Origin of the sequence: Mesorhizobium sp. M0040 (assembly GCF_040323505.1) — a bacterium.
Classification (GTDB): Bacteria; Pseudomonadota; Alphaproteobacteria; order Rhizobiales; family Rhizobiaceae; genus Mesorhizobium.
Genome location: NZ_JAMYVA010000027.1, coordinates 1 through 57,671, shown reverse-complemented (window position 1 = coordinate 57,671; position 57,671 = coordinate 1). Strand labels below are relative to the sequence as shown.

Here is a 57,671-nt window from a genome sequence, read left to right as displayed (position 1 = left end):
ACGCCCAGGCCGAGGCCGAAATCCTCGACACGGTGATTTCGGCGCAGCGGGAGGCCGAGCGCCACGGCACGCTGCATGCCGGCGGCAAGCCCTCGGCGCGCGACATGTTCGAGGGCGTCTATGCCGAGATGCCGCCGCATCTCAGGCGCCAGCGCCAACAGGCAGGGGTCTGACCATGCCGCGGCGGACCATGATCGAGGCGATCCGCGACGCCATGGACGTGTCGATGGCGCGCGACAGCCAAGTCATCGTGTTCGGTGAGGATGTCGGCTTCTTCGGCGGCGTCTTCCGCTGCACCCAGGGCCTGCAGGCGAAATACGGCAAGAGCCGCTGCTTCGATGCGCCGATCAGCGAATCCGGGATTGTCGGCGCGGCCATCGGCATGGCCGCCTACGGGCTGAAGCCTTGCGTCGAGGTGCAGTTTGCCGACTATGTTTATCCGGCCTATGACCAGATCGTCTCGGAAGCCGCGCGGCTGCGCTACCGGTCGAACGGCGATTTCACCTGCCCGATCGTCGTGAGAATGCCGACCGGCGGCGGCATTTTCGGCGGCCAGACCCACAGCCAGAGCCCGGAGGCGCTGTTCACCCACGTCTCCGGCCTGAAGGTCGTCGTGCCGTCGAACCCGCATGACGCCAAGGGCCTTTTGATCTCGGCGATAGAGGATCCGGACCCGGTGATCTTTCTGGAGCCGAAGCGGCTCTACAACGGCCCCTTCGACGGTCATCACGAGCGCCCGGTAACGCCATGGTCGAAACATGAGCTCGGCGAAGTCGCCGACGGCCATTACACGGTGCCGCTCGGCAAGGCGGTGATCCGCAGGCAGGGCGCGGCAGTCACCGTGCTTGCCTACGGCACGATGGTCTATGTCGCCCAGGCGGCAGCCGAGGAGACCGGCATCGATGCCGAGATCATCGATCTGAGGACGCTGCTGCCGCTCGATCTCGAGACGATCGTCGCCTCGGTCAACAAGACGGGGCGCTGCGTCATCGTGCATGAGGCGACGCTGACATCGGGGTTCGGCGCCGAACTTTCGGCGCTGGTTCAGGAGAGCTGCTTCTACCATCTGGAAGCGCCTGTGGCGCGGGTCACCGGCTGGGACACGCCCTATCCGCATGCGCAGGAGTGGGACTATTTTCCCGGTCCTGCCCGGCTAGGCCGCGCGCTCGTCGAAACGGTGGAAGCCTGAAGGGGGAACGATGGGCGAATATGTCATCAAGCTGCCCGATGTCGGCGAAGGCGTAGCCGAGGCCGAGCTCGTCGAATGGCAGGTCAAGGTCGGCGACCTCGTGCGCGAGGATGCCGTGCTGGCCGCTGTCATGACCGACAAGGCGACGGTCGAAATTCCTTCGCCCGTCGATGGCGAAATCGTCTGGTTGGGCGCCGAGATCGGCGACACGGTGGCGATCGGCTCGCCGATTGTCAGGTTGAAGGTGGCGGGCGAGGGTAACGTCGGTGCAGGCACGGCGCCTGTGGGCGAAGCGGTTGTTGGTGAAACCCGCCGCAGTACCCCCACCCCTAACCCCTCCCCACAAGGGGGAGGGGGACGCGCCTCGGCTCCCAAGGTCGAAGCCAAACCCACTTCGGCATCATCCAGAAAAGTTTCAACGCATGAGGGTGGAAGTGGGCCGGCGGAATCCCCCTCTCCCTTGTGGGGAGGGGTTAGGGGTGGGGGTACTGCCGCCGGTGGGGGTACTGCGCGGACCTCCGGCGCGCCGCGCCCCGAGGGCGAAAAGCCACTGGCCTCGCCGGCCGTCCGCTTGAGGGCGAAAGAGGCCGGCATCGACCTTCGGCAGGTCCCGGGAACCGGCGCGGCCGGGCGCATCCGGCACGAGGATATCGAGGCTTTCCTGGCGCGCGGACCCCGGCTCGCCAAGGTTTCCGGCCTTGCCCGCAACGAGGCGGTCGAGGACATCAAGATAGTCGGGCTCAGGCGAAAGATCGCCGAGAAGATGACGCTGGCCAAGTCGCGCATCCCGCATATCACCTATGTCGAGGAGATCGACGTCACCGCGCTCGAGGATTTGCGCGCCGCGCTCAACAAGGAGAAGCGGCCGGGCGGGGACAGGCCGAAGCTGACGCTGCTGCCGTTCTTGATGCGGGCGATGGTCAAGGCAATCGCCGACCAGCCCAATGTCAACGCACTGTTCGACGACGAAGCCGGCATCGTCCACCAGCATGGCGGCGTCCATATCGGCATCGCCGCGCAGACGGCTTCCGGGCTGATGGTGCCGGTGGTCAAGCACGCCGAGGCGCGCGACATCTGGGACTGTGCAGCCGAGGTTGTCAGGCTGGCCGAGGCGGCAAAATCCGGCACGGCGACGCGCGACGAGCTCTCGGGCTCGACCATCACCATCACTTCGCTGGGCGCCATGGGCGGCGTGGCGACGACGCCGGTGATCAATCATCCGGAAGTGGCGATCGTCGGCGTCAACAAGATGATGGTGCGGCCGGTATGGGACGGCACCCAGTTCATCCCGCGCAAGATGATGAACCTGTCCTCCAGCTTCGACCACCGCGTCGTCGACGGCTGGGACGCGGCGGTGTTTGTCCAGCGGATAAAGACGCTGCTGGAAACGCCGGCGCTGATTTTTGTGGATTGAGGAGATGAACAGAGAATCGCAGGGGCGCGGGATGAGAGCAGTAGCGATCGTTCGCGCCCCCCTCTGCCCTACCGGGCATCTCCCCCTCAAGGGGGGAGATCGGCCATCATCCCGCCTTTCGCCAATCTCCAGCCTTGCAGGACTAAGCCGAACGCGAAAGCTGGCAATCTCCCCCCTTGAGAGGGAGATGTCCGGCAGGACAGAGGGGGGTGCTGCCCCGCCGGCTCGTCGAACTAAGGTGCAATGATGAAGGAAATCTCCTGCAAGCTGCTGGTCATCGGCGCCGGTCCGGGCGGCTATGTCTGTGCCATCCGCGCCGGGCAGCTTGGCATCGACACGGTGATCGTCGAGGCAGGCAAACCGGGCGGCACTTGCCTCAATGTCGGCTGCATCCCGTCAAAGGCGCTGATCCATGCAGCCGAAGAGTTCGAAAAGCTCTCGCACATGGCCAGCGGCAAGAGCCTGCTCGGAATTTCCATCGCAGGACCGTCGCTTGATCTCGCGGCGACCATTGCCTGGAAAGACGGCATCGTTAGCCGGCTTAACAACGGCGTCGCCGGCCTGCTGAAGAAAGCTGGCGTGAAGACGGTGCATGGCTGGGCGACATTTCGCGACGGCAAGACCGTTGCCGTCGAGACCGAGATCGGCATGCAGGTGATCCGAGCCGAAACGGTGGTGATAGCGACCGGCTCGGCGCCGGTCGAGCTGCCATCGCTGTCGTTCGGCGGGCCGGTCATTTCGTCGACCGAGGCGCTGGCGCTGAGCGAAGTTCCGGAGAGGCTGGCGGTGGTCGGCGGCGGCTATATCGGTCTGGAACTCGGCATCGCCTTTGCCAAGCTGGGCGCCAAGGTGACCGTGGTCGAGGCGTTGCCGCGCGTGCTGGCGCAATATGATACGGAACTGACCCGGCCGGTGGTGAAGCGGCTGGCCGAACTCGGCATCGAGGTGCTCGTGAACGCCAAGGCCAAGGGGCTGTCCACTAAGCGCGACGCGCTGCTGGTCGAGACGAATGGCGGCAAGAACGGCAAGATCGCCGCCGACAAGGTGCTGGTCACGGTCGGTCGCAAGCCGGTGACCGAAGGCTGGGGGTTGGAGCAGATCGACCTCGACATGGCCGGACCCTTCATCCGCATCGACGACCAGTGCCGCAGCTCGATGCGTGGTATCTTTGCCATTGGCGACGTCACCGGCGAGCCGATGCTGGCGCACCGGGCCATGGCGCAAGGCGAAATGGTCGCCGAGATCGTCGCCGGCCACAAGCGCAGCTGGGACAGACGAGCGATCCCGGCTGTCTGTTTCACCGATCCGGAGCTGGTCACCGCAGGCCTGTCGCCGGAGGAGGCCAAGACCCGTGGCGAGATCAAGGTCGGACTGTTTCCCTTCACCGCCAATGGCCGGGCGATGACGAAGTTGGGCGAGGACGGATTCGTCCGGGTACTGGCGCGGGCGGACAACCACCTGGTGCTTGGCATCCAGGCCGTCGGCCAGGGCGTGTCGGAACTGTCCACTGCGTTTGGGCTGGCGCTGGAGATGGGCGCGACGCTGGAGGATATCGCCGGGACGATCCATGCCCATCCGACACAGGGCGAGGGTTTTCAGGAAGCGGCGCTGAAGGCGCTGGGGCGGGCGGTGCATGTCTGAGGGCTCGCGCTCTCCCCCCTTGAGGGGGAGATGGCCGGCAGGCCAGAGGGGGTCGGTTCGACTGGATGCGACCTCCCTTGCGACAGATGGAGGTTGGCGCTCTACGCGAGGCGACCCCCCTCTGTCGCCTTCGGCGACATCTCCCCCTCGAGGGGGGAGATTACGCAGCTCATCCCGCAAGCCGGCTAACCATCTCGTGCTGCGCATAGGCGCGGCCGAAGCGGTTGGCCAGGAAGACGTCGAGGGCGATGTCCTCCTGCTTGATGAAACCTCTGGCCGGCAAGGTGCCGTCGGCGAGCATGTCGAGCACGGCGCAGATCGCCGATGCGGTGGTGATCTGGATGGCGCTGCGCACCATTTCGCCGTCGCGCCTGGCGTAGATCTTGTTGGCGTAGGTTTCCTGAAGCAGTCGGCCGTTCTTGCGGCCGCTGACGGTGACGAAGACGATGACGACGTCCTGCAGCGTCGCCGGCAGGGCGCTTTCGAAAATGTCCTTCAGCACGTCGCGGCGGTGGCGCAGGCCGAGGTCGTTGAGCACCGCCTTCATGATCGCGGCATGGCCGGGATAGCGGATGGTGCGGTAGTTCAGCGTGCGCACTCTGCCCTTCAGCGTTTCGGCCAGCGTGCCCAGCCCGCCCGAGGTGTTGAACGCCTCATAGGTGACGCCGTCGAGCGAGAATTCTTCACGCTCCTCGAGCGGCGGCACTTCGATCAGCTCGCCTTCGACGATCGCCTCGCAAGGCTCGCAATATTCGTTGATGACGCCGTCGGTGCTCCAGGTCAGATTGTAGTTCAGCGCATTCGACGGGTACTGGGGCAGCGCGCCGACCCGCATGCGCACGCTTTCCAGCGTGTCGAAGCGGCTGGCGAGATCGTTGGCAACGATCGAGATGAAGCCCGGCGCCAAGCCGCATTGCGGGATGAAGGCGCTGCTGCCGGAACGAGCCAGTTCCTTGACCCGCCTGGTGCTGACGACGTCCTCGGTCAGATCGAGATAGTGCACGCCGGCGCTGGCCGCCGCCTCCGCGATGCGCGTGGTCAGATGGAAAGGCGCGGCGCTGAGCACCGCGAATTTGCCGGCCAAGGCCGCTTCGAGGGTGCCGGCGGCCTCGATGTCGAGTTCCAGCGTCTCGACCGTTTCAGACAGTTCGGCCGCGCCGAGCTGCGCCGCCGAGCGGTCGATGAGCGTGACATGGTAGTCGCCCGTGAAAGCCAGCATCTCGGCAATGGTCGAGCCGATCTTGCCGGCGCCGACGACGATGATTTCCTTCATGACCGGTCCCTCGCACCAACGTTGGATTGATGGCTAGAATCTCAGCTTGCCTGTCGAAAGGAAGCGTGAGATTGTACGAAACGCAGTCTCTCTTTGCGCAATGTGCCGGCAGGGTTCGTCGAAATGCTCAGCGATGCCGACCTGGCTCTGCTTTCCCTGCTGCGTATCAATGCGCGCGCCTCGACCGCCGAACTGGCGCGGCGGCTCGGCGTCTCACGAACCACGGTGCAAAGCCGGATCGAGCGGCTGGAACAGCGTGGCATCATCGCCGGCTACGGGGTCAGGCTGTCGCCGGATTACGAGCAGGGGCTGGTCAGGGCGCATGTCCTGCTCACCGTCACCCCCAAGCTTGCCGACAAGGTGGTGCGCAGCCTGCAGGCGTTGGCACCGGTTCGCACGCTGCACTCGGTCAGCGGCAATTTCGACATGATCGTCATCGTCGAGGCGCCTTCGATCAGGGATCTCGACACGCTTCTCGACCAGATCGGCGCCATGGACGGAGTCGAGCGCACGTCGTCGTCGATCATCCTGTCGACGCGGATCGACCGCTGAGCCGGCTGGTGTCGCGGGTCCAGACGCTGGCGGGACAGCGTCCCCCTCTGCCCTGCCGGGCATCTCCCCCTCCAGAGGGGAGATTGGATGTCACCGCGGCTTTCGCCAATCTCCAAGGTGGCTGAATGGATGCTATCGGCGAAGCTGCCGATCTCCCCACTAGAGGGGGAGATGCCAAGTGATCGCAAAGAGGGCAGGACAGAGGGGGCGCGAAGGATCACCAAGGGCGGTGATCGTTCTGGCGTTACCGCAGCAAAGCGATATAGGCTTTCAAAATGTGGATCGATGGCGTGCAGCCGCCCCCTATCTCTCGCAGCATCGCGCGTTCACCCAAAGAACCTAGACAGGAGGCCTCCTTGCCCAAGCAGTGTTTTGGAAAATCCCATGTGCCGTTGTCGCCGGCGGTCAGGGCCGGCGATTTCGTCTATGTCTCAGGCCAGGTGCCGGTCGGCACAGACGGGCTGGTGGTCAAGGGCGGCATCGCCGAACAGACCGAGCAGGTGCTGTCGAACGTCAAGGCGGCACTGGCGCTGGCCGGCTGTACCCTCGACGACGTAGTCAAGACGACGGTCTGGCTCGAAGACGCCCGCGATTTCGGCATTTTCAACACCGTCTATGCCAGGCATTTCCCGAAAGACCCGCCGGCGCGCACGACAGTGGAGTCGCGGCTGATGATCGACATCAAGATCGAGGCCGAGGCCGTTGCCTACAGGCCGGCCTGACGGGAAAGTGGAGACAGGCGCGATGCAATTCGATCTCCTGATAAAAGGCGGCCGCCTCATCGATCCGGCATCCGGCCTCGACGCGCAGCGCGATCTGGCGATTGCCGACGGCCGTATCGCCGCGATCGACACCGAAATCCCCTTCGAACGTGCCGCCCGCGTCATCGATGCCACGGGCTCCATCGTCGCGCCCGGCCTGATCGACCTGCACAGCCATGTCTATTGGGGCGGCACGTCGCTCGGCGTCGATGCCGACCGGCTTGCGGCGAAAAGCGGCACCACCACCTTCATCGATGCCGGAAGTGCCGGCGCCGGCAATTTCCTCGGCTTCCGCCGCCACGTCATCGAGCGCTCGAAAGTCCGCATCCTGGCCTATATCAACATTTCGTTTGCCGGCATTTTCGGCTTCTCGCAGACCGTGGCGGTCGGCGAATGCAGCGACCTCAGGCTCTGCGAACCGCGCGAAACGGTGGCGGCGGCTCGCGAGCACGCCGACGTGGTTGTCGGCGTCAAGGTCCGCTCGGGTCGCCATGCCGGCGGCACCAGCGGCATCGCGCCGGTCGATCTCGCGCTCGAAGCCGCCGACAAAGCCGGCCTGCCGCTGATGGCGCACATAGACGAGCCGCCGCCCGGCCGCTCGGAGGTGCTGCCGCGTCTGCGCAAGGGCGACATACTCACACACTGCTTCCGGCCGTTTCCCAACGCGCCGGTCTTCGCCTCGGGGGCGGTGCGGCCGGACATGCGGCTGGCGCGCGAGCGCGGCGTCATCTTCGATATCGGCCACGGCATGGGCTCGTTCGATTTCGAGGTGGCCAAGGCGATGCTCAGCGAGGGGCTGGCGCCGGACGTGATCAGCAGCGACGTGCATCTCTACTGCGTCGACGGGCCGGCCTTCGACATCCTGGTCTGCATGTCGAAGCTGCTGGCGCTCGGCATGCCGCTGGTCGAGGTGCTGCGCGCCGCCACGCAGCGCCCTGCCGAAGCGATCGCCAGGCCCGATCTCGGCAGGCTTGCGGTGGGTGCGGTCGGCGACATCGCGGTGCTGCGGCTGCGTCCGGGCCGCTTCACCTTTGTCGATTCGGTCGGCGCCTCGCTGGTCGCCGAGCAAAGGCTGGTCTCGGACGGAATCGTGGTCGGCGGCAGTTGGTGGCCGAACGAGGCGGTGGACGATCTCGGCGAGACCGAACGCTTCGAAGCGCATGCGCACGACACTCATGTCGATGTTGCGGCCAGGCATTTCGGGCGTGGGTGATCTCCCCCTCGAGGGGGAGATGTCGCCGAAGGCGACAGAGGGGGTCGGTTCGACCGGGCTCGTCTTCCTGCAACGGATGGAGGTTGGCGCTCGACGCGCGGCGACCCCCTCTGGCCTGCCGGCCATCTCCCCCTCAAGGGGGGAGATCACAGCTTCACCCCCGGCGCTCCATAGACCGGCGTCGCAATGCCTTCCATGCGCGCCTTGATCTGCAGCGCGACGTACTTCGAATAGAAGCGCGACAGCGCCAGATTGCCGCCGTGGAACCACAGCGCTTCCTGTGCCGTCGGCTTCCACATGTTGCGCAATTCGCCTTGCCACGGACCCGGGTCGCCTTTCACGCCCGAGCCAATCCCCCAGCACGGGCCGATCTTGTCGGCGACTTCGCGCGAGACGATCGCCGCCACCGTTTCGTTCATCGAGAGATAGCCGGTGCAGGCGATGATTGCGTCGGCCGCCAGTTCGGTGCCGTCGTCGAAGAGGATGCCTGTCGGCGTCAGCGACTTGATCCCGACGCAACTGCGGATGCCGATCTCGCCGTCGATGATCAGGTCGCAAGCGCCGACATCGATGTAGAAGCCCGAGCCGGTGCGGTAGGCCTTCATCAGGAGCCCGGTCTCGTCGTCGCCGAAATCGATGGCGAAGCCGGCGCCGCGCAAGCGATCGTAGAAGGCCGCGTCGCGCGCCTTGATGACGTCGTAAAGCGCCCGCTGGCCTTGCGGCAGCAGCGCGAACGGCGTCGAGGCGACGATCATGTCCGCCTTTTCAGTGGTGATGCCGCGCGCCAGTGCCTTTTCCGAGAAGATCTCGAAGCCGATTTCCATCAGCGTGTCCGACTTGACCACCGTCGTCGGCGACCGCTGGACCATGGTCACCTCAGCGCCGCTCTCCCAGAGATCGACGCTGACGTCATGGCCGGAACTTGCCGCGCCGATGACGGCGACCTTTTTGCCGCGGAATTTCTCGCCGCTGGAATACTGGCTGGAATGCAGGATCTCGCCCTGAAAGACCTCGGCACCCGGCAAGTCGATGCGCCTGGGCGGGCCATAAGCACCGGTTGCAAAGACGATGTGCTTCGGCTTTAGCGTGATGCGCTGGCCGGCGCGGTCGAGCTCGACCGTCCAGACCTTTTCGGTGTCGTCATAGGACGCGCTGATGCATCTTGTGGAGGTCCAGTAGTTGAGCTCCATGACGCGCGTATACATCTCCAGCCAGTCGCCCATCTTGTCCTTGGGCGTGAACACCGGCCAGTTCTCGGGAAACGGGATGTAGGGCAGATGGTCGTACCAGACCGGGTCGTGCAGCACGAGCGAGCGATAGCGATTGCGCCAGGAATCGCCGGCCTGCGCATTCTTCTCGATGACAATGGCCGGCACGCCCAACTGCCTGAGCCGCGCCCCCAGCATGATGCCGCCCTGGCCGCCGCCGATGACCAGGCAGTAGGGCTGTTGGCTAACGCCGAGGTCACGCGCCTCGCGGCGCCTCGCCTCCAGCCAGGTCTCGCGTTCCGGATCCGCCTTGTGGCGGACGCCCAGCGGCCGCGCCGGGCCTTTGCGCTCCTCCAACCCCTTGAGATCGCTCATCGCCGTAAACAGCGTCCGGCATTTGCCGTCCCTGAGGCGCATGATGCCATGGCCCCACGCCGATGACGTCTCGAAAGAAAACCAGGCCTCGATGGTGCCCTCGTCCGAAGTCGCCTCGCCGCTGAGCTGCCAGTGGGCAGGCCTGGTCGTTGCCAGCGTCGCCGCCAGCATGTCGCGGATCGCGGCGCGGCCTTCCATGGTCTTGATGTTCCAGGTGAAGGTCAGCAGATCGCGCCAGTAGCAGTCCTCGACGAACAAATTGGTTGCGGCCTCGACGTCGCCGGCTTCGAGCGCCCGGGCAAAGGAATCGAGCCAGGTGGCCGCCTGTTTCGTCGGTGCGATGTCGAGCATCTGTCTTACCTAACTTCCAGTGACCTTTGCGCTGCCCTCATTCTTACCCTTTCCCGGTTCTTTGCGGGAGAGGGTGAGGGCAGCGCAAACAGTCCGGAAGCTAAGCTAAGGGCGCAGCGTAGGCCGAAGCGACTGCCCCTGCCGTCAGGCGCGCGCGCGGGCCTGATCCGAACCGCTATCCAGCCATGCAAGATCGTCCGGCGAAAGTGAAATGTCGAGCGCCTGGAGGCTGTCTTCCAATTCGTCGAGCGTGCGCGGCCCGATCAGCGGGACGGACGGGAAGGGCTGTGCCAGGACATAGGCGAGCGCGACGTGGATCGGGCTCTTGCCCAGCCGTTTGGCGAGCTCGATGGCGCGGTCGCGACGGCCGAAATTCCTCTCCGAATACCAGACCCGGACCAGCTCCTCATTGTCGCGCCGCTCGCGGCCGGCGCGGTCGGTGAAGAAGCCGCGGCCCTGGCTCGACCAGGCGAAGTTCGGCATCTGCCGGGCGGTGAGCCAGGCCTTCCATTCATCGCTGGAGGAGGTGACGCAGCCTGCCCAGATCGGCTCCAGCATTTCGGCCAATGAGAAATTGTTGGAAAGCGCGCCGGGCTTCCGCTTCCCGGTGCGCTCGGCATAGGCAATCGCCTTGTCCATGCGTTCCATCGTCCAGTTCGAGCCGCCGAACGGACCGCGAATGCGGCCGGCCTTGACCTCGCGGTCCATCGCATCGACGAATTCGTCGACCGGCACATCCGGATTGTCGCGGTGCATGAAATAGACGTCGATATGGTCGGTCTGCAGCCGTTCGAGCGACTGGGTGAGCTGCTTGCCGATGACGTCGGGATAGCAGAGCGGCGAGTGCGCGCCCTTGCCGATGACCACCGACTGCTCGCGCACGCCGCGGTTCTTCAGCCACTGGCCGAGCAGCGTCTCGGTATAGCCGGAACCGTAGACGAAGGCGGTGTCGAACAGATTGCCGCCGGCCTCGAAATAGGCATCGAGCAGGATGGCGCCTGACGAAAAGGTGCGGAAATCCTCGAAGCCGAGCGCCAGGCACGAGGCCGGCCGCGGCAGGCCAGGAATGCTGCGCTTGGGGATGGCGGTTCCGCCGGAGCGCAGCTTCCGTCCGGAGATCGTGTTGACGCGCTTTGCCGGTTTCTCGATGTCGTATTCGAGCCCGATTGCGGCCCGCCATTTGTCGAGCACGCGCAGATTGCCGAGACTGTCGGCCCAACCCATGCCGGGCCAGGCGAACTCCTGCTTTCCGCCGAGAATGGCCTCGCCGGCGGCGTCGACCTCAAATGCGTACAGCCAGCCGTCCTCCGTGACCTCGACCACCTCGGTGTCACCCGGACGGATGATGCGGATTTCGCCGGTGCCGCCTTGCTGGCCGCCAGCATACCAGAAATCCGCCACCTCGATGCGGCCTTTGCTGCCGAGAATACGCAAGACATTGTCCTGAGCGAGCGAGATGCTGCAGGACACTTCCGCGACGATGCCGCCCGGAAAATGCAACAGCGCCGACGCCCATTCGTCGACGCCGGATTGGCCGAGATGCGCAGCGCCGACGACTTTGTCCGGCTCGGCGAAGGGCTTTCCCACTGCTGCGCCGGCAATCAGCCGCGCCATCGAGACGGGATAGCCGCCGACATCGAGAATGCCGCCGCCGGCAAGATCCTTGGCGTAAAGCCGGTGCTCCGGCATGAAGCCCGGCATGGCGAAGCCGAAGCTGGATTTGATCATCTTGATGTCGCCGATCGCGCCGCCCCTGATCACCTCGACCAGCTTGGCCGTCTGCGGATGCAGCCGGTACATGAAGGCTTCGCCGAGAAAGGTGCCGGCCTTGCGCGCGGCATGGATCATGGCGTCGGCTTCGAATGCGGTCAGGCCAAGCGGCTTTTCGCAAAGCACGTGCTTTCCGGCCTCGGCCGCCTTGATCGCCCATTCGGCATGGCTCGGATGCGGCGTCGAAATATAGATCGCGTCGACATCCGGATCGCCAACCAAAGCCTCGTAGCCGTCCAGGATGCGGGCGCCGGGGAAAGCCTCGGTGAGCCCCGCCTTGCCGGGATTGCGCGCCCCTAAGGCGACCAATGTGCCGGTGCGCGAATGGGCGACGCCCCCGGCAAAAGCCTTGGCGATGTTGCCGGGCCCGAGAATGCCCCAGCGAACTTTTTCTGGTTTGGACGTCATGTCAAATCTCCGTGGGGTGGCCGCGAGCAATCGCGATCGGACAAAAGAAAGATGGGTTAGCGAATGCGTGCGCCGGTGGCGTCGAAGAGAAGCGAGCGGTCGGCTTTGATCGACACCACCAGGTCGTCGCCGTTCGCGCGATGCCGCGAGGCCTCGCGCTCGATGATCAGTTCCTCGCGTCCGCCCCCGGTACCGGAATTGGCATAGACATAGCTCACCGATCCCAAGTGCTCGGCGACGTCGGCCTTGAGGGTAAGGTCGCAATCGCCCTGGCCGGCGTCGAAGAAATGCTCCGGCCGCACGCCAAGCACGACATCGCCGCCTGTTGCAGGCAAGGCATCCGAAAGCGGCTTGCGCAGTCGCGCGCCGCGATGATTGACCAGTTCGACGACCGCCGCACCGTTGTCGGCCCCGACCATTTTTGCCGCCAGGAAGTTCATTTTGGGCGAGCCGACGAAGCCGGCAACGAAGCGGTTGGCGGGGTCGTCGTAGAGATCGAGCGGCGCGCCGATCTGCTCGATATTGCCGGCGTTGAGCACGACGATCCTGTCGGCCAGCGTCATCGCCTCGGTCTGGTCGTGCGTCACATAGACCATGGTAACGCCGAGTTCCTTATGAAGGCGCGATATCTCGACGCGCATCTGCACCCGGAGCTCGGCATCGAGATTGCTGAGCGGTTCGTCGAACAGGAACACTTGCGGCTCACGCACGATGGCGCGGCCGATGGCGACGCGCTGGCGCTGGCCGCCCGACAATTGCCGCGGCCGCCGCTTCATCAGCTCGGCGATGCGCAGGATTTCGGAAGCCCGCTTCACCCGCCGCTCGGTATCTGCCTTGGGGTTGCCGGTCATTCTCAGGCCGAAGCTCAGATTCTGCTCGACCGTCATGTGCGGATAGAGCGCGTAGGACTGGAACACCATGGCGATGCCGCGATCGGCCGCCTCGACGTCGTTCACCACCTTGCCGCCAATGGCGATCTCGCCGTCGCTGATGTCCTCGAGCCCGGCGATCATCCGAAGCAGCGTGGACTTGCCGCAGCCGGAAGGGCCGACGAAGACGACGAATTCGCCGTCATCGATGTCGATATTGGCGCCGTGGACGATCTCGAAGACGCCGAAGCGCTTGATGACGTTTTTGAGTGTGACTGCCGCCATGCTGATCCTTACTTGATGGCGCCGGCGGAGATGCCGGCAACGAAATGGCGCTGCAGAAGCACGAACACGACGAGCATTGGCGCCGTCAGCATCACCGCGCCCGCCATGATGCCGCCCCAGGACACCTTGGTGAGACCGATCAGCGTGCCGAGCGCCACGGGCGCGGTCATCGCGCCCGGCTTGGAATTGATCAGCAGCGGCCAGAGATAGTTGTTCCAGGAGGCAAGGAAGAGGATGATGGCGAGCGCCGCCAGCATCGGCCGCGCCAGAGGCAGTGCGACGAACAGGAATATCCGCCATTCCTTGACGCCCTCGACCTTGGCGGCGTCGAACAGCTCGTGCGGCATCATCGAAAAACTCTGCCGCATGAAGAGCACGCCCAGCGAATTGAACAGCGGCGGCACGATCAGCGCCACCCAGGTGTTGGCGAGCTTGAAGTCGCGCGCCACCATGATGAATTGCGGGATCAGCACGACCGCATAGGGCAGCGTGATGGTGCCGAAGATGATGGCGACGACCATGCCCTTGCCGAAGAAGTTGTAACGCGCCAGCGCCCAGCCGGCCATCGAGGTCAGCATCACCGATAGGAAGGTATAGGTCACCGCCACCGAGACGGAGATGCCGATGGCGCCGATGAAATTGGTGCCGCGCTGCAGATTGCTGACATTGTCGAGGAAATTGCCATGCGGCAAAAGCTCGATGTCGGGGCTGAAGATGCCGTTGTCGGGCATCGTCGAAAAAACCACCATCATCCACAGCGGAAACAGCCAGACCAGCGCCAGCGGCGTCAGGAACAGATGCAGCGCGATGCTGCGTCCCAATCTGGCCTGGGAACGGCTGACTCTTGAGTGCGAGGTCATTTCGGTTCCCTCGTCAGCCATATCTGCACCAGCGAAATGGCAATCGCCAGCCCGGCCATGGTGTAGGCGACGGCCGAAGCGTAGCCGAAATTGAGCGACCGGAAGCCCTGGCGGTAAAGCAGCAGCCCGAGCGTTTCGGTGCCGCCGCCCGGCCCGCCGCGCTCGGTGATCAGGAAGGGCTCGGTGAACAGCTGCATGGTGCCGATGATCGACAGCACGGCGCAGAACACGATGATCGGCTTGAGCAGCGGCAGCGTGATGTAGAAGAACTGTTTGACCTTGCTGACCCGGTCCAGGGTCGCCGCCTCGTAGACATCCTCGGGAATCGACTGCAGGCCGGCGAGCAGGATGATGGCGTTGTAGCCGGCCCAGCGCCACGTCACCGCCATCATGATCACCGCCATCGCCGGGGTGACGTTGGTAAACCAGTCGACACTGGGCAGGCCGATGCTGTTCAGCAATTTGTTGATGATGCCGTAGTCGAGATTGAACATCAGCCGGAAAACCGCCGAATAGGCGACCTCGCCGACCACGACCGGCGCGAAGAAGGCAAAGCGGAACAGGCCACGGGCCTTGAGCAGTGGCGAATTCAAAAGCACCGCCATCACAATCGCCAGCGAAATCATCACCGGCACCTGGATGACAAGGATCAGCAATGTGTTCTTCAAGGCATTGAAGAAGGCCGGATCGCCGATCAGCCGGCCCCAGTTGAAGGTCGGCGCGAAGCGCCACGGCACGGTGCGCGTCGCCTGGAACGAGATCAGGAAGGAATCGATGATCGGCCACAGCCAGAAGATCGAAAAAATCAGCAGATACGGCGCGAGGAAGCGATACGCCGTGGCGTTCTGGTAGCGCATCGTTTTTCCTCCTTTCTGCTTTCAAGTTCTTGCCTTCTCCCCTTGTGGGAGAAGGTGGATCGGCGCGTAGCGCCGAGACGGTTGAGGGGTGATGGCCGGAGTGCCGCCGGCGCCAAGCTGGAGCACCCCTCATCCGTCGCCTTCGGCGATACCTTCTCCCACAAGGGGAGAAGGGGAGCCGCGCGCTCGGAGCCGCCTCGTCTAGATCACGACTTGACCGGCAGGCCGGTCGCCGCGGCGATCTGGCTTGCGGCATCGTCGAGAGCTGCCTTGGCGTCGGGATAGCCGCCGGCCAGATATTTGGTCTGCACCGCGCGGATGATGATTTCGGCGTCGCTCTGGAACGGCGTGCCGCGGCTGGGGACGACCTTGGGCAAGGTGCCGAGGATGTCCTTCCACACGGCCTGGCCACCCCAATAGGGCAGGCCTTCGGAGACATAAGGGTCGTTGAGCGCCGAGATCAGCGACGGCACCAGGCCGAAGCCTTTCAGCATGGTGATCTGGCCCTCATTCGTCGCAAGCGTGTATTTCAGATAGGCGTAGGCGGCTTCCTTGTTCTTAGACACCGAGGTGATGGCGAGCGAGGAGCCGCCGAGATTGGCGGCGCGCGGACCGTCGGCGGTCAGGCTCGGCATCAGATAGACGCCCCATTTGCCTGCCCGATCGGGCGATTCGGTGCGCACGGTGCCTTCATACCAGCCGCCATACATCTGCGTGGCGACCTTGCCGGCGGTATTGTTGGTGATCTTGGTGCTCCAGTCGGCAGAGGAAATGATGCCGGCGTCCTTCATCTCCTTGATCTTGGTCATGGCATCGACGCATTTGGGCTGGTTGACCGTGATCGATTGCCCGTCGGCGGAGAAGTAGGCGCAACCCTGCTCGTTGGAGATCATGCGGAAGAATTCGGAATCGCCGTTGAAATCGGCGTTGGTCATCGTGACGCCGGGATTGGCGGCCTGGATTTTCTTGGCGGCGGCGATGAAATCGTCCCAGGTCTTGATCGAGGACGGATCGACGCCAGCCTTCTCGTAGAAGTCGCGGCGGTAGAACATCGCCACTGGACCGGAATCCCAGGGCATCGCATAGGCCTTGTCGTCAACCTCGAGCTCGGTACGCTTGAAGTCGGGGAATTTTGCCTGGTCTTCCGCGGTGTAGCCGAGCGTATGCAGGTCGACGAAGCAATCCGGGAACTGGCTCCAGTAGTTTTCGGCTTCGCCGTTCTCAATCGTAACGATGTCAGGCAGCCCCTCGCCGCCGGCGGCACAGCCGGCGATCGATTTGTCGTAGGTCGGCTGGTTGCCAAGGTCCTCGACCGTCACCTTGATGTCGGGATACTGCTTGTTGAAGCCCGCTATGGTCGCCTTCAGCGACGAAGCGGCGATATTCCAGCTCCAGATCGTGATTTCACCGGACTGCGCAAAGGCCGGGCTGGAGCCCAAGGCAAGCGCGAGCGCGGCGCAGGTCAATTTTATGCGCATTGAAATCCTCCCATTTCAGTTGCTCTCTGTTTGCGAGCGTGGCTAGACTAGGCCTCGGGAAAGCCTTGTCCGCGACAAAGGGAATAAGAAATGAGCGGAAAGTAAGATGCCGGAAAGGCCGTTTTACCAGCCTGGCGCCAGCAGCGTGGAGGGCCTGCCGCTGCTGCTGCAGATGTTCCACACCCAGCCCCTGGTGATGCTCAAGCCGCATTGGCACGCCCAGGTCGAGGTGAATTTCATCGTGCGTGGCGCCGTGCATTACCGCATGGACGGGCACGGGCTTTCGCTTTCTGCGGGCGACATGTGCCTGTTCTGGGGCGGCCTGCCGCACCAGATGGACGAAGCCTCCGACGATGCCATCTATGCCGGCGCGCATTTGCCGCTGGTGCATTTCTTCCGGCTGCATTTGCCCGTCGAGGTCCGCAACAGACTGATGACCGGGGCGACGCTGGTGACCGACGCCACCGACCGTTCGGACGACCACAATTTCGAGCGCTGGAACCGCTATGCCCGCTCCGGCGACCCGGTCAAGGCCGAGCATGCCGTCAACGAGCTTTTGCTGCGGCTGGAGCGGGTGCGCTTCGAGCCTTACCGGCTGGTGCCCGAAACCCCGGTCGAACAGGAGATAGGCAGTCCCTTCGATCAGCAATCGCTGCGCAATGTCGGGCGCATGTGCGACTTCATCGCCGAGAATTTCCTCTACGAGATCGATTGCGTCGACATCGCCGCGGCGGCCGATATCCATCCCAAATACGCCATGAGCATCTTCAAGAAATCGACCGGCATGACGCTCAATGAATATGTGAATTTGCTGCGCCTCAGCTACGCGCAGGCGCTGCTGATGCATCAGGATGCCAATGTGCTGCGCGTCGCCATGGAATCGGGCTTCGGCTCGCTCAGTGCCTTCAACAAGTCGTTCCGCAAGCTTTCCGGCATGTCGCCGTCGGATTTCCGCAGGGGCGTGGCCGGCGCCAGATAACGGCTGGATTCAGCCGATAATATCCAGGCGCCTCGGCAGGCGGTTCATCGGCGACGGCCCGTTGGCGGTGATCAGGAACTGGTCCTCGAGATTGAAGCTGGCGAGACCGTCGATGTAGAGCGGGATCTCGAATGCCAGCACCATGCCGGCCTCGATCACGACATTGCTGTCGGCCGAGATGAACGGCCATTGCTCGGAAAACACGGAATGGCCGACGCCGTGGCCGAAATGGCCGCGGCGATAGGAACGCAGGCCCTGGCGCGCCAGGCTTTCGCTGGCGGCGCGATGCACGGCGGCTAACGGCTTTCCGGGCATAAGCGCGGCAAGCCCGTCGGCGAAGGCGCGTTCGGCTATCGCATGCAATTCGGCCTGTTCGGGCGACGGCGGCCCGAAGGTGAAATTCCGCGACATATCCGAGGCATAGCCGTTCACGCTGCACACCATGTCGGCCTTCAGCGGATCGCCGGCGGCGGCGACGGCGTCGGCGCCTTTCGGGCGAGCGCCCAGCGTGACGTATTCCGCCGTCGAGATTTGCTGCGACGACCCGGCGGCTGCATCCGCGACGCCTTGCCGGTAAAGCGCGACCAGCTCAGACTGACGCATGCCGTTTGTCGCATGCTGCTGCAGCCGCGACAGGCCGGCTTCCGACAGGGCGATGCCCTGCTGCAGAAGGTCGATCTCGCTCTGCGATTTGATTGCCCGCAGCCTGTCGAGAACCGGTGAGCCGTTGACCAGGGCAGTGCCCGGCAACATCGCCTGCATCGCGGAAAAATCGCTGGCCGAGACGAAATCCAGCTCGATGCCGAGCGTCGCACGCTCCAGCCCGAATTCTGCGAGGATCGTTTTCAGCTCGCGGACGGAGCGGGCAAGCTCAAAGGTCGCCGGACGTGAAAAACCGGGAGCGCGGCCAACCAGGCCGGCCTCGATGCGCTGCGCAACAGGCCGGTCGGCCGTCGCCGGCTCGAGCGACGCCGATTCGATCCAGATCGCATGCGTGCGCAGCACGGCGCCGGCCATCGCCGCCCGGAGCCGGGCAGCCTGGAAATCCGCCACCACGACGCCGATCGGCAGGTCGCCTCGCTTGGGAATAACGACGAAACCGGCGCCGGCCCGCCGGAACAGGCCGGCCGGGCCGATCCAGGCACCGGTGGCATATTGGAACGCCTCGGGCTCGCAAAGCACCAGCGCCTCGATGCCGGCGCGCTGCATCAGGTCAGTTGCGCGCTCGCGGTCGACAAAGCCGGTCATGGGATCTCCTCGAATGCACTCGAATCCGACGCCGATGCGGCGGCGTTTGGCCTTAGCGTAGCTTCAGTGCCGCCGTGGAGCAGCTTTTTTCTGGAAGCGCTGTTCACCTTGAGAGTTCGTCGTCGGGAAACGAAAAAAGCCGCGGCGAACCACGGCTTTCAACGCGACAAGTGGTCTGTTTCGAATGCTTACTCGGTTTGGTCAGAGGTGTCGTCGGCAGTGTCTGCCGCGTCTTTCGCGGCCTTCCTATCCAGCGCTGCCTGCAAGGCCAGCGTTGCCTGCGGTGAGGCCGGTGTCGTGGCAACGACCGCCATTGCATGAGCAACGCCGGTCGTCGACTTGTCCTTGGCCGCGGCGGAAGTGGCGGCTCCGTGTCCCTGCGAGCCGGCCCCGGCCGAGTTTCCGCCGTTACCGTTGCTGCCGCCATTGCCGTTGCCATTGCCATTGCCGCCGGGAGCAGCGAGTACCGGAGATGCGACAAGGGTGAGAGCGGCTACAGTCGCGAATAGACAGGTGCGCGTTTTCATAGTTCCTCCTTCGAGTCGCCCTCCCGCCAGGATGGGTTTCAGATGAAAAACGTCAGGACTTTCGAATCCGAAAGTCGGCTGTTACCTAGCTTTGTTCAAATACAGTATTCTACAAGACGGACCTTGGTCCGAAATCGATGCGCAAAAGTCCTGGATTTTATCGACAGCGTACTTCGGACGACCGCAGCGGCGGGATTTTTGCTGCCGGCAGATCCGGCGCCGCTACAGCGCAGTGTGCGTCGGCTGACATCAGGCTAGGGTCGAGGAAACCTAGCTGCTCGGCCATCGGTGAGATCATTCAAGGCGATTGAGGAACATTCCACATTTCGTGAAGTTGGGAGCGCAGGCGCGCTTTTGAGGTGCCAAAATGTTTGATGCCGGCGGGCTTTTGGGAGGAAGCCATGATCCGCGTCACGCCTGCATTTCGTGTTTCGCGCCGCCGCGCGTTGCAGTTTGGCCTGGGAGCAACGCTCGCTTCGGCCACCGGCCTTGCCCCGGTTTCCCGGGCCTATGCGCAGGATGAGGTCAAAGACGAAGACATTTTTTCCGGTTCGCCCTCAATCTCGAATATATGGAAGCCGAATATTACCTGCGCGGCACAACCGGAAAGGGATCGAAGACTCGGATGCCGGTCCGAAGGCCGGCGCTGTCGTTGGCGGCAAACAGGTCAGCTTTGACACGCCTGCAATCGGCGAGTTCATGCGCCCATGGCATCCAAAAAGCTAGTGAGTTCAATTGGCTCGCCCGAAAAGAGTCGAACTCCTGATCCCCAGATTCTGGTCTGAGAGTCGAGATCTAGGCGGTTCGAACGTGTCCCCTACTCCGTCAACGCTCCGGCTTCCCACCGCCAAGGCACATCATGGTTTAGGAGCTTGGCTTAGACGCTCGAAGTGAAGTACCCAGCCCATACCTTATTCCATTCTGGAGTTTCCACGTTGATCGTAGCGGTCAAGGCCGCCGAGAATCCGAGATGGTCAATACCAGCGAAATGATGCAGGTTCTTCTGGACCACGTGGCAAGCAGGCCGCTGAGCAGACGTAGCTTCCTGGTTTCAGCATATGGACCCTCTTTGTAATACGAATTGAAAATTGCGCCCTCATGTTTCAGAACAGGTCGGTAGACCCGCGAGGATGGTTTCGAATCCTGCGGGTCGCTCACGGTCCTCAAGGCGAGAATTCTAAGAGACGTTCAACAATGACCCAGCACGCAGAAAACGCTCGAATTCTCATGTACAGCCACGACACGTTCGGGCTCGGCCATTTGCAGCGCTGCCGGACTATCGCGCATTCGCTGGTCGAGGATTTCCGCGGACTTCAGGTGCTTATCATTTCGGGTGCGACTATCGCTGGCGCCTTCGACTACCGCGCCCGTGTCGACTTCGTGAAGATCCCCAGCGTCATCAAGCTGCGCAACGGCGAATACACCTCGCTGGAAAAGGACATCGATCTGCATGAGACGCTAAGGATGCGCCAGTCGATCATCCGCCATACAGCTGAGACCTTCCGGCCGGATATCTTCATCGTCGACAAGGAACCGCTCGGCCTGCGCGGTGAGATTGAGGACACGCTGTCCTACCTCAAGACGCGGGGCACCACGCTGGTGCTTGGCCTGCGCGAGGTGATGGATGCGCCGCATCTGCTCGAAGCAGAGTGGGCACGCAGAGACGTGATGCGCAAGATAGGCGTCTTCTACGACAAGGTCTGGGCCTATGGTCCGCCGGATTTCTACGATCCGTTGACCGGCTTGGATGTGCCCCCGGCTGTCAGGGCAAAGATGAGGTTCGTCGGTTTCCTGCAACGGAGCCTGCAGCGGAACGAGTTGCCCGGCCACCGGCCCGAGGGCGATTATATCCTCATTACTACCGGTGGCGGCGGTGACGGCGCCGATCTGATCCACGACGTCATTGATGCCTATCAGCAGGATCCGCAATTGCAGCATAGAGCCCTGATCGTGCTTGGGCCTTACATGCCGGCGCGCAAGCGCAACAAGCTGCTCAAGAAGGGGTCCAAGATCCCCTACATCAAGATCATCGAGTTCGACAACCGCATGGAAGACCTGATTGCCGGCGCCAAGGCGGTAGTGGCGATGGGCGGCTACAACACCTATTGCGAGATACTGTCTTTCGACAAGCCGGCGCTGATCGTGCCGCGCGTCGAGCCCCGCCAGGAACAACTGATCCGCGCACGGCGCGCAGCCGAACTCGGCCTCATCGAGATGCTTTTGCCGGAAGAAGCCGAGGATTCCCGGCGGTTTGCTGATGCATTGAAGGTGCTGCCGGACCGGCCCCGCCCATCGCAGAGCAATCCGCATCTGACGCTGGAGGGGCTGCCTCATATTTCCGAAATCGTCGCGGAACTGCTCGACCGGCGGGCCGGCCATCACCTTTCGGTCATTGAAGGAATGACCTGAGTTGCAACATCGCAAGATCGTCGTGGTTCTGAAGGGTTATCCGCGGCTGTCCGAAACCTTCATCGCGCAGGAACTGCTCGGTCTTGAGCGTGCGGGGTTCGACCTGATACTCGTCGCGCTCAGGCGGCCGACCGACGAAAAACGCCACCCCGTGCATGACGAGATCAAAGCGCCCGTCCATTATCTGCCGGAATATCTGCATGAAGAGCCGCTGCGCGTGCTTCGCTCGCTGTTTGCCTGTCTGCTGCGTCCGGGCTTCTGGCGCGCGCTCGGATCGCTGGCTGCCGATATGCCCCGCGACTTTACGCGCAATCGCGCGCGCCGCTTCGGGCAAGCGCTCGTGCTGGCGGCCGAATGGCCGGAAAACGCGGGCTGGCTGCATGCACATTTCGCGCACACGCCTGCATCGGTGACGCGCTATGCCAGCCAGCTTCGTGGCCTGCCCTGGACCTGCTCGGCCCATGCCAAGGACATCTGGACTTCGGCGGACTGGGATCTGGCCGGCAAGCTTTCCTCGGCGCGCTGGACGGTCACTTGCACGAAAACCGGCTTCGATCGTCTGAAAAAACTCGCTAACGGCAACTCGTCTGTGCATCTGAGCTATCATGGGCTCGACCTTGATCGCTTCGGCAGTTTCGGCGAGGCGCGAAAGCAGCATGACGGCTCGGCTCCGGACGAACCGGTTGTCGTTCTGAGTGTCGGGCGCGCCGTTGAAAAGAAAGGTTACGATACGTTGCTGGAGGCCCTTGCCCTGTTGCCCGGCGATTTGGCGTGGCGTTTCGAGCATATCGGCGGCGGCGAAGAACTGGAACGGTTCAAGGCGCTGGCGCAAAAGCTCGGCCTGGATGGTCGCGTCTCTTGGAAAGGCGCGCTTGCGCAGGAGGAGGTGCTTGAGCGCTACCGCCGCGCCGACATCTTCGCCCTGGCCTGCAGGATCACCGCAAATGGCGACCGCGACGGTCTGCCGAACGTTCTGGTGGAGGCGGCTAGCCAGCGGCTTGCCTGCGTGTCGACCGATATTTCCGGCGTGCCGGAGCTTTTATCGCCGGATGAAACCGGGTTGCTGGTTCCGACGGAAAACCCGATTGCCCTGGCACAGGCGCTGGAGCGCCTGATCCGTGATCCCGTGCTCCGCGACCGCCTCGGCGACGCCGCAGAGCGGCGCGTGCGCGGCAATTTCGATCATATGGCAAGCATTGGACAGCTCAAGGAACTGTTCGAGCGGGAGTGGCGGGCCGCCGAATGAAGCGGCTGCGCGCTTTCTTCTATGTCCAGCACCTGCTCGGCATCGGCCATCTCGCGCGCGCCAGCCGCATTGCGGCGGCTCTGGTCGATGACGGGTTTGACGTTACCGTCGTGACCGGCGGAGCGCCGATCGCCGGGTTTCCGGGACTGGGTGTACAATCTGTAACCCTGCCACCTGTCACCTCCGGTGATGAAGGATTTTCGGGACTTGTCGACCTGCAAGGCAACCCGATCGACGATGATTTCAAGAAATGGCGTTCAGAGATGCTGCTGCAGGCATTCCGGGATTGCAGGCCTGATATCGTCATTGTCGAGGCGTTTCCATTTGGACGCCGGCAGATGCGTTTCGAACTCTTGCCGCTGATCGAGGCCATCGACGCGACGTCGCCCAGACCGCTGCTGGCGACGTCCGTCCGTGATATCCTCCAGGAGCGCGTCAAGCTGGGCCGAAACGAGGAAACGGTCGATCTCATCAACAGGCATTTCGATCTTGTTATGGTCCATGGCGATCCGGCTTTCGCAACCATCGACAAGACATTTCCACTGGCTGGGGCGATCAGGGCCGAGGTCACCTACACGGGGCTCGTTGCCGCGCCGCCATCGCCCGCGGCCTCCGAGCGCTTCGACGTTCTGGTGTCGGTTGGCGGCGGGGCTGCCGGAAAGAGCCTTGTCAGATCCACCATCGCAGCGGCGCGGAATGCCAACAACGCTTGGAAATGGTGTTTGATCACCGGCCCAAACCTGCCGAAAGACGAGTTTGACGCGATCGCACGCGATGCCACGCCGGGCCTGTCCATCTTCCGGTTCCGCGAGGATTTCGCCAGCCTGCTGACCGGCGCCCGCCTGTCAGTCTCGCAGGCGGGTTACAACACGGTCTGCGATGTCCTGCGCGCGGGTTGTCGCTCCCTGCTCGTCCCATTTGCAGCCGGCGGGGAAACCGAACAGACGGTTCGCGCCCTGATGCTCGAAGAACTCGGTCTTGCAACGGTGCTGATGGAAAAGGATCTGACGCCTGAAGGTTTGGCGCAAGCGATCGAACAAGCGCTTGTGGAACCGACGCCATCCGCGCATCGTCTCGATCTGGAAGGCGCGCGTCGCTCCGCGCAAATCCTGCGCGAGCGGCATCGAACATGGTCCCTAAATGTGGGGCCCGGTTTCGGAAAAGTTCATGATTGAACAGACGATAGATCCTAGAGCGGTTCATCGTTTCACGCAGAACCGCTCTGTCTCTTTGTTTTGACGCAATTCCGGACGGAAAGCCGTTTCCACACTTTCCTGCAAATGCTCTAACGCGCGTCGCGTCTGGTGAGATTCGTGCGACGCGCTTCAAGTCCTGTTTTATGCGTGTCGTTGTCCCAAAACCGCTACGCGCTTTTGGGCGAAATGCATTAAACAGTTCCAATCAGCATGAAGCGCGTATAATTTTTTGTCGGCAGTTCGCCGGAGAACCGCACCTCCCGTAGCGCCGCCATTTCCTCGAAGGCTGCAAGCGAAGCCACGCAGTTGATGTGCGTCGGCTCGCTGAAATAATCGTTCGATTGCAGCAGTACATTCGTGCCCGGCGGAAGCAGAGCAAGCCAGGCGCGCAGATCGGCTATGTGTTCGCAGCTCGTATTGACTATCAGATCGGGCCGCCCGGCCGCATAGTCGAGTGCGTACATATCTGCCGTCAGCGCCCGGAACCGGTCGCCGGCTTCCCGGTTGAGGGTCCGGGCGACCGGCGCGACTTCGGGGTCGATGTCGATGCTATCGACCGCCGCGATGTCGAAGCGGGCGTCGTTGAAAAGCATTGCCGGCAATACGCCGTACCATCCACCCAGAACCCATATGCGCCCGAAGCGGCCGCCGCCGCTTTCGAACAGCCTGTCGAGCGCCCACATCTTGCAGGCGACCTGCTTGTGGTTGAAGGCGTTGGCGATATCGGCCTTCGGATGCTTAGCGACGACGCGCGCCAGCCCTGCCACGAGAGGGCAGTTGACATAAGCAGCAATTCCCCGCGTGAGGTCCAAGGCTTGCTCGTGCCAGTCCATGGCATTGCGTGGTTGCGTGACATCCATCATAATTCGTCTTGTATGTTGGGATTTTGGGCGACACAACGCAATCTTGCCTCCCGCAAGACTGTTTGATTCCGCGGACGTGATCATGCTGCAAGCCGCTTGGCTATTGCCCGGTGCCGGAGAGAGCCTGTTGCATCTGTCCGGATCATCGGCGTCCATCCGCCAGCACCAGCCGCGCAGCTGCGGCCTCGTGCTGCTCGGCTGTTCGCCAAAGCCCTACGAAAGCCGCGGACCGTTTGGCCAGCTGCTTTCTTCGCCAATCAACAATGCCCATGTCGTTGCCATCGACCATGCGCCGGAACTGGATCGCGCCGCCTCGCAGGTTCCTTGCATCGTTGAGCGCAGGACAATGTCCGTGCACAGCAGCTTCGAGCTTGTCGTTGGCGATGAAGAAATTGCCGATACGCCATTCGCCAGCAGGTGCTTTTACATCCTGCATCCTTCCAACTGAAGGGTCCACAGTCGCATATGGAAGCCAGCCTAGCCCGCTATATCTGGACGCACACCAAGAAGCAGCAGCTCTGGATATTGATGATCGTCGTGCTTTCGATGATCCCGTATTTCATGTCCTTCGACCTGCCGAAGCTGATCGTCAACGGACCGATCCAAGGTCGCGGCTTCGAGCAACCGGGCGCGACCCAGCCATTCATGAGGCTACACTATAACCTGCCGTTCATTGGAGAGGTCCAGTTCTTCTCCGGTTTTCAGCTCGACCGCGAGGAGACCCTGTTTGCCCTGAGCCTTGTGTTCCTCTTGCTAGTCGTCATCAACGGCCTGTTCAAATTCTACATCAACACCTACAAGGGCCGCCTCGGCGAACGCATGCTGCGGCGTATCCGCTTCGATCTGGTCGACCGTGTGCTGCGTTTTCCGCCGGTTTACTTCAAGCGGGTGAAATCCGCCGAAGTGGCGACCATGGTGAAGGACGAGGTGGAGCCGCTGGGCGGCTTCATCGGCGACGCCTTCCTGCAGCCGGTACTGCTCGGCGGCCAAGCGCTGACGGCCATGCTGTTCATCATGATCCAGAACGTCTGGCTCGGAATGATAGCGGTCGTGATCGTGGCGATCCAGATCGTGCTCATCCCGCGAATGCGGCGGCGGCTGATCGTGCTCGGGCGCCAACGGCAGTTGACGGCGCGCGCGCTTTCGGGCCGGGTTGGCGAAATCGTCGACGGCATCGGCGCGGTTCACGTCCACGATACATCAAACTACGAGCGCGCCGACATAGCTGCCCGGCTCGGGCTCATCTTCAAGATCCGCTTCGATCTTTACCAATGGAAATTCATGGTGAAGTTCCTCAACAATTTTCTCGCGCAGCTCACGCCCTTTCTGTTCTACATGATCGGCGGGTATCTGGTCCTCCAGGGGCGGCTGGACGTCGGCCAGCTCGTGGCCGTGATCGGCGCCTACAAGGACCTGCCCGGACCGATGAAGGAACTGATCGACTGGGATCAGGATCGGCAGGATGTCCAGGTCAAATATCAACAGGTCGTTGAACAGTTCACCGTCGAAGGTCTCATCGCGCCGAAAATCGGGGCATTGACGATCGACGATCCCGATCCGATGACCAAGCCGCTGTCGGCTATCAATCTGTCCATAGCAGACGATGGCGGTGCAATGCTCCTCAACCGTATCTCCCTCCAGGTCAAGCCGGGTGAGGCGGTGGCACTGGTCAGTACCGCAACAGGTGGAGCGGAGGCGCTTGCAGAAGCCTTCGCGCGGCTGAACTGGCCGGACAGCGGAAGGGTCGCTTCGGGCACCGACGACCTGCTTGAACTCCCCGAAGCAATAACCGGCCGGCGCATGTCGTATGCCTCGTCGGATGTTTTCCTGTTCCAGGCAAGCCTCCGCGACAACCTGCTCTACGGGTTGAAGCATGCGCCGCTGACATCGGTGCCTTATGACGGTGCTGCGGCAGATCAGCACCGCTGGAACATTCACGAGGCGCGCCGGTCGGGCAATCCGGATCTTGATATCCACAGCGACTGGATCAACTATGCTTCCGCTGGCGCTACCGGCCCGCACGACCTCTTTGAAGCCGTGCGCCGGGTGCTCGACGCGGTTGTTCTGTCGCGTGACATTCTGGATCTCGGCTTGCGCTCTTCGGCCGACCTCACGCGTCACACGGAGCTTGCCAGGCGGATCGTCGAACTGCGTGCGGCGCTGCGGACCCGGCTGGAACAAGAGGGGCTGAGCGGACTGGTGGTTCCTTTCGAACCGGGCGCCTACAACAAGGAAGCAACGATCGGCCAAAACCTGCTCTTCGGCGCTGCCGCCGGCCCCGAACTGGCCGACAGGGCCCTGGCGGCCAATCCCTATTTTGCTTCCGTGCTGAGGCAAGCCGGCCTCGACCGCACGCTCTACGAAATGGGCTTGGAGATCGCCAAACAGGCGATCGAGCTGTTTGCCGACCTGCCGCCCGATCACCAGTTCTTCCAGCAGCTCGCCTTCATGAGCGCGGAGGAGATACCCGCCTACGAAACCTTGCTGCAACGGCTCAAGAACCGTCCCTACGAGGCGGTTTCGGAGAACGATCGCGCCATGATCGTCACCTTGAGCTTTGCCTACATCGAGCCCCGGCACCGCTTCGGCCTGCTGAGCGACGAGCTGATGAGCAAGATCGTCGCTGCACGCAACCGGTTCTATGAAGACCTGCCGCCCGAGCTGCACAATGCGGTCGAACGGTATGATCCTGCCAAATACATTGCCGCGGCCACCGTCATGGATAATGTCTTGTTCGGGCGTGTGGGCAACAATCATCCCGACGCGCCCGACCGCATACGCTCCATCGTCTATGACATTCTTGACGAACTGGGGCTTTATGGCGAACTTCTGGATGTCGGCCTGGACTTCAACGTCGGCTCCGGCGGCAGGCGGCTGACCGGCGGACAGCGACAGAAGCTCGATGTTGCCCGGGCCTTGCTCAAGCGTCCCGATTTTCTCATTCTCAACCGGCCGCTGTCGGCGCTCGACCAGCGCATGCAGGATAAGGTGCTGCGAAATGTGCTCGAGGAAGCCAGGCGCGACGGCCATTCGCCGGCAATTGTGTGGGTCGTGACGAATCCGGCAATGGCGATGATGTTCGATCGCGTTATCGTCTTCGACTCGGGTCAATTGGCGGAAGACGGAACACACGAGACACTTTTGGCAGGGAACAGTATCTTCAAGGAACTGTTGTCATAGAGCAACGGACATTCAGATGGGATCATTCTGCCGGTGCACGACATCGGGCTCGCCACCTTTCGCGTGGTTTGTCTCGCCATCCCGGAAAGAGAATTGATTCCATCTGGGCGTGCTCTAGTCTGGCAAACGCGAATTTTGGAAGGTTTGCGACAATGCTGCTCAAGGATGAAGTTGGAATGCTGCAACGCGTTCCCTTGTTCTCTGCCATCGAGCCGACAAAGCTCAAGCTGCTTGCGTTCACATCCGATCGTGTGAGCTACAGCGCCGGCCAGATCCTTTTCCGGCAGGGCGACGAGGGAGACGCCGCCTATGTCATCCTTTCAGGCAGAGCGGATATTCTTGTCGATTCCGACAGCGGACCGATAAAAGTTGCAGAACTGGAGCCAAATTCGATCGTTGGCGAGATCGCCATATTGTGCAACAGCTCCCGCACTGCCACCGTCAGAGCGGCAAGTCCGCTGGAAGCCCTGAGAATCCGCAAGGATCATTTCCTGAGACTTATGAGGGAGTTCCCGGAAATGACCATCGAGATATTGCGGGTTCTTGCCGATCGCCTAAGCCATACGACCGCGGATCTGATCGACGCACGAAGCGCCAAATAACGAAGGACGTGCGCTCGATCCTCGCCGTCGTGACGGCACTGTCCTCTCGCTGAGAAGATCACCCGGAGAAAGCCTGTCTCGCCTAGCGGCAGTTGTTTAGATATGATGGGCGAAGGGGTAGCATGGACGACAACGTTTTCCTGGTCAGGTTTTGGGGTGTCCGCGGCAGCATTTCGGTATCAGGGCCAGAGTTCTCTCGCTATGGTGGCAACTCAATCTGCGTCGAGATGCGATGCGGTAAGCATACGCTTCTGTTCGACGCAGGCTCTGGCCTAAGGCCAGCCGGCGCGGCGCTTCAGGCGTTGGGCGTGACCGATTTCGACCTGCTTTTCACCCATTGCCATTACGATCACATCATCGGGCTGCCGTCTTTTGCGCCGATCTATGACCAGGGCGCCCAGGTTACGCTTTGGTCCGGGCATCTTGCAGGACACATGACGACCCGGCAGATGGTCGATGAGTTCATGCGGCCGCCGTGGTTTCCGGTGAAACTGGAGGCCTGCAAGGCAAGCCTCGACTATCGCGATTTTGTATCCGGAGACGTGCTTCGCCCGCGCGAAGGGGTGGTGGTCCGAACCGGCAGTCTTATGCATCCGGGCGGCTGCATAGGCTACCGGGTCGAATGGGGTGGCGGCGTCGTGGCGGTGATCACAGACACTGAGCATGAGCCGGACAAACTCGATCAGGCGGTGCTCGGCCTGATCGAAGATGCCGACCTCGTCATCTACGATTGCACCTACACCGAGGAGGAAATGGAACGCCGCCGCGGTTACGGGCACTCGACGTGGCAACAGGGCGTCAAACTCTGTGAGGCGGCCGGTGCGCGGAGGCTTGCGCTGTTTCACCACGATCCGACACGCACCGACAAGGAACTGGACAAGATCCAGAAACTGGCCAAGGACAGGTTTACCGGCGCTTTTGCCGCGCGGGATGGCCAGACGCTCAACATTCCGGTCTCATTGCGCAAAAAGCACTGAGCTATTTTCCTCTATCTCTTTGTTTTGACGCAATTCCGGACGGAAACCGTTCACACTTTTCCTGGAATTGTTCTACCGGCGCTGCGCCCGATCAATGTCCTGATCGGAAGCCATGCGCAGGCTTCAGTCTGTGCGGTGACTGTGAACAGCCGTTCGAGGAAGAGCCAGGCCGATTCATCATGTACGAGATGGTGGGTGAGCAGGCCCACCGGTTCGCCCCCATCGAATGCATGCTGCAATTGCGCGATGATAGCCTGAACCAATAGGCCATGATCGCGGCAGCCGCGCGTGCCATGCCAATCCATGATGTCGACATTGCTGTTGATGACCGCAAGTGACGCCGGCCTTGGCGGTCCATAGACCGACAATGCCGAAAATCCTATCGATCCAAGGTCGGATACCAAGCCGGCGTCGATCCTGTTCCAGGGTGGCACCAGCATCGGAACGGCACGTGCGCCGTGCAGGCCGGTTACTTGCGCCAGCCCGCGAGCCAGATCATCGAGCACCGCGTCGCGTGGTCGATGCGCGCCGAGCTCCTGCTTCTTCTGGCCCTCGGGCGCATGATTTCGGTGCGCCCAGCCATGGATGGCGACCGTGGCATGCGGCGCCTCGTCAAGCCGAACGACAAGCTTCTCGTCAGTCAGGGCGGGAATGACGGCCAGAGTCACCGGAACCGCGAATTCACCGGTGAGGTCGAGCAACCGATCAAGCGCAGGCGTCGGATCCACGGCGTCATCGTCGCGCAGCCAGAACTCTGCCTTACGGTCCGCCCGTTGCCGGCTCGCCAGTTCCTCCACCAAGGGTTGCCAGATTTGATCGGATGTCATGAGACCGGGATCTTCGCAAGAAGTTCGGCCAGACGCGCCGCTGCAGCACCGAGAGAACGTTCTTCGAGGATGAAACGTCTGGCTTCTGCGGCCATGATGGATCTTTCGTCGTTACGGGCCAGAAGCCTTTCAATGGCAGAAGCGAACGCCGCCACATCGTCCGGCGGCGTGAGAAACCCGGCCTGGCCATCCCGGACGACCTCCGGCACGCCGGCGACGTCCTGAGCCACAACCGGAAGGCCGGCGGCCTGTGCTTCAAGATAGGCAACGCCATAGGCCTCGCCGAAACCCGGCCAGACGTAAATTCCCCCACTGTAGAGGACATCCGGCACGGCGGCTGGCTCGATTGCGCCAAGCCATTCGATACGCTCGGCGGGCAAGCCGGCGAATTGCGCTTTGATCTCCTCGCGGGCAGGTCCGTCCCCGACGACCGACATGGTCCAGGGCAGGTGACCGATCGAACCGAGCGCCTGCGCCAGCATGCGATAGCTTTCGACTTTGTCGCCCGGGCGCATCATGGCGACGGTAACGAGGCGCGTCGGACAACCGCGTGCCGGCGTTTCCCGGAATAGCGATGTGTCGATGAAGGGCGAAAGCATGCCGAAAGCGGCGTCGGGCACCGCATCTGCCAGTCCCTGACGATCCCTTTGCGTGAAGCAGATGTTCAGCACCGCCTGTTCGACGGCTCGCGCCACCAACGCTTGCGTATCGGCCCACAAACCGGTGTTGCGCCGCCTCGAATAGGAGGCTTCCGCTGTCACATAGGGAACACCAAAGGCCAACGCCAGTTCGGGCCCGATCAGGTCGGGCGCCTTGTAATAAGGATGATAGGTGAACCACAAATCGGGCTTGCCGTCACGATCCCAAAGCCTTGCCAGCCGCGCGGCTTCCTCCCGGGCCTTGATCTTGAGCGCATCGAAACTTTTCGAATCCGGTTCGCGTAGATAGAAGCGCAATTCGGATGCCAGTTCGACGCTATGCCCTCCATGCTCCAGCGCCTTGACCAGCATCCGTGCCATCTGGCGGTCGCCGGAGGCAACGGGATGATTGGGCGACTTTAGCGGCGCATAGAAGGCAATTCGCATCGCCGGACCCTATCATCGGAAAGCCTGCGCAAGTCAATTTCGAAGCATGATGACTTCACCCTCAAGCACTGGAATGTGCTATCTGATGCTCATGGAAACAGCTGCCGCGTCCGATCCGTTTGTTGCTTCTCTGCCGGTCTTCGCAAAGTTCGAGAGCGTTGCCGATATCGATAACTATCGGCCTCTCCCCGATGGCTGGGCGCTGGCCACCGCAGACATCGTCGGCTCGACCAAGGCGATCGAGGCGGGGCGCTATAAAACCGTCAATATGGCCGGTGCCAGCGTCATTTCGGCGCTGCTCAATGCGCTGGGTAGGCAAGATCTTCCCTTTGTCTTCGGCGGCGACGGCGCGCTCGTGGCGTTTCCCGGCTCGGCGCTGGAGATCACCCGCAACGCGCTGGCGGCTGTCCAGAGATGGGTGGCGGACGAACTGGATCTGACCTTGCGTGCCGCAATCGTGCCGATAAAGGATATAAGAGCGCAAGGCCTCGACGTTCGCGTGGCGAGGTTCCAGGCCTCCGATGCGGTCTTCTATGCCATGTTCGCCGGAGGTGGCGGCAGTTGGGCGGAAGCCGAGATGAAAGCGGGGCGCTACCGCATCGATCCTGCGCCGGCCGGCGCGCGGCCGGACCTGACCGGCCTCTCGTGCCGCTGGAACCCGATCGAAGCCCGGCATGGCGAAATCGTCTCGATCATAGCCATACCGGGGGCGTCGCGCGACTTGCGCGGTTTTCAGTTTCTGGTTTCCGACATCATCGCCCTTGCCGGCAGGCAGGAACGCGATGGCCACCCGGTGCCGGTGAACGGGCCGGACTACAGTTTGCTGCCCGCCGGCCTCGATATCGAGGCGCGGGCCACGGCGCCGGCAGGACGGCGGTGGCTGTCGAAGCTGTGGATAGTGTTCCTGATGACACTTACGGCTGTTACGGATAGATATGGCTGGACGATCGGCAGATTCGATCCGAAGATCTACAAACGCGAAGTGGCCAGCAATTCGGATTTCCGGAAGTTCGACGATGGCTTAAAGATGACCATCGACGTTGACGCGGATGTGTTGCAACGGATCGAGAACCGGCTGAAACAGGCGGAAGAGGCGGGCATCTGCAACTATGGCCTGCACCGCCAGAAATCGGCCTTGATGACATGCCTCGTCGCATCGCCGCTGCAGCGCGATCACGTTCATTTCATCGATGGCGCCGCCGGCGGCTATGCGATGGCTGCCGCAAGCCTTAAGGCGAAGGTGCCGGTCTGACGGCTTGCGGACATCGATTTTCCGCAATATGCCTCGGGGCTCTTGTGAGCGGTGAGCCTCACCATGGAAGCGGACGGCCTGTCCGAATTGACGGGAAGCAGATTTTTGGACGCCTCACGATCGACATATGACCGCCTTCTGAACCGGATTTCGACGCGTGCCGCGCAAGTTGGCGTGATCGGACTGGGCTATGTCGGGTTGCCGCTGGCGGTTGCGATCGCACGCGCCGGCTTCCCTGTTTGCGGCTTCGACATTGAAGCCCAAAAGGTCGAGAGCCTGAACAACGGACAATCCTACATCGAGGCGGTGACGTCGACAGCCCTTGCCGGCCAGGTGGCGAGCGGACGGTTCCGCGCCACTGCGGATTTTGCCGAACTGGCCGTCTGCGATGTCATCATCATCTGCGTTCCTACACCACTGACGAAACACCGCGAGCCGGATCTCTCCTTTGTCAGGAACACCGCAGGCACCATCGCGAAGCATCTGCGTCTCGGTCAGCTGATCGTGCTGGAATCGACCACCTATCCCGGCACCACCGACGACGTGATCAAGCCCATCCTGGAAAAAATCGGCTTGCAGTCGAGGATAGACTTCTTCCTCGGCTTCTCGCCCGAACGCGAGGATCCCGGCAACCGCAGCTTTGAAGTCGCGACGATCCCCAAGGTCGTGGCAGGTGACGGCATTGAAGCGGCGACGCTCGTGCAGGCTTTCTACCATGGCGTGGTCAAGACCGTCGTTCCGGTTTCCACCACGGCGACCGCCGAGGCGGTCAAGCTGACGGAAAACATCTTCCGCTCGGTCAACATAGCCCTCGTCAACGAGTTGAAGATCGTGCTCGGTGCGATGGGAATCGACATCTGGGAGGTGATCGAGGCGGCAAAGACCAAGCCCTTCGGCTACATGCCTTTCTATCCTGGCCCTGGACTTGGCGGGCACTGCGTTCCGATCGATCCCTTCTACCTGACGTGGAAGGCTCGCGAATACGAACTGCCGACCCGCTTCATCGAGCTGGCGGCAGAGATCAACACGGCCATGCCGCGTCATGTGGTCGATGAACTGGCGAAGGCGCTGGACCGGCGCTGCGGCAAGGCGCTCAGCCGCTCGCGCATTCTCATCATCGGGCTCGCCTATAAGAAGAATGTGCCCGACATCCGCGAAAGCCCCTCATTGCGGCTCATTGAACTCATCGAGGAATGGGGCGGCAAGGCGGAATTCCACGATCCGCATGTTACCGAAATCCCGGCCACACGGGAGCATATGGCGATCAAGGGGCGTCGCTCTGTCGAATTGACCGAGGTGGCCTTGAAGGATTTCGACGCTGTCGTCGTTGCGACCGACCACGACGCGATCGACTATCAGGCGATCGCGGATCACGCTCTACTGATCGTCGACACACGCAATATTTTTGGCCGCCTCGGGCTAGCCCGAGAGACGGTGGTGAAGGCCTGACGGCGTCCGAGCCGGCGAATTTGTGCAAGGAGATTTCGAGATAGCATGAGCACAGCGCAAGCAGAAATTTCTGCCATTCTCATGGATAAGGTTGCCGATTGGCTGACCCAATCGGCATTGGCGGGCGACGACCTGGAAACATTGGTAAGGGGCTTTTGTGAACGGCTGGCTGCTGCCGGCCTGCCGTTGAAGCGGGTGCATTTGAGCTTTTCGATGCTTCATCCGCTTTATGACGCGCTCGGCTTCACCTGGCTCCGCGGCCAGGGCCTGGAAGTGGAAGGCTTCCGCAAGGAGAACGGCGTTCATTCCGACAGATTCCTGACCAGCCCATACTACCATCTGCTCAGCCACAAGCTCGACCATCTGCGGCGCCGGCTCGACCCGTCGGTGCCGTCGGAATTTCCTGTTTTCGATGACCTCAAGCTGATGGGCGTCACCGATTACATGGCTTTCGTCCATCCCTTCAGCGGCAACACCAGTCAGGGCATGATCGGGTCTTGGTCCACCGACAGTGCTGCAGGCTTCAGCGACAGCATGATTTCGGCGCTGCTGCGCATCCAGAACCATCTCGCTATCGCAACCAAGATGGCGGTGCTCACCAAGCTTGCCGACAACATGATGACCACTTATCTCGGCGGCGACGCCGGGAGGCGCGTGCTCGACGGCCAGATCAAGCGCGGCGAGGGTGATACAATCCGGGCGGCACTGGTCATGGGCGACATGCGCGGGTCGTCAAGACTTGCCGAAACCTCCGGCCGCGAAGTCTATATCGATACGCTGAACCAGTTTTTCGACGCCGCTGCTGCACCTTTCAATCGCAAGGGCGGGCAGATCATGAGTTTCATAGGTGATGGCTTCATTGCCGTCTACCCTTGCGCAAGGCACCGTTCACAGTCCGAGATCGCCTGCCAGGCTGCTCTTGCAGCAGCGCACAAGGCCACCGCGCGCATGATGGATCTCAATCTGCGCAGAAAGCAGCAGGGATTGAGCGACATAAACTATGGTATCGGCCTGCATGTCGGCAATGTGATGTTCGGCAATGTCGGGCTTACCGACCGGCTCACATTCTCTGTCTTCGGCTCGGCTGTAAACGAGGTCCAGCGTCTCCAGACCCTGACCAAGAAATATCCGCACAGCGTTCTCGCCAGCAAAGACTTCGCCGGCTATTGCGGCGCCAACAACTGGCTGGCGCTCGGCATGGAGGAACTGGCGGGCATCAGGCAGAAGCTAACGGTGCTTTCACCCGATTTGTCGGGTGCTCTCTCGCTCGATGAAGACGGTGCGCTGGAGCCGATTTACGACCGAATATCGGACGCCGAGCAGGTCATGCTGCTTCATCGCAATGCCGCGCGGCCGTCCGCGGGCGACCCGAGGAAGCTCCAGTAACCGCCACGATCTGATCCGAACGCGTTTGGTATGCAGTCCGGTCGCCGGTTCCGCCAGGGAACTGGGGACTGTTCGAATCCAAGTTGCTCTAGGCTGGCAATGCGCTAGTCTCGCCTTCTGGACCTGCCAGAGTGGGGGCTGGTGTGAGAATGAATTTGGGCGTTGATCTGCTGCGGATCGAGGATGTTGGCATCTCTTTTGCCATTATAGGGGGACCGTTGCATGCCGTCAGGCGTGCAAATCTTCGCGTCCTGCCCGGCAAGGTTACTGCGCTTGTGGGCGAGTCCGGTTCCGGAAAATCGGTTCTTAGCCAGGCAGTGATGGGCATTTTGCCGAACACAGCCCATGTTCGCGGGCGTATCCTGTTTTCCGATCCTGAAAAGCCCGGCACGACGCAGGATATCCTGCAGATGCCGCGTGACGGACCCGAAATCCGGGCGTTGAGAGGCAGCCGCATCGGCAAAATATTTCAGGAGCCGATGACATCACTGTCGCCGCTGCATACGATCGGCAATCAGGTGAGCGAATCCCTGCAGATTCATACGCCCATGGCTTGGGTGGAGCGCAAGGCGCGGACCAAGGAAATGCTCGGACTTGTCGGCTTTCCCAACCCCAAGCGCGCCTATGACATGTATCCCTTTGAACTTTCGGGAGGATTGCGTCAACGCGCCATGATCGCCATGGCGCTTATCTGCCGGCCCGCGCTGTTGATCGCCGACGAGCCGACGACGGCGTTGGACGTCACCATCCAGGCGCAAATCCTGCAATTGCTGCGCGAGCTTCAGACGAAGCTGAACATGGCGATGCTGCTGATCACGCACGACCTTGGCGTAGTCGCCAACGTCGCCGACGAGGTGGTGGTCATGTACCATGGCGAGATCATGGAAGCGGGACCTGTGGAGGCGATATTCCGCCGGCCGGGCCACCCTTACCTGAAGGGCCTGATGGCAGCCGTTCCGCATTTCGACCTGAAGCCCGGCGAAAGGCTAAAGGCGCTCCGCGAGGTGCCGGTGAATGTCGGGAACCTGCTCGGCAAGCAGACGGCGCCGGCATCGAAGGGGCCGGACGACATCCTGCTGTCGGTCAGGGATCTGACAAAGACCTTCACGATCCGCAAGTCCGGATGGTTCGGCGGAGATCATCAAACCTCTGTTCGCGCCGTGGACGGCGTGAGCTTTGATATCAGGCGGGGTGAGTGCCTGGGTCTTGTCGGCGAAAGCGGCTCCGGCAAAACCACCGTCAGCAAGATCCTCATGCGGGCTGTCACCCCTACCGGCGGCTCTGTGATCTTCAATGGCCGCGATGGTCCGATCGACGTCTTGGAAGCCGAGGGAGACGCCCTGCGCATGCTGCGCGCGAAAATCCAGATGGTATTCCAGGATCCGGTTTCGTCGCTTTCACCCCGCATGACGGTGGAGAACATTTTGAGCGAGCCGCTGGAAATCCATCGACGTGGCAATGCCGCGTCCCGACTCGCCACGGTCAAGAGCCTGATGCAGGCAATCGGGCTCGACCCGCGCTTCATAAAGCGTTATCCGCATAGTTTCTCCGGCGGGCAGCGTCAGCGTATCGGCATCGCGCGCGCGTTGGCGCTGGGGCCTGAACTCCTGATCTGCGACGAGCCGGTTTCGGCACTCGATGTCTCTGTCCAGGCGCAGATCCTGAACCTTCTGAAGGACCTGCAGAAGGAACTGGGCCTGACCTACCTGTTCATATCCCACAACCTCGCGGTGGTGGACTACATGGCAGACCGTATCGCGGTGATGTGCGGCGGGCGTATCGTCGAGCTCGCGCCGCGCGAAATTCTGCTTAGGAAACCGGTCCACCCCTACACGCGCTCATTGGTCGCCGCAGTACCTTTCCCCGATCTCGACAGGCCGATGGATTTCAAGACGCTGAAACTCAGCGGCGCTTCCGACACCAGCGCATGGGGACCGCAATTCCGCGACGAGGGCGACGAGGATATGCTGTCGCCGCTCGATCTTGGCGGCGGCCACCTCGTGCTGGCCCGACGTTCGGCCGATTTCAGCGAGCTACGCCATTGATCAGCCGGCGCACCGTCCTTGGACTCATGGCTTCGGCATTTCTGCCGGGCACGTTGCGCGCCGGCGATCTGGAGCCGGAATTTCTTGAGCCGCAGCTGAAGGCCAGAGCGCTGCCGGCACTCGCCGAACGCCTGCCCAAGCGCCCTCGCGCGTTGAATCTCGCCGCGATGGGCCGGCAGCCCGGCCAATATGGCGGCACGCTGCGCACGATCATCGGCAGCCAGAAAGACATCCGGATGATGACAATCTACGGGTACGCTCGCCTGGTCGGCTATGACGAAAAGCTTAACCTGCAAGCCGACATTCTCGAAAGTTTCGATGTAGCGGATGATCGTGTCTTCACTTTCAAGATACGAGAAGGACATAAATGGTCTGACGGTAGCCTGCTGACGTCGGAGGATTTTCGCTATTGCTGGGAAGATGTCTGGCTGAACGATGAGCTTTCGCAAGGCGGGCTCGCCCCGGCCCTGCTGGCGGACGGCAAGCCGCCACGCTTCGAGATCGTCGATCCGTTGACGGTCCGCTATAGTTGGGATGCGCCCAATCCCGACTTCCTGCCCAAGCTCGCCGCTGCTTCGCCCCTATCGCTTGTTCTGCCGGCCGCCTATCTCAAGCAGTTCCACAAGAAATACCAAGATCCATTCCGGCTCGCCGGCCTAATGAAGGAGAACCGGGCCCAGAAATGGACTCTCTTGCATATCCGCATGTCGCGGCAGTATCGCCCGGAGAACCCGGAACTGCCGACGCTCGATCCCTGGCAGAACCGGACCAAGCCGCCGGCTGAGCAGTTCGTCTTCGAGCGGAACCCGTTCTTTCATCGAATAGACGAGAATGGCCGGCAACTGCCTTATGTCGACCGGATTGTCATGAATGTCAGCTCGTCGGCGATCATTTCCGCCAAGACCGGTGCGGGCGAGAGCGACCTGCAAGGCATGGGAATTGACTTCACCGATTACTCCTTCCTGAAGGATGCGGAGAAGCGCTACCCAGTGAAGATGCATCTCTGGAAACGCACACAAGGTTCGCGGCTGGCGCTGCTGCCCAATCTGAATTGTGCCGACCAGGTGTGGCGTGGCCTTTTTCGTGACGTGCGCGTGCGCCGCGCACTTTCGCTCGCTGTGGACAGGCGCGAGATCAATTTGGCTGTGTTCTACGGATTGGCGCAGGAAAGTGCCGATACGGTCCTGCCGGAGAGCCCGCTCTACCGGCCGGAATTCGCGAAAGCCTGGGTCGCCCATGATCCCGACCAGGCCAATGCCCTGCTCGACGAGGTCGGGCTTCAGGCGCGTGACGATGACGGCCTGCGGATACTCCCCGACGGACGCCCGGCGCAGCTCGTAGTGGAAACGGCCGGCGAAAGCACGCTGGAAACCGACGCGCTCGAGCTCATCACCGATCACTGGCGCAAGATCGGCATCGCCCTGTTCATCCGGACTTCGCAGCGCGACATCTTCCGCAGCCGCGCGCTTGGTGGCCAGATCATGATGTCGATGTGGTCGGGCATCGACAATGGCGTGCCGACCGCCGACATGAACCCCTACCAACTCGCCCCCACCGTCGATGACCAGCTGCAATGGCCGCTCTGGGGTGCTCACTACTTGTCCCGTGGCAAGGTCGGCGAAGCGCCCGATCTTCCGCCCGTGGTCGAGTTGATGGCTTTACTCAAGCGCTGGAACGCATCGACCGAAGCCACGGAGCGCGCCGAGATCTGGAATTCAATGCTGTCGATCTATACCGATCAGGTGTTTTCGATCGGCACGGTAAACGGAACGCATCAGCCGATTCTGGCATCCTCGCGGCTGCGCAATCTGCCTGACAAGGCGCTCTACGGCTACGACCCGACCGCCTATTTCGGTGTCTATATGCCGGATACATTCTGGCTTGGAGAGTCCTGAGCGTGCTTCGATATTTTGTCTGGCGCATCGCCGTGATGGTTCCAACGCTGCTGGTCATATCGGCACTGGTGTTCACGATCATCGAACTTCCCCCAGGCGACTATTTCGACAGCTATGTTGCCGAGCTTCGGGCTCAGGGCGAAGCGGTGGATTCCGATCGCATCGAGATGATGCGCAAGGAATATGGTTTCGACAAGCCACCGGTCATTCGCTACTTCTACTGGGTCGGCGGGATGCTGCACGGCGATTTCGGCTATTCCTTCGAATATGAGCTGCCGGTTCGCGACGTCGTCGGGGACCGAATGTGGCTGACGGTGCTGGTTTCCTTCGTCACGATCATCTTTACCTGGCTCATCGCCTTTCCGATCGGCATGTACTCCGCCACGCATCAATACAGCTGGGGCGACTACGGCCTGACTTTCTTCGGCCTTCTCGGCCTTGCGATTCCGAACTTCATGCTGGCGCTGATCCTGATGTATTTCGCCAACATCTGGTTCGGCACGTCTATCGGCCATCTCATGGACCAGCAATATCTCGGCGAGGCGATGAGCTGGGCCAAGGCGAAGTCGATCCTCGCCCATCTCTGGATTCCGGTCTTGATCATCGGCACCGGGGGCACGGCAAGCATGATCCGGCGGCTGCGCGCCAATCTGCTCGATGAGCTACATAAGCAATATGTCGTGACCGCGCGCGCCAAAGGCCTTCATCCCTTCAGGGCGCTGGTCAAATATCCGCTGCGCATGGCGCTCAATTTCTTCATTTCAGATATCGGCTCTATCCTGCCGGCCATCATCTCCGGCGCCGAAATCACGGCAATCGTGCTGTCTTTGGAGACGACCGGGCCGATGCTGATCAAGGCGCTGCAAAGCCAGGACATGTATCTGGCAGGGTCGTTCCTGATGTTCCTCGCCTTCCTGACGGTCATCGGCGTCCTGATTTCCGACTTGGCGCTGGCGCTACTTGATCCGCGAATTCGTTTGCAAGGCGGCAGCACCAAATGAATACGCAATCGCCGCTGCCCGCTCCGGGCGCCCCGCTGCAACACTACGTTTCCATCGCGCCCTTTGACCTGGAGTCGGTCGAGGCGATGACGCCGGAGCAGTCGAAGGTCTTTCAGGCGTCGCAGCTGCGGCTGATGTGGTGGAAATTCCGTCGGCACAGGCTTGCCCTTGTATCCGGCATATTCCTGGCAGCGCTTTATTTCGGGATACTGATCTGCGAATTCCTGGCGCCCTACGATCTGCACACGCGCAACATGGACTACATCTATTCGCCGCCGCAGCGGGTGCACCTGTTCCACAACGGCCAGTTCGTCGGGCCGTTCGTCTATGGCCGCCAGATGACGCTGGATATGGACACGCTCAAGCGGAACTACATCGAGAAACAGGATGATGTTCAGCGGATCCGTTTCTTCTGCAAGGGCGACAGTTACCGGTTCTGGGGCCTTATCGAAGGTGACAGGCATTTTGTCTGCCCCGCCGAAAACGGCCAGCTCTTTCTGGCCGGCACTGACAGGCTGGGGCGCGATGTGCTCTCGCGCATCATCTATGGCGCACGCATTTCACTGACAATCGGCCTCGTCGGCATCAGTTTCAGCTTCCTGCTCGGCATTGTCATTGGCGGACTGGCCGGCTATCACGGCGGTATCTTCGACCTGATCGTCCAACGGATAATCGAAGTTCTGCAATCGATCCCCAGCATTCCGCTATGGCTGGCTCTGGCGGCGATCATGCCGATAACCTGGAGTCCGATCCTGATCTATTTCGGCATCACCGTCATCCTCGGGCTGCTCGACTGGACCGGACTGGCGCGGGCCGTGCGTTCAAAGCTTCTAGCCTTGCGCGAGGAGGATTATGTTCTGGCCGCGCAATTGATGGGCGCCAGAAGCAGCCGCATCATCGGGCGGCATCTCATTCCCGGCTTCATGTCGCATCTGATCGCGACGGCGACGATCTCCATACCCGGCATGATCCTGGGCGAGACGGCGCTGAGCTTCCTCGGGCTCGGCCTGAGGGCGCCGATAACCAGCTGGGGCATCCTGCTCACCGAGGCGCGCAGCGTCAGCGTGATCGCGTTCTATCCATGGCTGCTTTTGCCGATGCTTCCCGTCGTTCTCGTCATCTTGGCGTTCAACTTCCTCGGCGACGGGTTGCGGGACGCCGCGGACCCCTACAAGTGACAGCGCTATTCCGCCGCGCGCAGTGCCGCCGACTCCACCCGGTATGATCCTTGTCGGCAACTGTTCGCTTGTTGCAGTGTTCATCGTCCGCGTCTACACGCGGCAAGACTCGATCGGGGTTTAACACGTCGGCCTCGGGTTTCAGCCGCGAAACGCTCTGGTCGGGGGCAGTTGATTTCGTGAACTGGTTCTGGACATACAATCGCACATGAGTCGCCTTGACAGTTTCATCCGGAGGATGACCGCACAGCGCGACATACTTGATCATGTCTGCGCCGAGGTGGCGAAGATGGAGGGGCCCGTGCTCGAGCTCGGCCTCGGCAATGGCCGGACGTTCCACCATCTGCGCGAGCGCCTGCCCGGACGCCGGATCGTAGCGTTCGACCGCGCACTTGCCGCACACGCCAGCTCAATTCCCGAAGCTGAAAACCTCGTGCTCGGCGAAATACGCGAGACGGCGAGCAGGTTCATTGGCATCGACGCCGCTCTTGTTCATGCCGACATCGGCACCGGCTATGAAGATCGCGATGCAGTGACCTCTACCTGGCTTCCCGATCTGACCGCGCGCCTGCTTCGCGTCGGCGGCATCGCGGTCAGCGGCACGCCGCTCGATCACCCGCAGTTGCAACGCCTCCCGCCGCCACCTTCGGTTCCCGCCGATCGTTATTTTATCTGTAGGCGCGTGTGAGGGGCCGGGACGAGCCAAATCTTCAGGGGCCAAGCCTTCAGGGGATCGTGTATACTGCTATCTCCCGGTCAATGCCGCGCAGCGAGACCTCGTGGGGCACGGGCGTCAGCGCGTTCCTGTGCAAGAGATCGGCGGTGAGATTGTCGTCGACCACCGCTCGAGTGGCGAAGATCGCCTGTGCGTTGGCAAGGTTCTGGACCCGCGAAGCAATGTTGACCGTCTGGCCGAAATAGTCCTGTCGCTCATTCATAGACACGGCGATGCAGGGGCCGGCATGGACTCCGATCTTGAGCAGCAGATCCTCGCGCCCGCTCTTGTCGTTGAGCGTACGCATGGCATCGCGCATCCTGAGGGCTGCAGCTATCGCACGATCAGGCGTCGCGAAGGTCGCCATCACCGCATCACCGATCGTCTTCACCACCGCGCCTGCCTCCGCCGTGACGATCTCGTGCAGAACCTGGAAATGCTCGCGCACGAGATCGAAGGCTGAAAGGTCGCCCACCCGCTCGTAAAGCTCGGTCGATCCGCGCAGGTCGGTGAACAGGAACGTCAGGCTGGTGATCTTCAGGCGCTGGTTGATGTCGAGTGTATCCGTGCGATAGAGATCGCGGAACGTCTGGTTGGTGAGCAGGCGCTTGGCGGTCAGGAAGGGCCGGCGTTTTCCCAGGAAATCATGCAATGCCTGGCCGGCGATGAAGACCGTCGGCAGCACGCGGGTGTCAGTCCGGTTTTCCAGCGAAATGCGCAACGGGCCGGGCTGCATCTCCAGCGTCTGGTTCTGGACATGGTCGCGGTCGAAGGCCAAAGAGAGGCTCCGGCGCTCCTTTGTTGGTTCGCCCTTCCCGTCGATGAACTGCGCTGAATGGGTGACCGGCTCGAAGACGATGATGAATTCGGACGGAAGCTGTATGGGCAGAACCGCCTTTTCACCGGGCGCAAGCTCGATATCCTCCAGCGAGAACGCTTCCAGCTTTTTCGCGAAATCCTCTTCCGGCAGATCGACGCCGGACGCCCAGTAGATTTGGCGGAAATATTCCGCCACCGGCAGTTCGTGTGGATTGTGGGCGGCAATCCTGCGCACGCGGGGACTGACGGTGAATGTCACCTCGACCATCTCGTCGAGGGTCGGTGAATAGCCCTCGGAGCACAGCGCGCAGGTGTATTCGTCCTTTTGCAGGGTTTTCAGCGTGGCGTTGGTGTCGAGCACGCCGCCGCAGCCGGGGCACAGAACATTCCAGGAAATGTCGAAGATGCCCACCCGCGCCGCATGGAGAAAGGCGCTTATTGCGCGCTCCTCGTCGAGGCCATGCTTGCTGGCGAAGGCTGGCGCATTGATGCGGCAAAGTTCGCGGTCCTCGCCCTCCGCGATGGTTCGCTTGATCGCGTCGATCGCCTGCGGATCGACATCGGCCGATTGTCGCAGAAGTGAGAACAGATCCTGAGCTTCGTTCATCGTGCAGGCTCCGGAAAATGCACCCCGAGGCGTTTTGACCGGACCGGTCTTTGGTCCGAGTGCTCCATCTTACTTCGAAACGGACCGTACGGCCATTCGAATGGATAGCCTGGTGACCGTTCAATTTCCATTCGGCGGATTTTAACCGGCCGCAAGCAGCACTATGATGGTCCATGGCGCATTCATCTTTGGGATTTTCTCCCATGCCGACATCCGACAATCCGCCATTTCCCGCGGCCCTGCGCCTTTTTTCTGCGGTGGTCATCATCGTCCTGATCGTAGGCGCCGGCCTGTTTTTCATGCCTGCGCTGGTGAAACCGGGCTGGCCTTGGGCCGTCACGCCGTTCAATGCGCGCTTCCTCGGTGGCTTCTACACCGCCGAAATGGTCGTGATGGCGGCGCTGCTGGTCTGGAATCGCTGGTCGCCCGGCAGGCTCGTGCTCGTCATGGCCTTCATCTTCACCGTCATCGTGTCGGTGGCTTCGTTCATCAATCTCGGCTATTTCAACTTCGAGCGCAAAGCGCCCTGGCTGTGGTTTTTGGTCTATCTTGCTTCGGTCGCGGTATCCGGGCTGTCCCTGTGGCGGGCCAGGGCCCGTCCTTCTGCAAAAGGCGTGACCTTAAATCCCGCATGGCGCGGCTACATGCCGGCGGAATCCGCGATCCTTGGGCTCTATGGCGTCGGCCTGTTGCTGTTTCCCCTGACATTCAGTGGCATCTGGCCATGGCCGATCGATGCCTTCCACGCTCAGGTCTACAGCGCCATCTTCCTCGCCGGTGCGGGCGGTATATATCTCGTCTGGAGAAGCGCGCCGCGCGAGGAACTGCTGGTGCTCGGGTTGGCGCAGTTTCTGGTTGGCCTGCTTGCCATCCTCGGCGTCGTCATCACCAACGCTGCGGTGCACCGGATCGACTGGACGGCGACCGTGACATTGTGCTGGCTCGCCCTTTTCGGCTGGATAGGCATCAGCGGCGTCTTCAAACTCTACGCTGCCTCCCGGTATTTTTAGCTCGCAATCGGCATCATAGGTCAGAGACGGCTGGATTTTCAGGTGGCGTCCGGTGCATCGTACCGGGCCGATTGCCTTCGCCGGGAACGCCATGACCAGCACGACCTCGCCACCCTCCGAGAAAATCGAGCCGCTGCTCCGGTCCGTCCGGCCAAGCGATGCGGAGGCGCTTTGCGCTATCTTCAACATGCCGGGCTTCCGCTGGGGCACGCTCAGGATGCCTTTCGAGATGGTGGAGCAGGTGGCGCGGCGCATTGCCAAGTCCGGCCAGGAAACCACCTGGATCGTTGCCGAGCTGGACGGCAAGGTCGTCGGCCATGGCAGCCTGGTCGTGCAGGGTTCACCGCGCCGTTCGCATATCGGCGAGATCAATATTGGCCTTGACGATGCCTTTGTCGGCAAAGGTATCGGCTCTGCCATACTTGGCGCGCTGCTTGACGTGGCCGACAACTGGCGCGCCCTGAAGCGGGTCGAATTGACCGTCTATGCCGACAACGAAGCGGCTCTCCGTCTCTACAAAAGCCACGGCTTTGAGGTCGAAGGCCGGCATGTGAAGGCCGGCTTTACCGACGGGCAGTACCACGACCTCCTGAGCATGGCCCGGCTGCGGTTCTAAGATCCGCTGTTTGGCGTTAGCTGTTTAGCCAGTCTGACAATTCGTGCCGAGCGAACAGGTGATTGCTCATGGAGAGCTGCGTAGGATACGGCCATTTCGTCTCACGCCATCTTAATCGAGTTGACGATCTATGTGTGGGCCGGCCGCATCCAGCAAGTCTGGTCTCGCTTGGCGTTTGCACCGCAAGCGGCTAGACGGGACCAATGACCGCCGTCTTTGATCCTACCCCTTCCCCTACCCCTACGCCTCCGGTGGAAATTCTGACTGTGCTGTCGCTGCTCTGCCCGGAGGTCGTGCGCGACATCGAGCAGAACTGGAATGCACCGGTTTCCGACTACGCCCGCCATCTTTGGCGGCCGGTGGCAAGGCCTGCATCGGGCCCGGCGATCGCTGCCCGCTCGATCCTGCGCGAAGTCCTGCATCAGCGCCTCGGTATGATCATGCAGCCTGACGAGATCGGCAAAGCCCTCGACGAGTTCGAGCACAGACCGGTGATTCAGTCCGGCCTGCACTGCCTGCTTCTGATGGACCGGATCACCTTCGATGCCCTCCTGCTTGCCTGGCTCGGCGCAGTCGAAAACGGGCTGTCGGCCTTCGTCGGCTTCATGGGAACGACGATGACCATGGAGACAGTTGGCCGGGAGGGGCCGGGATGGCTCGATGTCGGCGACGACAAGGTCAACCTGTTTGGCATGGGGCGCCACAAACTGTGCCGCAAAAGCGCCTGCGTGGCCGGTCCCGTCTCCCTCAACAAGCGCGCGCTCGAAGCGGTGGGCGATGAAACGGATGCCAGCCGCTGGCTGGGCACACTGCTTGCCAGCCAGGACAAGGTGTTTGAAACCGCCGCCGATGCGCTGACTGCCCTGAACCAGGATCTGGTCGCCAATTGGGATCGTGCCGGCATGGCCCTGCCGGTTTTCATCGATGATCGGGCCGCCGCGGCTGCCATGGCGCGGCATCTGGAATATGACGGCAGCCTTCTTTCCAGGCTGCTCATTGAACCCGCAAGACGCCAGCGTCTCGAACATGCCTGGCAAGAGGCCGCATCGAGCCCATTTGGCAGATTCCTGCCCAATGCCACGGACTATTTCTGGGGCATCCGCGAGGAGCGCGTGCGCAAGCTCGTTCTCGAGAACGGGCACCTGATCGAGCCCGACAGGCCGCAAGGTCTTTCCATCCCGTTCGAGCGGCCGTATCTCAGGCAGGCGCTGCTGGACGGCGTGCTGCTGCCGAACTTGTTCCTGACGTTCCTCGTCCTTGCCATATTGCCGCGCGTGCGGGTCGTGGGGGGCCTGAGACAGATTGGCTATGTAGCGCTTTTCCACTCGATCCTTCTGGCCGTGCTAGACGAAAACGCGCCGGAAGAGCGCGATCTGGCTGCGGAGCTGCAGGTTCGGGAAAATGCCTGGGGCATGCGGGTCATCGATGAAAAGATCTCAGTCCGCGAGCAGCTTGCCGGCCTGCCGGAAGGAGCGCTCTTCCCGGACCTGCTCCGGCAATACCGATTGCGGACATTTGCCGAGACGACCGACGACCTGAAACTGGTTCGCGAAAACGCCAGATGGCGCAAGATCGGCCAGGCAGAGATCAAGCCGACCTGAGCCTAATTCGCAACCGCAAGCCACGGCGATCTATCGGGGAGCCTCTGGCGTCTGATCCGGCCGCATAGGCCTCACCTGTCATTGCACCGCACCGCCCCTTGCGGAGCCCATCCACCACGTGTTCGAAATCGACCGGTTCTTGTAGGGCAAGACTTTGCGACGGTATTCCAACGAATAGTCGGGATTGACGCGAAGCGCCTCCTGCCATGCCGCGCGGGCTTCGGCGAAACGGCCCAGATGGCCGTAGCTGCGGGCCGGAAGCACGCGAGACGTCGGTGACAGCGTTGCGAGTCAGCCCGTTGCATCAAGAGGTCAACGGCCTCCTCATCTTCATGATAGCAGGAAGACGGAGGGTAAGAGGGAACTTTCGCAGACGACGGCCACGCAGCCGCCCGAATGGGCAGCGCTCTGCCACCGGACCCACACGGATCGCTCGCTGCCGCTTGCCCGTCGACGACTATCAGTGCATCCTTGTGAATAGCCTGGCCGTGAAGTGCGGGCGAGATCACGCCGTCACGGCCACTAGTGAGGTCTTGTTCGATGGACTGCTCGGGCTGCGGTTTCGAGATTGAGGGCGGTTACGCCTTCTGTCCGAGGTGTGGCAGGCGCCAGCCCGTGCCATGCGCCAGTTGCGGCTACACCTGCGCACCTGATTTCGAGTTCTGTCCGAAATGTGGGGCAAGCGTCGGTGCGCCCGCAAAAGCCGTCGAACGGCCTGCTCCGGCACCAAGCCGGACCATTGTGCCGCCCTCTCGAACTCCGTCGCTGCTTTCGAACATGGAAAGCGAAGAAGGGCTGCATCCCGTCTCTGACGCCGATCGCCGGACGGTAACGGTCCTGTTCGCCGACCTTTGCGGCTTTACGACACTCAGCGAGCAGCTCGACCCCGAGGTCATGCAAGCGCTGCAGAACAAACTATTCAAGGAATTGACGGCGGCCGTACGAAACTTTGGTGGTTTCGTCGACAAATTCATCGGCGATGCACTGCTCGCTTTGTTCGGTGCGCCGGTCGCGCATGAGGACGATCCGGAACGTGCGCTTCGCGCCGCTCTCGACATGATCGCCCGGACGGCGCGGCTCGGCGAAAGCACCCCCCACTCCGGCTCGCCTCTGTTACTCCACATCGGCATAAACACTGGTCCGGTCGTTACTGGCGGATTGGGCATCGGCACCGCCAGATCCTATTCCGTGACCGGCGACACAGTGAATACGGCGCAACGCCTGCAATCGCTGGCCGCACCGGGTGAGGTGCTGGTAGGCGAGCTCACTCACAGGCTGACCCGGCATGCCTTTTCTTACGAGTCGCTGGGTGATGTCGTGTTTCGCGGCAAGGCTGGCAGCGTGCTCGTTCATCGACTGGACGCACCGCTAGCGGTGCCGCGTGCAGCGCGCGGGCTCGAGGCGCTCGGCCTCAGTGCGCCGCTAATAGGTCGTGGTGCGGAGCTCAATAGAATGATGGCGAGCCTTGACCAGGCGTGCGGCGGCTCGGCCCAACTTGTCCGCCTCGTCGGAGAAGCCGGCATCGGGAAATCGCGGCTGGTGAAGGAGTTCGTCGCCCGCGTCGGCGACGAGGAGCGTTTTCGCAACGTCGCCGTGCGGCAGGCCACGTGCTCACCGCTGGGTGAACAATCTTTTGGCGCCTTGGGCGCAGTGGTGCGCAGCGCTGCCGGGATGATGCAAAACGACAATGGCGACGAAATGCGGGGAAAGCTCGCAGGCTTGCTTGCCGATCTCGGCCTGCAGGGCGAGGAGGCGAAGCGGCTGATGCCTTTGCTCTACCATGTGCTTGGCCTTGGCGACCCCGATGCCACCTTGCAGCATGTCGAGCCCGAGCAGCTGCGGCGGCAAATTCTCTACGCAGTCCGCACAATCATCGAACGGCGGCTTGCGTTGTCGCCGTTATTGATTGTCGTCGAAGACCTGCACTGGGCCGACGCCGTGTCGCTCGAGGCACTACGTTTCGTGATGGACAGGTTGGAACGCACGCGGTTGATGTTGCTGGTCACGCATCGTCCGGCGCCGGACAACGACCAGCTCGACTCAAGTCGGGTCAGTCACACAGCGCTCAGGCTTCCGCCACTCAACAATGATGACGGACGCAGCCTGCTGGCAGCGCTTTTCGGCGAGAGCTGGGTAAGCTCCGCGGGAGGGCTTCTCGACCAGATCCTCGAGCGCGCGGGCGGCAACCCCCTTTTTGTAGAGGAAATCGTTCGCGGCCTTATCGATCGCGGTGTACTGATGCGAGACGGCCAGCGATGGCGGACTGTGGCAGGCGAAGTCGCAACCGGCATCCCCGCCACTATCCAGGCAATGTTGCTTGCCCGCGTCGACCGGCTGCCCCAAGAGGTGCGCCGGTTGGCCCAGGAGGCCGCGGTAATCGGCCCGCGCTTCGATGCCACACTTCTGAAAACCGTGACAGCCGACCCCGGCCGGCTCGAAGCCGGCTGCGAACTGCTTTGCGATGCGGAAATCATCGAGGAAGTTGCCGGATCAGGCTCGGTCTCGTCTCAAAGCTACCGATTTACGCAAACATTGCTGCAGGACGTGATCTACCAGAATCTGCTCCTGCAACGCCGGACCGAAATCCACGGGCGGATCGGTGCTGCCTTGGAGCAACTGTGCGGCGACGAGCCGGAACGGCTCGAGGATTTGACCGTGCTCGGTCATCATTTCGCACAGAGCGCCGAGCGGGCGAAGGGCGCGCATTACCTGCAGGCGGCAGGCGATCGCGCTCGCATGATATATGCCAATGACGACGCCCTTCGTTTCTACGAGCGAGCACTGACTGCGTTGGGCGCGATCGGGCAAACACCGCTCAAACTGGCAATTGCAGAGCGCATTGCCGATTTGAGCGGCCCGGCAGGCCGCCGCGAGATCGCGCACCACCACTACGAGACGGTGTTGCAGGCATACCGCGAGTCGGCCAATCGCGTCGCCTCGGCGCGAGTTTTGCGTAAGATCGGTCGGCTACTCTGGGATGTCGGCAAGCGGGACAAGGCAGAACCCCGCTATGCTGAGGCGGCAGCGCTCCTCGATGGAGCGGATGCCCCGATCGAGCAGGCGCATCTGTGGCAAGAACGTGGCCGACAGGCGTTCCGTAGCGGAGATCACGCTCTCGCGGCAAAATGGGCAGACGCGGCGCTGGATTGCGTAGGCACACTGACAACGGAGCATGTCTCCGAGGTAAGGTGTGATGCCACTCTTGTGACCGCCGAGGCACTCAATACCAAGGCTGTCGCGCTGGCTCGCCTTGGGCGAAACCGTGAGGCCGTGCGTCAGGTTGAGCGTAGCATTGAATTGGCCGAAGCCGCCGGTCTGCTGGGCGCGGCCTGCCGCGGCTACACCAATCTCGGCGTGCTCTACACGACCATCGATCCCGCAAAGGCGATGGAGGTCTGTCGACGCGGTCTTGAAGTGGCGCGCCGTATTGGTGATTTGGGTTTCCAGGCGCGCCTCCTCGCCAATCTGGCGGTCGCTTGTTGTACTTTCACGGATCGCTGTCCAACGGAGGGCGTGCCTGCTGCCGAGAAGGCCATCGAGATCGACCGGGCGCTCGACCAGCGCGAGCACCTGCCGGTGCCGTTGATCGTGCTTGGGCAGATCCACCAGTGCAACGGCCGTCCGGACCTGGCGGTTGGGTTGTTCCACGAAGCACTGGACGTAGCTCGCGAAACGGGCGAACCCCAACTGCTGTTTCCGTGTTATGATGGTCTCGCAACGCTTAATCTCGACCTCGACAATCTGGCCGAGGCCGAACGCTACTTTTCCCTGGCGCAGGGTATATGCGCCCAGCACGGGCTCGACCCGGAAGCGCTTGTGGTGCTGCCTTTTCTCGACTAGCCGGGGTTGGAGGTTGGAAATGTCCGCGCGTAGTGACTTGGTGCCGCTTCAACCGGGCGATCGTGCGCCAAACGTGGTACTCGACGCCATTACCCAGGAAGGCAAGATCGCGCTTGACGATTTTCGCGGCCAAAAACCGGTGCTGGTCGGCCTGTTTCGAGGTCTGCATTGCGCGTTTTGCCGGCGCCATATCGCCGCCCAGGCGCGGCTTGATCCGGAGCTGCGCGAAAAGGGCGTGGAGAGCCTGACGGTGGTCAACACGCCGATCGAACGGGCGCGTCTCTATTTCCGCTACCATCCGATGCCGAATCTGCTTGCGGCCTCCGATCCTGAACGCGCTTCACATCGTGCTTTTGGACTGCCCAATCTCGAATTCACCCAAAACGAGACGAACTGGCCGTACAAGGTCTCGATGGCAGCGGCAAAGGATATGCGGGTCGACATACCAGGCGAGTTGCCCGGTCCTATGGATCCTCTTGCGGCCAGCGAAATCCTCAACAAGAGGGACCATTACGAGCTGACCGAAGCCGACGAGCAGATGCTAGCAACAGGACACGGACAATTGGTCGGTCAGTTCCTGCTGGACCGGCAGGGGATCGTCCGCTGGAGCTTCACGGAGGTTCCAGAGGGTGGGCGATACATGTTTGGGGCGCCAAGCCCGCAGGAGCTGATGTCAGCCGTATCCCAAGTCGCCCAATAGACTTGCGAACGAGGTAAGCGGGCGGGACACGGAATAAAAAACGGAACCAATTTGTGACAAATCTAGATACTGACAAGTTCACCGTTCATGCGAGCACGGCCTCGACTTTGCCAACAAAGTCATCGAGCGAGTGATCTCCGCGAATCTCGATGCGCGGAAGGTCGATGGGATCGCAATCGAGGTCCGCCGGCCCGTGTCTGCCGCCGAAGCCGATTCGATAGCCGCACTCCTTGGCTAGCCTGCCAAGCCGTCGGTCGGTGACAGAGAAGGGTGCCGCGAACGCCGTGGTTGGCCGACCGGTCCATCGTTCGATGAACATACGAGAGCGCAGGAGCTCGGCGGCCAAGTCAGAGCTCGACAGACCATCGATCGCGCGATGCGTCGCCAGATGGCTTCCGAAGAACGCACCTTGGCCGGCGAGGCGTCGCACCGTCCCGGCGTCCATAAGCTGCGTCGGCGGGCCGCTGTAGGCGTCCCATTGTGCACTTTCGCCCACCAGGTCCGTCACCAGGAACACTTCCGCGGTCAGGTCGTTCGTGCGCAAGGCCGGCCAGGCATGGTCGGCAAAGTTCTGGAAGCCGTCATCGAACGTGATGAGCACTGGGCGGCCAACGAAAGGCTGACGGTTGACGATGAACCATTCCAGCTGCTCGGACCTAATCGCGTGAAAGCCATTGGCGCGCAGCCATGCCATTTGGCTGGCGAATGCGGCGGGCGCGAGCCGAAAACGGGCGAGCGCGGCCGGACCTTCATCGGCGACGCTGTGATACATGAGGACGGGGATACGCTGCCGCCGCTCGCTACGTGCCACGTCGCGGCGCAAGGCCCGCGCCCCGCCCCAGACGATATTTCGCGCGACCCCGATTTCAACGGGTGCGCGGATTGGCACATGATCTACCATCGGTTCCGTCGCCACGTCGCCTGGTGACAAGCGGCGGAAGCGGTCTATGCGGTAGAGCTCGGTCTGGATCGATTGCTCGAGGACGAGGCCGTCGGTCGCTGCCAGCGTCTCTGAGATCGCTTGTGCACCGAATGTGTTCCAGTCGAAGCCCGTCCTTCCAACATTGTCTCGTAGCACGAATGCGTGTGCGCTGATGAAACTGCCGCCAGGCGCCAACGCTTCAATGAGTTTTTTGGCGATGCGCCGCACATCGGCGAGATCATCCAGGTAGTAGAGCACTTCCGAACACACGATCAGATCCATTTCGCCCGGCAGCGTGTCCGCAGAGAAATCCAGTACGCCGAACTCAACATTCGGCTGATCGCTGCATCGCGCGCGCGCCCGTCCGACGGCTACGGCGGAGATGTCAGTTGCGGTCAAATGGCCCACGCGCGGCGCCAGCTGCCGCGTGAAGTGGCCCTCCGCGCAGGCCAGCTCAAGCGCCCGTCCGATGGGACCGGCAGGCAGAATTTCGAGCTGCCGCTCATATTTTTCCTGCTCATAGGGCGAACCGTAGTTCCAGGGATCCTCGGTCGCGAAATGGCGATTCCAGAAAGATGTGCGATCATTGTCGCGCCCATCCGCGGCCCGTGCACGGCGCGGCGCTGTAAAAGGCTCTTTAGTTTCGGCGCTCGACCGAACCAGCGCCTGCGCTTCCGCGGCCAATCCCGCGAGTTTGCCGAAATGGCTGTCCCGATCAGACCGGCGTCCCGCCATGGACAACAATGCCTCGGCTGCAAACATGTTTGACTTGTCGGCACCGGCGCCCTTTTGCGGTGCATCTACAGGCGATCGCCTCGCAAGTCGCGCGGCACTGTGCATCGGCCGCTCAGGGGGCACGAAATTCAGGATCAATTCAATCCAATGACGCCTTGTCACTCTCCCGAGTACGCCGAACTGCACGAGAGCCTCGATCTGGCCATCCATCATCAGATGGGCATAGATTTGATCGATTCCTTCCGGCACTTCGATCGAGGCCGGATTTCGCGCGTCGACACGAATTCCAAGTGTCCGCGCCAGCCTGCGCGGCGCGGCAAGATCGTCGACATCGAGCAGCATTTGCTCAAAGTGATACTGCACGCGGCGAGCCGCGTCGGGATTATTCCAGACCTTGCCGAGTTCGATGATCAACTCGGTGAGGGAGCCGCCGAACCTGTCCCACCTGGCAGCCAATTGCGCGGGCACCGACAGGCTTCCTACCATAAGGCCATCGACGGCCACCTTGGCGATCTCACGCGCCCACTTACGTCCTGCCGGGAGCGCGCGCAGGGACTGCGGGTTGATCGAGCGCGAGCCGCAGCCGCAATCCGATGCGGCGTTCCACAACGCGAACCACGCGAGTGCTTCTGAAGCGGTGCGGCCGTTCGCCTCGATCGCTCCATTGGCGTGAGCCGATGCCGGGTGTTTGACCCTGGGATCGGCGGAAAAGCCGCGGGCGATCACGATTTCCGCATCTGCCAGCATCTGCGCCGAATTGCGGCTGAGCGAGTTGGGGCTGACCCGATAGAAAGCGAGCGGCTCGTCGACCATCACCCAATTTTTGCCTAGACGTGCGAGGCGCTGCCACAGATCCCAGTCCTCGCAGGTACGCAGCGACACATCGAAGCCGCCCAACTCGGCAATTGTCTTCCGGTCGACGAGCAGCGCGTGAGTGCGGATCGCGCACCGGCGCGCGAATGTTTCGAAGGGCTGGATCGCAACCTCCGTCGCGATGCTCGACTGAGTGAGTTCGCCATCGGGCATCACGCGCCGGGAACCGCAATAGGCGGCGACCGCATCGGGCGCGGCTTCAAGTGCGGCCAGCATTTTGGCAAGGAAGCTGGCATCCACCCAATCGTCCGCATCCAGAAACATGAGCCAGTGGCCGCGCGCTATCGACATCCCGCTATTGCGCGCGCCAGCGGCGCTATACGCGCAAGAGCTCAACGTCCGAAACCGGGCATCGTGCTCCACATAACCGGCGATGATCGCGGGGGTGCGGTCCGTGGAGGCGTCGTCGACGATGATCGCCTCCCAATCCACTATTTCCTGATCGAGAAGGCAATCGAGTGCGCGCGCCAGCGTTACCTCCGCGTTGTGCGCAGGAACCACGATTGAAACCATGGGATTATACGCCACGCCGTGTAACCCGCGCGTTGGTTCGAAGGTAGAACAAGAGTCCCGAAACATAGCCGGCGATTTCCTGCCAAAGGAAACGGTCCTCAGGGACGCCGCGTCCAAACAGTCTCCTGCGAACTCTTCCGAGCCGCCGCGACGCCGCCATTTGGCTGCAGAGCGAGCTTGCTCCTGTCGTGCTACCGAAGTTGGAAGCCTGGCGCAGCATTCGCATCCGTGCCGCCGAGCTTGGGCGCCAGCTGTCGCAGATGCACGTCAAAGCCAAGCATGCCGCATACTCATGTCGATCCCCTGGGTCGGCGCCATGACCACAGGCGGCGGTCCCGGGCACCGTATGAGTGCAATAGCTATGGCAACCTGACGTCTTTTGCAATTGGGGGCGCAACAAATGCCGCCCACTGAAGCTTTGGTGTGAATGACTGGAGTTATTGGGACTGTCGCTCCCCTCCTATCGACCGAAACGCCTCGATTCCGAGGTGCATTCTCGAACAGCCATTCTCCGTGCGAAAGAAGACCTTCCTTCTACCGTTGGGCCCGCATCGGAAGCTGATCGTCGCAGTATACAGTCGGGTGCGAGACGGTACGTGCACCGCCAGACCAGCTACTTTAGACACTTCTAATGAGTCTGCGCTACTTAATTGCGCTCCAGTAGCTATAGCCTGACATTGTATTACTCATTTCGATAGTAGATTGCGTCCAATGATCGATTAGATTAGCCGGTTGTGGCTGCTATCACAAAGAGATGCGAGAGCGACATCAATCGGAACTCGTGCATTTGCTGCTAGTCCAAGAGATGTAAAAGGGAGGCACGAATTGGCTTAAGCCAAGAAGATTCCGGCTTGCGAGCCGGGAATTTTGCTGGCATGCTTGCTGGTTTCTGAGTGGTGCACTGTGGCAATTGTTCAAAGAAGGGGGCATAAAGATGGCCAAGGAATCTTCGAATACCGCTTCTTCAGCAAATAAAGCGGACGCAAATCTGATAAGTAATGCAGACGGAAGCGGGCTGACCTTCATGGCGGGCCAGGCTCGCGAGAGCGGGGCCCCCGGCGACGCTGTAGGTGTCGACAAGATACGTGATCTGCTGTTCGGCAACCAGATGCAGGACTATGACCGCCGCTTTTCCAAGCTTGAAGAACGGGTCTTGCAGCGCTTCAAGGATGTCGAATCCGAGGCCAAGCGCAATCTTGAAATGTACGAGTCAAATGCAAAGAAGCAGGTCGACTCGCTTGCGGCGCAATTGCGGAACGAAAAAGACGCGCGAGCCGACGCCGATAAGGAGATTGACCGGAATCTTCGCGAGCAAAATCAGGCGCTCGAAAAGCAGGTGCGCGCGTTGTCGGATCAGTTGAGCGAGCTTGAGCGGGAAGTTGCGGACCGGATAAATCGAAACGATCATTTGCTGCGTGAGGAAATCAAGCAAAAGAATGAAAGCATTCAGATGCTGATGGAGAAAATGTTTTCCGATCTTGGCAATGTCAAGACCGACCGAAATCTTTTGGCTGGCCTGTTTGTCGAGGTTGCAAAATGTCTAAATCAGGATCCCGTCGGCAGCAAGAACAACGCGGAGCGTACCTGGAAAGTGAGTTGATCGGAACTTGACGTCGACTGTCGACCCAATCAGCCTCCCTCAAAGAGCAGCTTCGAACGATACAGAGATTGATCGCGAGGCTCTGGCTCGCCTTTTGATCGAAATTGCCCGGAACGTTGATCCGGACTATCGTGCGCGTCTCGACGGAATCCCAACCGCCGACCCTCGCATGGAAACGCTGCGCCAGTTGCTGGTCGGCCGCGAAATTTCGGAGCTTTCACGAGTTACGCACCTGCTCGACGAACCCGAGCAGCTTGCGGCTGCAGTGGGGAGCGTTCTCCCCAGTGCAGCCGCACGTGCGCCTCATGCGCAACTCGGAGAGGCCCTTGCGCCAGCTGTCGAGAGGGCCGTGCAACGGTCCATCCAGAAGAGCCCGCGTACGCTGACGGATATATTGTACCCGGTGTTTCTGCCGGCTATTCGCAAGTCGATCGGCGAAAAGATCGACCAGACCTTTCAATCGCTGAATGAAACTTTAAGACATATATTTACCTGGCATGGGCTCAAGTGGAGATTTGAAGCTTGGAGAACAGGTGCAAGCTTCTCAGAAGTTGTTCTTAAGCATTCTCTTGTCTATCGTGTGGAACATGTGTTTCTCATCAATCGCAATTCCGGGCTTTTGATAGCGCATGTAACTGCCGATAATGCAACTAGCGAAGATCCTCAACTCATTTCGTCTATGCTTAGTGCAATTCAAGATTTTGTAAAAGACTCATTTAACGAGAAAGAACAGAGTGGCCTGGACACTATTCGTTTCGGAGAGCTTCGTCTCTGGTCGGAAGTTGGACCGTTTGCGACCTTGGTTGCGGTGATCCGGGGAAATCCGCCGGAGGAATTACATGAAATAATTCGCGATGTATTGCTTGGCATCCATGATGAATGCTCACAGGCTCTAGAGCAGTTTGACGGCGACAGTTCGCAGTTGGCCGGCGTAGAGACGCAGTTGCAGACCTGCGTTGAACTGAAGCAGGAGGAATCAAACCAGGGATTTCCGTGGCTGGTAGTCGCTGCAATCCTGCTGGTTTTGATTCCGGCAGGCGGTTGGTTCTTTCTTTCCTGGCAATCCGGGCAGCGCTGGCAGGCCTATGTGTCGCGACTGGGGACCCAGCCGGGCATCATCGTTGCCGAACAAAAGGTGCGCGATGGCCAATTCTATATTGCCGGCCTGAGAGCCTGAATCAAAAAGAGTGTTTTGATATCAACTTCTTGCGAGCCTGCGGGTGAGCAGGCGAATGTGAGCGACGTATATCCAGGCTTCTGCGGAAGCGAGG

General features: G+C 61.6%; 44 protein-coding genes and 3 pseudogenes (1 of these 47 running past the window's edge). 32 read left to right on the top strand and 15 right to left on the bottom strand.

Annotated elements, in window-relative coordinates; genetic code table 11:
* From NKJ91_RS21550 to lpdA, 4 genes are all read left to right on the top strand, one after another.
* Positions 1-173: the 3' portion of a 3-methyl-2-oxobutanoate dehydrogenase (2-methylpropanoyl-transferring) subunit alpha gene (locus tag NKJ91_RS21550; protein WP_352457182.1), read on the top strand. It extends 1,060 nt beyond the left edge of the window; the window shows 173 of its 1,233 coding nt (coding positions 1,061-1,233); the start codon falls outside the window, past its left edge; its stop codon occupies positions 171-173.
* A gap of 2 nt (positions 174-175) precedes the next feature.
* Positions 176-1,189 (top strand): alpha-ketoacid dehydrogenase subunit beta, encoded by a 1,014-nt coding sequence (locus NKJ91_RS21545; RefSeq protein ID WP_352457181.1) that lies wholly within the window; start codon positions 176-178, stop codon positions 1,187-1,189.
* A 10-nt stretch (positions 1,190-1,199) separates the two neighbouring features.
* A complete protein-coding gene (locus NKJ91_RS21540) occupies positions 1,200-2,603 on the top strand; it encodes a dihydrolipoamide acetyltransferase family protein (RefSeq protein ID WP_352457180.1) in 1,404 nt (467 codons plus the stop codon).
* A 246-nt stretch (positions 2,604-2,849) separates the two neighbouring features.
* Entirely contained in the window at positions 2,850-4,244 is a 1,395-nt protein-coding gene (lpdA, locus tag NKJ91_RS21535) for a dihydrolipoyl dehydrogenase (protein ID WP_352457179.1), read from the top strand.
* A gap of 169 nt (positions 4,245-4,413) precedes the next feature.
* Here lpdA and NKJ91_RS21530 read toward each other — a convergent pair whose 3' ends face one another.
* Positions 4,414-5,517: a saccharopine dehydrogenase family protein gene (locus NKJ91_RS21530; protein ID WP_352457178.1), complete on the bottom strand. Its 1,104-nt coding sequence runs from the start codon at positions 5,515-5,517 to the stop codon at positions 4,414-4,416.
* 123 nt (positions 5,518-5,640) lie between these two features.
* Here NKJ91_RS21530 and NKJ91_RS21525 point away from each other — a divergent pair, with 123 nt between their 5' ends.
* The 3 genes from NKJ91_RS21525 (at position 5,641) to NKJ91_RS21515 (ending at position 8,043) form a co-directional block, all read left to right on the top strand.
* The gene (locus NKJ91_RS21525) at positions 5,641-6,069 is read left to right on the top strand and encodes an Lrp/AsnC family transcriptional regulator (protein ID WP_352453822.1); all 429 of its coding nucleotides are present in this window, start codon (positions 5,641-5,643) and stop codon (positions 6,067-6,069) included.
* A gap of 356 nt (positions 6,070-6,425) precedes the next feature.
* Complete coding sequence (locus NKJ91_RS21520; RefSeq protein WP_352453823.1) at positions 6,426-6,791, top strand: RidA family protein; 366 nt, start codon at positions 6,426-6,428, stop codon at positions 6,789-6,791.
* Between the two features lie 22 nt (positions 6,792-6,813).
* On the top strand, positions 6,814-8,043 hold the full coding sequence (locus tag NKJ91_RS21515; protein ID WP_352457177.1) for an amidohydrolase/deacetylase family metallohydrolase: 1,230 nt from the start codon (positions 6,814-6,816) through the stop codon (positions 8,041-8,043).
* A gap of 146 nt (positions 8,044-8,189) precedes the next feature.
* On the opposite strand, the gene NKJ91_RS21510 is transcribed toward NKJ91_RS21515, so the two are convergent.
* The 6 genes from NKJ91_RS21510 to NKJ91_RS21485 all read right to left on the bottom strand — a co-directional run bounded on the left by NKJ91_RS21510 (position 8,190) and on the right by NKJ91_RS21485 (position 16,504).
* Positions 8,190-9,977: an NAD(P)-binding domain-containing protein gene (locus NKJ91_RS21510; protein ID WP_352457176.1), complete on the bottom strand. Its 1,788-nt coding sequence runs from the start codon at positions 9,975-9,977 to the stop codon at positions 8,190-8,192.
* Between the two features lie 144 nt (positions 9,978-10,121).
* Positions 10,122-12,155: an aldo/keto reductase gene (locus NKJ91_RS21505; RefSeq protein WP_352457175.1), complete on the bottom strand. Its 2,034-nt coding sequence runs from the start codon at positions 12,153-12,155 to the stop codon at positions 10,122-10,124.
* Between the two features lie 56 nt (positions 12,156-12,211).
* A complete protein-coding gene (locus tag NKJ91_RS21500) occupies positions 12,212-13,309 on the bottom strand; it encodes an ABC transporter ATP-binding protein (protein ID WP_023675944.1) in 1,098 nt (365 codons plus the stop codon).
* A gap of 8 nt (positions 13,310-13,317) precedes the next feature.
* The gene (locus tag NKJ91_RS21495) at positions 13,318-14,169 is read right to left on the bottom strand and encodes a carbohydrate ABC transporter permease (RefSeq protein WP_352457174.1); all 852 of its coding nucleotides are present in this window, start codon (positions 14,167-14,169) and stop codon (positions 13,318-13,320) included.
* The gene (locus NKJ91_RS21490; RefSeq protein ID WP_254817930.1) at positions 14,166-15,026 is read right to left on the bottom strand and encodes a carbohydrate ABC transporter permease; all 861 of its coding nucleotides are present in this window, start codon (positions 15,024-15,026) and stop codon (positions 14,166-14,168) included. The genes NKJ91_RS21495 and NKJ91_RS21490 overlap by 4 nt, the downstream gene beginning before the upstream one ends.
* Positions 15,027-15,232: 206 nt before the next feature.
* Positions 15,233-16,504 (bottom strand): extracellular solute-binding protein, encoded by a 1,272-nt coding sequence (locus NKJ91_RS21485; RefSeq protein ID WP_352457173.1) that lies wholly within the window; start codon positions 16,502-16,504, stop codon positions 15,233-15,235.
* 106 nt (positions 16,505-16,610) lie between these two features.
* On the opposite strand from NKJ91_RS21485, the gene NKJ91_RS21480 reads away from it, so the two are divergent.
* Positions 16,611-17,483: a helix-turn-helix domain-containing protein gene (locus tag NKJ91_RS21480; RefSeq protein ID WP_023675948.1), complete on the top strand. Its 873-nt coding sequence runs from the start codon at positions 16,611-16,613 to the stop codon at positions 17,481-17,483.
* A gap of 9 nt (positions 17,484-17,492) precedes the next feature.
* Here NKJ91_RS21480 and NKJ91_RS21475 read toward each other — a convergent pair whose 3' ends face one another.
* Both NKJ91_RS21475 and NKJ91_RS21470 read right to left on the bottom strand, forming a co-directional pair.
* The gene (locus NKJ91_RS21475; RefSeq protein ID WP_023675949.1) at positions 17,493-18,731 is read right to left on the bottom strand and encodes a M24 family metallopeptidase; all 1,239 of its coding nucleotides are present in this window, start codon (positions 18,729-18,731) and stop codon (positions 17,493-17,495) included.
* Positions 18,732-18,919: 188 nt separating this feature from the next.
* Entirely contained in the window at positions 18,920-19,258 is a 339-nt protein-coding gene (locus tag NKJ91_RS21470; protein ID WP_352457172.1) for a hypothetical protein, read from the bottom strand.
* 401 nt (positions 19,259-19,659) lie between these two features.
* Between NKJ91_RS21470 and NKJ91_RS21465 the strand changes: the two are divergent.
* The 4 genes and pseudogenes from NKJ91_RS21465 to NKJ91_RS21450 all read left to right on the top strand — a co-directional run.
* A pseudogene (locus NKJ91_RS21465) lies at positions 19,660-19,963 on the top strand (ferritin-like domain-containing protein); the annotation flags it as partial.
* Between the two features lie 489 nt (positions 19,964-20,452).
* On the top strand, positions 20,453-21,667 hold the full coding sequence (locus tag NKJ91_RS21460) for a glycosyltransferase family protein (protein WP_352457171.1): 1,215 nt from the start codon (positions 20,453-20,455) through the stop codon (positions 21,665-21,667).
* A 1-nt stretch (position 21,668) separates the two neighbouring features.
* Positions 21,669-22,913: a glycosyltransferase gene (locus tag NKJ91_RS21455; RefSeq protein WP_023675952.1), complete on the top strand. Its 1,245-nt coding sequence runs from the start codon at positions 21,669-21,671 to the stop codon at positions 22,911-22,913.
* On the top strand, positions 22,910-24,088 hold the full coding sequence (locus NKJ91_RS21450) for a glycosyltransferase family protein (RefSeq protein WP_023675953.1): 1,179 nt from the start codon (positions 22,910-22,912) through the stop codon (positions 24,086-24,088). Before NKJ91_RS21455 ends, NKJ91_RS21450 begins: the two co-directional genes overlap by 4 nt.
* Positions 24,089-24,300: 212 nt before the next feature.
* Here NKJ91_RS21450 and NKJ91_RS21445 read toward each other — a convergent pair whose 3' ends face one another.
* Positions 24,301-24,969, bottom strand: a complete 669-nt coding sequence (locus tag NKJ91_RS21445) for a class I SAM-dependent methyltransferase (RefSeq protein WP_156937317.1) — start codon at positions 24,967-24,969, stop codon at positions 24,301-24,303.
* 85 nt (positions 24,970-25,054) lie between these two features.
* Between NKJ91_RS21445 and NKJ91_RS21440 the strand changes: the two genes are divergently transcribed.
* From NKJ91_RS21440 to NKJ91_RS21425, 4 genes are all read left to right on the top strand, one after another.
* A complete protein-coding gene (locus tag NKJ91_RS21440) occupies positions 25,055-25,420 on the top strand; it encodes a hypothetical protein (RefSeq protein ID WP_352457170.1) in 366 nt (121 codons plus the stop codon).
* A gap of 17 nt (positions 25,421-25,437) precedes the next feature.
* The gene (locus tag NKJ91_RS21435; protein WP_352457169.1) at positions 25,438-28,152 is read left to right on the top strand and encodes an ABC transporter transmembrane domain-containing protein; all 2,715 of its coding nucleotides are present in this window, start codon (positions 25,438-25,440) and stop codon (positions 28,150-28,152) included.
* Positions 28,153-28,304: 152 nt separating this feature from the next.
* A complete protein-coding gene (locus NKJ91_RS21430) occupies positions 28,305-28,754 on the top strand; it encodes a cyclic nucleotide-binding domain-containing protein (protein ID WP_023675957.1) in 450 nt (149 codons plus the stop codon).
* A 122-nt stretch (positions 28,755-28,876) separates the two neighbouring features.
* The gene (locus tag NKJ91_RS21425; protein ID WP_352457168.1) at positions 28,877-29,731 is read left to right on the top strand and encodes an MBL fold metallo-hydrolase; all 855 of its coding nucleotides are present in this window, start codon (positions 28,877-28,879) and stop codon (positions 29,729-29,731) included.
* Positions 29,732-29,781: 50 nt separating this feature from the next.
* Here the strand turns inward: NKJ91_RS21425 and NKJ91_RS21420 are convergent, their stop codons facing one another.
* The gene (locus NKJ91_RS21420; RefSeq protein ID WP_352457167.1) at positions 29,782-30,558 is read right to left on the bottom strand and encodes a polysaccharide deacetylase family protein; all 777 of its coding nucleotides are present in this window, start codon (positions 30,556-30,558) and stop codon (positions 29,782-29,784) included.
* Positions 30,555-31,643: a glycosyltransferase family 4 protein gene (locus NKJ91_RS21415; RefSeq protein ID WP_352457166.1), complete on the bottom strand. Its 1,089-nt coding sequence runs from the start codon at positions 31,641-31,643 to the stop codon at positions 30,555-30,557. Before NKJ91_RS21415 ends, NKJ91_RS21420 begins: the two co-directional genes overlap by 4 nt.
* Before the next feature lie 73 nt (positions 31,644-31,716).
* Between NKJ91_RS21415 and NKJ91_RS21410 the strand changes: the two genes are divergently transcribed.
* The 8 genes from NKJ91_RS21410 (at position 31,717) to NKJ91_RS21375 (ending at position 42,537) form a co-directional block, all read left to right on the top strand.
* A complete protein-coding gene (locus tag NKJ91_RS21410; RefSeq protein WP_352457190.1) occupies positions 31,717-32,895 on the top strand; it encodes a DUF3095 domain-containing protein in 1,179 nt (392 codons plus the stop codon).
* 105 nt (positions 32,896-33,000) lie between these two features.
* The gene (locus NKJ91_RS21405) at positions 33,001-34,344 is read left to right on the top strand and encodes a nucleotide sugar dehydrogenase (RefSeq protein ID WP_352450255.1); all 1,344 of its coding nucleotides are present in this window, start codon (positions 33,001-33,003) and stop codon (positions 34,342-34,344) included.
* 45 nt (positions 34,345-34,389) lie between these two features.
* Positions 34,390-35,730: an adenylate/guanylate cyclase domain-containing protein gene (locus tag NKJ91_RS21400; protein WP_023675963.1), complete on the top strand. Its 1,341-nt coding sequence runs from the start codon at positions 34,390-34,392 to the stop codon at positions 35,728-35,730.
* 149 nt (positions 35,731-35,879) lie between these two features.
* Positions 35,880-37,775: an ABC transporter ATP-binding protein gene (locus tag NKJ91_RS21395; protein WP_352457165.1), complete on the top strand. Its 1,896-nt coding sequence runs from the start codon at positions 35,880-35,882 to the stop codon at positions 37,773-37,775.
* Positions 37,772-39,670, top strand: a complete 1,899-nt coding sequence (locus NKJ91_RS21390; RefSeq protein WP_023675965.1) for an ABC transporter substrate-binding protein — start codon at positions 37,772-37,774, stop codon at positions 39,668-39,670. Before NKJ91_RS21395 ends, NKJ91_RS21390 begins: the two co-directional genes overlap by 4 nt.
* A gap of 2 nt (positions 39,671-39,672) precedes the next feature.
* Positions 39,673-40,671, top strand: a complete 999-nt coding sequence (locus NKJ91_RS21385; RefSeq protein ID WP_352457164.1) for an ABC transporter permease — start codon at positions 39,673-39,675, stop codon at positions 40,669-40,671.
* Positions 40,668-41,849, top strand: coding sequence for an ABC transporter permease (locus NKJ91_RS21380; RefSeq protein WP_352457163.1), 1,182 nt, complete (start codon positions 40,668-40,670; stop codon positions 41,847-41,849). The genes NKJ91_RS21385 and NKJ91_RS21380 overlap by 4 nt, the downstream gene beginning before the upstream one ends.
* A 208-nt stretch (positions 41,850-42,057) precedes the next feature.
* Complete coding sequence (locus tag NKJ91_RS21375) at positions 42,058-42,537, top strand: class I SAM-dependent methyltransferase (protein WP_352457162.1); 480 nt, start codon at positions 42,058-42,060, stop codon at positions 42,535-42,537.
* Positions 42,538-42,574: 37 nt separating this feature from the next.
* Here the strand turns inward: NKJ91_RS21375 and NKJ91_RS21370 are convergent, their stop codons facing one another.
* Complete coding sequence (locus NKJ91_RS21370) at positions 42,575-43,990, bottom strand: adenylate/guanylate cyclase domain-containing protein (protein ID WP_352457161.1); 1,416 nt, start codon at positions 43,988-43,990, stop codon at positions 42,575-42,577.
* Between the two features lie 203 nt (positions 43,991-44,193).
* On the opposite strand from NKJ91_RS21370, the gene NKJ91_RS21365 reads away from it, so the two are divergent.
* The 3 genes from NKJ91_RS21365 to NKJ91_RS21355 all read left to right on the top strand — a co-directional run bounded on the left by NKJ91_RS21365 (position 44,194) and on the right by NKJ91_RS21355 (position 47,217).
* The gene (locus tag NKJ91_RS21365; RefSeq protein WP_352450248.1) at positions 44,194-45,000 is read left to right on the top strand and encodes a hypothetical protein; all 807 of its coding nucleotides are present in this window, start codon (positions 44,194-44,196) and stop codon (positions 44,998-45,000) included.
* 91 nt (positions 45,001-45,091) lie between these two features.
* Positions 45,092-45,616 (top strand): GNAT family N-acetyltransferase, encoded by a 525-nt coding sequence (locus NKJ91_RS21360; protein WP_352450247.1) that lies wholly within the window; start codon positions 45,092-45,094, stop codon positions 45,614-45,616.
* A 251-nt stretch (positions 45,617-45,867) separates the two neighbouring features.
* Complete coding sequence (locus NKJ91_RS21355) at positions 45,868-47,217, top strand: hypothetical protein (RefSeq protein ID WP_352457160.1); 1,350 nt, start codon at positions 45,868-45,870, stop codon at positions 47,215-47,217.
* A gap of 97 nt (positions 47,218-47,314) precedes the next feature.
* On the opposite strand, the pseudogene NKJ91_RS21350 reads toward NKJ91_RS21355, so the two are convergent.
* Positions 47,315-47,543 (bottom strand): annotated as a pseudogene (locus NKJ91_RS21350) (adenylate/guanylate cyclase domain-containing protein); the annotation flags it as partial.
* A 214-nt stretch (positions 47,544-47,757) separates the two neighbouring features.
* On the opposite strand from NKJ91_RS21350, the gene NKJ91_RS21345 reads away from it, so the two are divergent.
* Positions 47,758-51,057 (top strand): adenylate/guanylate cyclase domain-containing protein, encoded by a 3,300-nt coding sequence (locus NKJ91_RS21345; RefSeq protein ID WP_352457159.1) that lies wholly within the window; start codon positions 47,758-47,760, stop codon positions 51,055-51,057.
* 19 nt (positions 51,058-51,076) lie between these two features.
* Positions 51,077-51,757 carry a redoxin domain-containing protein gene (locus NKJ91_RS21340; protein WP_023675975.1) on the top strand — a complete coding sequence of 227 codons (681 nt, stop codon included), beginning with the start codon at positions 51,077-51,079 and terminating at the stop codon, positions 51,755-51,757.
* Positions 51,758-51,842: 85 nt separating this feature from the next.
* Here the strand turns inward: NKJ91_RS21340 and NKJ91_RS21335 are convergent, their stop codons facing one another.
* The gene (locus tag NKJ91_RS21335) at positions 51,843-54,800 is read right to left on the bottom strand and encodes a trifunctional glycosyltransferase/class I SAM-dependent methyltransferase/polysaccharide deacetylase (RefSeq protein ID WP_352457158.1); all 2,958 of its coding nucleotides are present in this window, start codon (positions 54,798-54,800) and stop codon (positions 51,843-51,845) included.
* A 176-nt stretch (positions 54,801-54,976) separates the two neighbouring features.
* On the opposite strand from NKJ91_RS21335, the pseudogene NKJ91_RS21330 reads away from it, so the two are divergent.
* The 3 genes and pseudogenes from NKJ91_RS21330 to NKJ91_RS21320 all read left to right on the top strand — a co-directional run.
* Positions 54,977-55,122 (top strand): annotated as a pseudogene (locus NKJ91_RS21330) (IS110 family transposase); the annotation flags it as partial.
* A 612-nt stretch (positions 55,123-55,734) separates the two neighbouring features.
* Positions 55,735-56,400 carry a DUF3450 domain-containing protein gene (locus NKJ91_RS21325; protein ID WP_352457157.1) on the top strand — a complete coding sequence of 222 codons (666 nt, stop codon included), beginning with the start codon at positions 55,735-55,737 and terminating at the stop codon, positions 56,398-56,400.
* 94 nt (positions 56,401-56,494) lie between these two features.
* The gene (locus tag NKJ91_RS21320) at positions 56,495-57,577 is read left to right on the top strand and encodes a hypothetical protein (protein WP_352457156.1); all 1,083 of its coding nucleotides are present in this window, start codon (positions 56,495-56,497) and stop codon (positions 57,575-57,577) included.
* Positions 57,578-57,671: the final 94 nt, after the last annotated feature.

Coding starts and splice junctions, on each gene's coding strand:
- NKJ91_RS21485 (WP_352457173.1), bottom strand. CDS start 16,504: ATGCGCATAAAATTGACCTGCGCCGCGCTCGCGCTTGCCTTGGGCTCC.
- NKJ91_RS21380 (WP_352457163.1), top strand. CDS start 40,668: ATGAATACGCAATCGCCGCTGCCCGCTCCGGGCGCCCCGCTGCAACAC.
- NKJ91_RS21470 (WP_352457172.1), bottom strand. CDS start 19,258: ATGAAAACGCGCACCTGTCTATTCGCGACTGTAGCCGCTCTCACCCTT.
- NKJ91_RS21335 (WP_352457158.1), bottom strand. CDS start 54,800: ATGGTTTCAATCGTGGTTCCTGCGCACAACGCGGAGGTAACGCTGGCG.
- NKJ91_RS21425 (WP_352457168.1), top strand. CDS start 28,877: ATGGACGACAACGTTTTCCTGGTCAGGTTTTGGGGTGTCCGCGGCAGC.
- NKJ91_RS21370 (WP_352457161.1), bottom strand. CDS start 43,990: ATGAACGAAGCTCAGGATCTGTTCTCACTTCTGCGACAATCGGCCGAT.
- lpdA (WP_352457179.1), top strand. CDS start 2,850: ATGAAGGAAATCTCCTGCAAGCTGCTGGTCATCGGCGCCGGTCCGGGC.
- NKJ91_RS21480 (WP_023675948.1), top strand. CDS start 16,611: ATGCCGGAAAGGCCGTTTTACCAGCCTGGCGCCAGCAGCGTGGAGGGC.
- NKJ91_RS21475 (WP_023675949.1), bottom strand. CDS start 18,731: ATGACCGGCTTTGTCGACCGCGAGCGCGCAACTGACCTGATGCAGCGC.
- NKJ91_RS21415 (WP_352457166.1), bottom strand. CDS start 31,643: ATGCGAATTGCCTTCTATGCGCCGCTAAAGTCGCCCAATCATCCCGTT.
- NKJ91_RS21525 (WP_352453822.1), top strand. CDS start 5,641: ATGCTCAGCGATGCCGACCTGGCTCTGCTTTCCCTGCTGCGTATCAAT.
- NKJ91_RS21445 (WP_156937317.1), bottom strand. CDS start 24,969: ATGGATGTCACGCAACCACGCAATGCCATGGACTGGCACGAGCAAGCC.
- NKJ91_RS21395 (WP_352457165.1), top strand. CDS start 35,880: ATGAATTTGGGCGTTGATCTGCTGCGGATCGAGGATGTTGGCATCTCT.
- NKJ91_RS21360 (WP_352450247.1), top strand. CDS start 45,092: ATGACCAGCACGACCTCGCCACCCTCCGAGAAAATCGAGCCGCTGCTC.
- NKJ91_RS21365 (WP_352450248.1), top strand. CDS start 44,194: ATGCCGACATCCGACAATCCGCCATTTCCCGCGGCCCTGCGCCTTTTT.
- NKJ91_RS21500 (WP_023675944.1), bottom strand. CDS start 13,309: ATGGCGGCAGTCACACTCAAAAACGTCATCAAGCGCTTCGGCGTCTTC.
- NKJ91_RS21375 (WP_352457162.1), top strand. CDS start 42,058: ATGAGTCGCCTTGACAGTTTCATCCGGAGGATGACCGCACAGCGCGAC.
- NKJ91_RS21510 (WP_352457176.1), bottom strand. CDS start 9,977: ATGCTCGACATCGCACCGACGAAACAGGCGGCCACCTGGCTCGATTCC.
- NKJ91_RS21430 (WP_023675957.1), top strand. CDS start 28,305: ATGCTGCTCAAGGATGAAGTTGGAATGCTGCAACGCGTTCCCTTGTTC.
- NKJ91_RS21460 (WP_352457171.1), top strand. CDS start 20,453: ATGACCCAGCACGCAGAAAACGCTCGAATTCTCATGTACAGCCACGAC.
- NKJ91_RS21495 (WP_352457174.1), bottom strand. CDS start 14,169: ATGACCTCGCACTCAAGAGTCAGCCGTTCCCAGGCCAGATTGGGACGC.
- NKJ91_RS21505 (WP_352457175.1), bottom strand. CDS start 12,155: ATGACGTCCAAACCAGAAAAAGTTCGCTGGGGCATTCTCGGGCCCGGC.
- NKJ91_RS21325 (WP_352457157.1), top strand. CDS start 55,735: ATGGCCAAGGAATCTTCGAATACCGCTTCTTCAGCAAATAAAGCGGAC.
- NKJ91_RS21545 (WP_352457181.1), top strand. CDS start 176: ATGCCGCGGCGGACCATGATCGAGGCGATCCGCGACGCCATGGACGTG.
- NKJ91_RS21435 (WP_352457169.1), top strand. CDS start 25,438: ATGGAAGCCAGCCTAGCCCGCTATATCTGGACGCACACCAAGAAGCAG.
- NKJ91_RS21490 (WP_254817930.1), bottom strand. CDS start 15,026: ATGCGCTACCAGAACGCCACGGCGTATCGCTTCCTCGCGCCGTATCTG.
- NKJ91_RS21515 (WP_352457177.1), top strand. CDS start 6,814: ATGCAATTCGATCTCCTGATAAAAGGCGGCCGCCTCATCGATCCGGCA.
- NKJ91_RS21450 (WP_023675953.1), top strand. CDS start 22,910: ATGAAGCGGCTGCGCGCTTTCTTCTATGTCCAGCACCTGCTCGGCATC.
- NKJ91_RS21540 (WP_352457180.1), top strand. CDS start 1,200: ATGGGCGAATATGTCATCAAGCTGCCCGATGTCGGCGAAGGCGTAGCC.
- NKJ91_RS21340 (WP_023675975.1), top strand. CDS start 51,077: ATGTCCGCGCGTAGTGACTTGGTGCCGCTTCAACCGGGCGATCGTGCG.
- NKJ91_RS21530 (WP_352457178.1), bottom strand. CDS start 5,517: ATGAAGGAAATCATCGTCGTCGGCGCCGGCAAGATCGGCTCGACCATT.
- NKJ91_RS21400 (WP_023675963.1), top strand. CDS start 34,390: ATGAGCACAGCGCAAGCAGAAATTTCTGCCATTCTCATGGATAAGGTT.
- NKJ91_RS21420 (WP_352457167.1), bottom strand. CDS start 30,558: ATGACATCCGATCAAATCTGGCAACCCTTGGTGGAGGAACTGGCGAGC.
- NKJ91_RS21410 (WP_352457190.1), top strand. CDS start 31,717: ATGTGCTATCTGATGCTCATGGAAACAGCTGCCGCGTCCGATCCGTTT.
- NKJ91_RS21440 (WP_352457170.1), top strand. CDS start 25,055: ATGCTGCAAGCCGCTTGGCTATTGCCCGGTGCCGGAGAGAGCCTGTTG.
- NKJ91_RS21345 (WP_352457159.1), top strand. CDS start 47,758: ATGGACTGCTCGGGCTGCGGTTTCGAGATTGAGGGCGGTTACGCCTTC.